Source organism: Nostoc edaphicum CCNP1411 (assembly GCF_014023275.1).
Taxonomy (GTDB): domain Bacteria; phylum Cyanobacteriota; class Cyanobacteriia; order Cyanobacteriales; family Nostocaceae; genus Nostoc; species Nostoc edaphicum_A.
The window spans coordinates 2305727-2363397 of the sequence record NZ_CP054698.1 but is presented as its reverse complement, the minus strand read 5'-3'; the positions used below and the strand labels follow the sequence as shown (position 1 = coordinate 2363397).

At 42.8% G+C, this 57671-nt stretch carries 32 protein-coding genes, 3 pseudogenes and 1 CRISPR repeat array (2 of these 36 running past the window's edge); of the genes and pseudogenes, 19 read left to right on the top strand and 16 right to left on the bottom strand.

What is annotated here, in order from left to right; all coding sequences use genetic code 11:
• Positions 1 to 197: the 3' end of a Uma2 family endonuclease gene (locus tag HUN01_RS12370; protein WP_181931516.1), read on the top strand. Its footprint begins 430 nt before the window's first position; the window shows 197 of its 627 coding nt (coding positions 431-627); its start codon lies beyond the left edge, outside the window; its stop codon occupies positions 195 to 197.
• Between the two features lie 10 nt (positions 198 to 207).
• Here the strand turns inward: HUN01_RS12370 and HUN01_RS12365 are convergent, their stop codons facing one another.
• From HUN01_RS12365 to HUN01_RS12350, 4 genes are all read right to left on the bottom strand, one after another.
• Positions 208 to 1131, bottom strand: a complete 924-nt coding sequence (locus HUN01_RS12365) for a tetratricopeptide repeat protein (RefSeq protein ID WP_181931515.1) — start codon at positions 1129 to 1131, stop codon at positions 208 to 210.
• Between the two features lie 169 nt (positions 1132 to 1300).
• Positions 1301 to 1636, bottom strand: a complete 336-nt coding sequence (gene petJ / locus HUN01_RS12360) for a cytochrome c6 PetJ (protein WP_181932669.1) — start codon at positions 1634 to 1636, stop codon at positions 1301 to 1303.
• Positions 1637 to 1995: 359 nt separating this feature from the next.
• A complete protein-coding gene (locus HUN01_RS12355; protein WP_181931514.1) occupies positions 1996 to 2502 on the bottom strand; it encodes a GNAT family N-acetyltransferase in 507 nt (168 codons plus the stop codon).
• Positions 2503 to 2665: 163 nt separating this feature from the next.
• The gene (locus HUN01_RS12350) at positions 2666 to 3841 is read right to left on the bottom strand and encodes an RpoD/SigA family RNA polymerase sigma factor (protein WP_181931513.1); all 1176 of its coding nucleotides are present in this window, start codon (positions 3839 to 3841) and stop codon (positions 2666 to 2668) included.
• A 1000-nt stretch (positions 3842 to 4841) separates the two neighbouring features.
• Between HUN01_RS12350 and priA the strand changes: the two are divergent.
• A pseudogene (gene priA / locus HUN01_RS12345) lies at positions 4842 to 7477 on the top strand (primosomal protein N').
• Here the strand turns inward: priA and HUN01_RS12340 are convergent.
• Entirely contained in the window at positions 7478 to 8953 is a 1476-nt protein-coding gene (locus HUN01_RS12340) for an ATP-binding protein (RefSeq protein ID WP_181931512.1), read from the bottom strand. It abuts the pseudogene before it with no gap.
• Positions 8950 to 9633, bottom strand: coding sequence for a response regulator transcription factor (locus HUN01_RS12335; protein ID WP_181932668.1), 684 nt, complete (start codon positions 9631 to 9633; stop codon positions 8950 to 8952). Before HUN01_RS12335 ends, HUN01_RS12340 begins: the two co-directional genes overlap by 4 nt.
• 150 nt (positions 9634 to 9783) lie before the next feature.
• Here HUN01_RS12335 and HUN01_RS12330 point away from each other — a divergent pair, with 150 nt between their 5' ends.
• The 3 genes from HUN01_RS12330 to HUN01_RS12320 all read left to right on the top strand — a co-directional run bounded on the left by HUN01_RS12330 (position 9784) and on the right by HUN01_RS12320 (position 14035).
• The gene (locus HUN01_RS12330; RefSeq protein ID WP_181931511.1) at positions 9784 to 10053 is read left to right on the top strand and encodes a hypothetical protein; all 270 of its coding nucleotides are present in this window, start codon (positions 9784 to 9786) and stop codon (positions 10051 to 10053) included.
• Between the two features lie 168 nt (positions 10054 to 10221).
• Positions 10222 to 10875: a hypothetical protein gene (locus HUN01_RS12325; protein ID WP_238846226.1), complete on the top strand. Its 654-nt coding sequence runs from the start codon at positions 10222 to 10224 to the stop codon at positions 10873 to 10875.
• A 580-nt stretch (positions 10876 to 11455) separates the two neighbouring features.
• Positions 11456 to 14035 carry a GAF domain-containing protein gene (locus HUN01_RS12320; protein ID WP_181931510.1) on the top strand — a complete coding sequence of 860 codons (2580 nt, stop codon included), beginning with the start codon at positions 11456 to 11458 and terminating at the stop codon, positions 14033 to 14035.
• Positions 14036 to 14123: 88 nt separating this feature from the next.
• Here the strand turns inward: HUN01_RS12320 and purN are convergent, their stop codons facing one another.
• Entirely contained in the window at positions 14124 to 14786 is a 663-nt protein-coding gene (purN, locus tag HUN01_RS12315) for a phosphoribosylglycinamide formyltransferase (RefSeq protein WP_181931509.1), read from the bottom strand.
• Between the two features lie 325 nt (positions 14787 to 15111).
• On the opposite strand from purN, the pseudogene HUN01_RS35330 reads away from it, so the two are divergent.
• The 4 genes and pseudogenes from HUN01_RS35330 to HUN01_RS12295 form a co-directional block, all read left to right on the top strand.
• Positions 15112 to 15783: pseudogene (locus tag HUN01_RS35330) on the top strand (caspase family protein); the annotation flags it as partial.
• 1518 nt (positions 15784 to 17301) lie between these two features.
• A pseudogene (locus HUN01_RS35325) lies at positions 17302 to 18105 on the top strand (formylglycine-generating enzyme family protein); the annotation flags it as partial.
• 129 nt (positions 18106 to 18234) lie between these two features.
• Positions 18235 to 18573: a PIN domain-containing protein gene (locus tag HUN01_RS12300; protein ID WP_238846224.1), complete on the top strand. Its 339-nt coding sequence runs from the start codon at positions 18235 to 18237 to the stop codon at positions 18571 to 18573.
• Between the two features lie 94 nt (positions 18574 to 18667).
• Positions 18668 to 18877, top strand: a complete 210-nt coding sequence (locus HUN01_RS12295; protein ID WP_181931508.1) for a hypothetical protein — start codon at positions 18668 to 18670, stop codon at positions 18875 to 18877.
• 256 nt (positions 18878 to 19133) lie between these two features.
• Here HUN01_RS12295 and HUN01_RS12290 read toward each other — a convergent pair whose 3' ends face one another.
• Together HUN01_RS12290 and HUN01_RS12285 are read right to left on the bottom strand one after the other, a co-directional pair.
• Positions 19134 to 19409: a BrnA antitoxin family protein gene (locus HUN01_RS12290; RefSeq protein WP_181931507.1), complete on the bottom strand. Its 276-nt coding sequence runs from the start codon at positions 19407 to 19409 to the stop codon at positions 19134 to 19136.
• Positions 19410 to 19450: 41 nt separating this feature from the next.
• Positions 19451 to 19648, bottom strand: a complete 198-nt coding sequence (locus tag HUN01_RS12285; RefSeq protein ID WP_238846222.1) for a BrnT family toxin — start codon at positions 19646 to 19648, stop codon at positions 19451 to 19453.
• 136 nt (positions 19649 to 19784) lie between these two features.
• On the opposite strand from HUN01_RS12285, the gene HUN01_RS12280 reads away from it, so the two are divergent.
• The 5 genes from HUN01_RS12280 to HUN01_RS12260 all read left to right on the top strand — a co-directional run bounded on the left by HUN01_RS12280 (position 19785) and on the right by HUN01_RS12260 (position 22138).
• The gene (locus HUN01_RS12280; protein WP_181931506.1) at positions 19785 to 20009 is read left to right on the top strand and encodes a ribbon-helix-helix domain-containing protein; all 225 of its coding nucleotides are present in this window, start codon (positions 19785 to 19787) and stop codon (positions 20007 to 20009) included.
• Entirely contained in the window at positions 19996 to 20334 is a 339-nt protein-coding gene (locus tag HUN01_RS12275; protein ID WP_181931505.1) for a type II toxin-antitoxin system PemK/MazF family toxin, read from the top strand. Before HUN01_RS12280 ends, HUN01_RS12275 begins: the two co-directional genes overlap by 14 nt.
• 51 nt (positions 20335 to 20385) lie before the next feature.
• The gene (locus tag HUN01_RS12270; RefSeq protein WP_181931504.1) at positions 20386 to 20622 is read left to right on the top strand and encodes a hypothetical protein; all 237 of its coding nucleotides are present in this window, start codon (positions 20386 to 20388) and stop codon (positions 20620 to 20622) included.
• A 4-nt stretch (positions 20623 to 20626) separates the two neighbouring features.
• A complete protein-coding gene (locus tag HUN01_RS12265; protein WP_181931503.1) occupies positions 20627 to 21112 on the top strand; it encodes a PIN domain-containing protein in 486 nt (161 codons plus the stop codon).
• Positions 21113 to 21256: 144 nt separating this feature from the next.
• Positions 21257 to 22138, top strand: a complete 882-nt coding sequence (locus HUN01_RS12260; RefSeq protein WP_069074093.1) for a carbohydrate ABC transporter permease — start codon at positions 21257 to 21259, stop codon at positions 22136 to 22138.
• Between the two features lie 56 nt (positions 22139 to 22194).
• Here HUN01_RS12260 and HUN01_RS12255 read toward each other — a convergent pair whose 3' ends face one another.
• Positions 22195 to 22761, bottom strand: a complete 567-nt coding sequence (locus HUN01_RS12255; RefSeq protein ID WP_181931502.1) for a thermonuclease family protein — start codon at positions 22759 to 22761, stop codon at positions 22195 to 22197.
• A 195-nt stretch (positions 22762 to 22956) separates the two neighbouring features.
• Between HUN01_RS12255 and HUN01_RS12250 the strand changes: the two genes are divergently transcribed.
• The gene (locus HUN01_RS12250) at positions 22957 to 23679 is read left to right on the top strand and encodes a DUF1345 domain-containing protein (RefSeq protein WP_238846220.1); all 723 of its coding nucleotides are present in this window, start codon (positions 22957 to 22959) and stop codon (positions 23677 to 23679) included.
• A gap of 162 nt (positions 23680 to 23841) precedes the next feature.
• Here the strand turns inward: HUN01_RS12250 and HUN01_RS12245 are convergent, their stop codons facing one another.
• From HUN01_RS12245 to HUN01_RS12230, 5 genes are all read right to left on the bottom strand, one after another.
• On the bottom strand, positions 23842 to 24009 hold the full coding sequence (locus HUN01_RS12245; RefSeq protein ID WP_181931501.1) for a hypothetical protein: 168 nt from the start codon (positions 24007 to 24009) through the stop codon (positions 23842 to 23844).
• 141 nt (positions 24010 to 24150) lie between these two features.
• Positions 24151 to 26190, bottom strand: coding sequence for a bifunctional metallophosphatase/5'-nucleotidase (locus tag HUN01_RS12240; RefSeq protein WP_181931500.1), 2040 nt, complete (start codon positions 26188 to 26190; stop codon positions 24151 to 24153).
• 165 nt (positions 26191 to 26355) lie between these two features.
• A complete protein-coding gene (locus HUN01_RS35320; RefSeq protein WP_238846218.1) occupies positions 26356 to 26829 on the bottom strand; it encodes an HNH endonuclease signature motif containing protein in 474 nt (157 codons plus the stop codon).
• A complete protein-coding gene (gene ltrA / locus HUN01_RS12235) occupies positions 26786 to 28042 on the bottom strand; it encodes a group II intron reverse transcriptase/maturase (protein WP_238846216.1) in 1257 nt (418 codons plus the stop codon). The genes HUN01_RS35320 and ltrA overlap by 44 nt, the downstream gene beginning before the upstream one ends.
• Positions 28043 to 28649: 607 nt before the next feature.
• A CRISPR array of direct repeats spans positions 28650 to 29039; the repeat unit is 35 nt; unit sequence GTTTCCATCCCCGTGAGGGGAAGTTGATGAAAAAG.
• A gap of 394 nt (positions 29040 to 29433) precedes the next feature.
• The gene (locus tag HUN01_RS12230; RefSeq protein WP_181931499.1) at positions 29434 to 30780 is read right to left on the bottom strand and encodes a DUF58 domain-containing protein; all 1347 of its coding nucleotides are present in this window, start codon (positions 30778 to 30780) and stop codon (positions 29434 to 29436) included.
• Between the two features lie 334 nt (positions 30781 to 31114).
• Here HUN01_RS12230 and HUN01_RS12225 point away from each other — a divergent pair, with 334 nt between their 5' ends.
• Positions 31115 to 31660, top strand: coding sequence for a hypothetical protein (locus tag HUN01_RS12225; RefSeq protein ID WP_181931498.1), 546 nt, complete (start codon positions 31115 to 31117; stop codon positions 31658 to 31660).
• A 138-nt stretch (positions 31661 to 31798) separates the two neighbouring features.
• Here HUN01_RS12225 and thrS read toward each other — a convergent pair whose 3' ends face one another.
• Positions 31799 to 33688 carry a threonine--tRNA ligase gene (gene thrS, locus HUN01_RS12220; protein WP_181932665.1) on the bottom strand — a complete coding sequence of 630 codons (1890 nt, stop codon included), beginning with the start codon at positions 33686 to 33688 and terminating at the stop codon, positions 31799 to 31801.
• 848 nt (positions 33689 to 34536) lie between these two features.
• On the opposite strand from thrS, the gene HUN01_RS12215 reads away from it, so the two are divergent.
• The 3 genes from HUN01_RS12215 to HUN01_RS12205 all read left to right on the top strand — a co-directional run.
• A complete protein-coding gene (locus tag HUN01_RS12215; protein WP_181931497.1) occupies positions 34537 to 34854 on the top strand; it encodes a DUF2605 domain-containing protein in 318 nt (105 codons plus the stop codon).
• 320 nt (positions 34855 to 35174) lie between these two features.
• Positions 35175 to 35504 carry a DUF2973 domain-containing protein gene (locus HUN01_RS12210; RefSeq protein WP_181931496.1) on the top strand — a complete coding sequence of 110 codons (330 nt, stop codon included), beginning with the start codon at positions 35175 to 35177 and terminating at the stop codon, positions 35502 to 35504.
• Between the two features lie 1855 nt (positions 35505 to 37359).
• Positions 37360 to 57671: the 5' portion of a non-ribosomal peptide synthase/polyketide synthase gene (locus HUN01_RS12205; RefSeq protein ID WP_181931495.1), read on the top strand. It continues 1480 nt past the right edge of the window; 20312 of the gene's 21792 nt are visible here — the first part of the coding sequence; it begins with the start codon at positions 37360 to 37362; the stop codon falls past the right edge of the window.

The following is a 57671-nucleotide window of genomic DNA, read 5'->3' as shown; positions in this document are numbered from 1 at the left end:
TTGTAGATTATGCTGCTTTAGGCGGTAGGCGATTTATTGGCAACCCTAAACAACCAACTGTCTCGCTCTACACTTTAATTGAGGGAGAATACCAAGTTAGCCAGTTTCAAGATACCGATCGCATTATCTCACCTCTTTTCCCAGAGTTAAACTTAACCGCCGAACAGATTTTTCAAGCTGGTGGATACCCTGTATAGGCTTGCAGTGCTAGAAAAGAGCGATTTCTGTTACAGACGAAATTTGTTGTCGCAGATTCTTCAGCAAATCTAGAGTTTTTTCGTAGGCAACTTTCTTTCCTTGATGTTCATAATACTCAGATGCTTTTTGCAGATCAGCGATCGCAGCTAAATGATATCCTAAGCGATAATGAGCTACTCCCCGATTAACGTAAGCCTCGGCATTACTGGGGTTCAGTCTGATAACTTGGGAAAAATCACGCACTGCACCAAAGTCATCTCCGTTTCGTCCGCAAGCACAACCCCGATTAAAGTACGCTCTATAATCGTTAGCATTGAGACGAATTGCTAGATTAAAGTCGAGCATGGCTGTTTGGATATCTTGCAAGACAAAATGCGCTAAACCTCGGTCATTATAGATATCTGCAAGCAGTAAGCTAGTAATTCGGGGAATTTGAGTTAAAGCTAAATTAAAGTCAAGAATTGCCTCCGAGTCTTTCCCCTCCCCAGCACGGGCTAGCCCGCGGTTGTAGTAAGCTCGAAAATCGTAGGGTTTAAGTGCGATCGCTCGATTATGATCGACAATGGCAGCGGGATAATCCCCTTGTCTGTAGAGTGCCAAACCCCGGTTCAGATAAGCCTCAGAGTTATCTGGTGCAAAATTTATGGCTTGAGTACAATCTGCGATCGCTTGATGGTAATCTTGTAGTTGGAGATAAGCAAGACAGCGATCGCTATAAACCACAGCAAAATCTTTCTCAAGTTCAATCGCCTGGTTGAAATTCTTTATTGCTTCCTGATAATCACCATGCCGCATCTTATCTACACCCAACTCCAAGAAATCACCCGCTGTGATTTGGGTAATAAAAATGGGTGAAGAATGTGCAGGTAAAGTCAAAAAAGTGAGAGGGAAAGCAACAATTACACTAATCAATAATCGCCAAAAATTACTCATAATACCAAATTAGGATAGGTAATATTACTTGATATTTTTGGAACAATCTTTTTGCAAAGACTCGTAATCCAAAATTGGTATAAGCATCCTATTTGATAATTTCGTCAGCAGCAAAATTAGCGGGGCTTTTTGCCCCGCTAATTATTAATTCTTGAAGTTAGATTTTAGTCTACTTCCAGCCATTATCTGCTTGTGAAAGCACATAAGCAGTTACATCTTCAATCTGGTTAGCTTTCAAACGACTGCCGAAAGCGGGCATGGCATTTTTACCTTTTGTAACTTGGGCGATAATCGCCTCTGCTGAGTACATACCATACTTTTCTAAAGCATCCTTCTTCAGGTTCTTCGGAGCTTGAACCAGATTCTTACCTCCTGCGTGACAAGAGGCACAATTGGCACTAAATACTTTAGCTCCACTAGCAGCATCTCCTGCCAAAGCTGGACTACTGAAGGCAAAGGTGAAGATTGCTATGCCTAACAGCATCACTGTAATCATTTTTTTCATTTCGTGTTCTCTCTGCAATAACGGCTTATTCGGTGCAATATCTTTCATAATTGTCAGTTGAGCCGTTGCCATAGTCAAACGACAAGCTGTCAAACTTCGCTTGAAAGTTTTTGGATTTCTAATCTTCGAGGTTTGTAGTAAGCACTTTAGTGCTTATACCAAAAAGTTATAAAGATACACTTAAATTAATCACAGGGCTTAGGCAAACAATAGCCGAAAAGAATGATTTTCAGTTAGGGGTAATTATTAAGTGCAAGCTTACTGAAAATTGGTATTAGAAAATAAGGACTAAAGTCCTTACTACAAACTTGCTTACCACTACTATTGCTAATTACGTTAGCGAAGTAGAAGCGTTATTATCAATTGTGAATTCTTTTAACAGATCCCAATTGAGTAAGCGCATCTTCTGTGACGCGACAAATTCTCCAATCATCTAATATAGATGCTCCCATACTACGGTAAAATGCTTGGGCTGACTCGTTCCAATCCAAGACACTCCACTCTAACCGCCCACAATCACGTTCTACAGCTATCTGGGCTACTTTAGTCAAGAGAGCTTTACCAATACCTTGCCTACGATATTCTGGTAAAACAAATAAATCTTCCAGATAAATTCCTGGCTTAGTCAAAAATGTTGAATAATTATGAAAAAATAGGGCAAAACCAATAGCTTGATCCGCAGATTCTGCTAATATTGCCTCTACATACCTCCGTGAACCAAATAAATGCTCCTTAAGTGCCAGAGCATTGCCAGTGATAGCGTGAGATAATTTTTCATACTCAGCAAGCCCTTCAATTAATTTAAACAGTACACTGCAATCGGCTGGTTCAGCACAACGCACAATCAAATTGCTACACGAAGTCATTAGTCTATAGTCCATAGTTCATAGTCCATAGTCTATAGGTAACTGTGCAATTTGTTTTGAGTAATGACTAAACGAAAGCCGAAAAAAGGTACAAAACGCCCAGTTTTTGCGAATTGCGAAGCTAATTAAGTCAGGTATTGTATCTCTATCTTCATCAATGTAATTAAATCAACCAACCTTTTAAGCGTTTGGCTATGTGAGGACGCCGCAATTTCCGCATGGCTTTGCTTTGAATTTGGCGCACCCGCTCACGAGAAAGATTGAACATATTGCCAACTTCTTCTAAGGTACAGGGTTCGCTGGTTGTCAAACCATAGCGTAGAGAAATCACATCTTTCTCCCGTGGAGTTAACACATCACCCAAGACTTCCCAAATCTCCTGACGCATCATGTTTTCATTCATTTTTGCTTCTGGAGACAGGTTGTCTTCATCTTCTAGTAAATCCATCAATTCCGTGTCTTCTTCCTTTCCGACGCGGTGGTTGAGAGAAAGTGCTTGACGCCGTAGTTGTTGTAGTTGGCGTAGTTGTTGCACACTAATTTCCAAAGCTTCTGCCATTTCACCTTCGGTAGGATTACGACAGAGTTTTTGTTTGAGTTCTCGTTGTGCTTTTTTTAGCTTGTTAAGCTTTTCAACAATATGAATAGGTAGCCGAATTGTCCGCGCATCGTTAGCTATAGCCCTAGTAATCGCTTGTCTAATCCACCAATAGGCGTAAGTAGAAAACTTGTATCCTTTATCGGGATCAAACTTTTCTGTAGCGCGATTTAAACCCATTGCTCCTTCCTGAATTAAATCCAGAAAAGGCACTCCCCGATTTAGATATCGCTTGGCAATAGATACTACCAATCTCAGGTTTGAGCGAATCATTTTGCGTTTCGCTACTCTACCTTGATACAAGCGACTTTCTAATTGCTTTTCCGTCATTTGTAGCTCGGAAGCTACTTCTAATTTGCTGGGTTCATGTTCCAGTTTTAACTGTAAAGCCGCTTGTATTTCTCTGAATTCTTCTAGAAATCTGACTCGTCGCGCTAACTCTACTTCTTCATCAGGTTTTAGGAGCGGATAACGCGCCATTTCCTTAAAAAACGCGCCGACAGCATCATCATGTTCGGTTTTATTGTATCCCGAAGGACGAGCTGCCGCCATCTCATCCCCCCCGTCACGCTCCTCTGATTCCAGATTTTCTACTACAATTGGAGATTCTTCTTCTGCTACTGCATTTAAACTATCAAGTGATGGTTCTTCGATATCAGCAGCATTCTCCAGTATTTCCATTTTTCCCAATTCAACAATATTCATAGTTTCCTTTAGGGATTGTTGCTTTGTTTGGTACATAATTTAGTTACAGCTACTCGTTTGAGGCTTGGTAGTTTTCCCTAATGGACAATGCACCCGTTTATATAGTGAAATACAGGCTGATGCTAATTTATCTACAGAGATTAGGAGGCAGGAAGCAGGAGGCAGAAGGCAGGAATAACCAACCTTTAAAAGTCCGGGACTTAAGCTGTGAACGCTTTGTATCTCGCAGCACTTTCCACTCGATACAATTGTTCTTTTTAAACTGGGTTTTATACCCAGAGCTAAAGCTTTCATTCATCATTCTTTCCTCCTGCCTTATTCTCTATCCCTCCTGCCTTCTCTGATAAAATTGGCATCTACCTAGCATCTATGGTTAAGGTTCTATACAACCTATAACGAAACTGGTCTTAGCACCCAACAAAACTTTGTTCTTAGGCTCCCAACAGATATATTCTTCATTTTTTTCCGAATTATCAAATATGTCAAACCCCCCTCAAACTTTCTCAACCTTAACAAACATAAAAATCTCAGCTAACCATCCAAATTTCTTAAACTTTCATATATTTTTCTAAATATTTTTAATGTCTTAGGCGTTGGAAGTCACTGGATAAAACAAAAACTTGGTATTAGTGTTATGCATTCCCGATTTCAACTTACCCAGATGATACAAATTACAATAATGGCAGCTTAATTTCGGGATGTTCTTATTTGTATAAAAGCATCTCATAAGCAGAAAGGGTTGAATATCTATCGATAGGCGGAAAAAGGCTACTCCCTATTTAGTAGATGAGTAACTGTTGCAGCAAGAGCCGACATGTTTTTATTTGTATAGTGGGTACCAAATATTTATTGCACGTCTAGTTGATACGAATTTGTCTAGTAGATTACATAAGAGGAAACTTATCAAGTATTATGAAGGATAACAGTATTGAGAAATACCATTTAAATTTAAGAAAGCAAAAAATTAGAGTTGACTTAGCTAGGTTAATTTAGACCAGGGATGTGAGGAAAATATCTAACTATAAAGTCAGAAACTATGTATATTAATGACGTAAATTTATCTCCTTTAGTGGTATCTGAACCTAGAGAATCATACCAGCCAGGTGCAACTCTTAATCGGTGGGTTGAAGTACTGGTAGACTGTCCAGGAAGTACAGGACTATTTACTTATCGATTGCCAGCCCAGTTAGAAATCAAACCAGGGGATATTTTAAGCGTGCCGTTTGGGGCACAACAATTAGGAGCGATCGCGATTCGGTTACTTACACAACCAAATGTCGATTTACCACCAGAAAAAATCCGGGAAGTAGAAGATATAGTCAGCGTTGGGTTTTTCCCAAGTGCTTATTGGGAATTACTCAATCGAGTAGCTGCATATTACTATACGCCGTTGATTCAAGTAATCCGGGTTGCCCTACCGCCAGGGTTGCTGGGGCGATCGCAGCGTCGTATCCGCCTTGTGAGAGGCGAGGGGGGGAGGGGGGCAGGGGGGCAGGGGGGCAGGGGGGAGTCGTTATTTACTGGGATCTCCTGAACCTTTGGCTTTTCTGACTCCAACTGCGCGGCAAGTTTGGGAACTTTTGCAAGGGCAGGCAGCGGGGGACTATAGTTTTGTCTATCTCCAACAAAAAGTAAAATCTGCTTATCGGGGAATTCGGGAGTTATTGCGATTTGGTTTAGTGGAAAGCTACTTAGAACCGCCACGACTGACTCGACCAAAGTTGCAAAAAGCAGTTACCCTCACAGGTACAGTTGATCGAGATTTAACCACTCGCCAACGAGAGATTTTGGAAGTGCTGCGGCGGCGTGGTGGAGAGTTGTGGCTAAATGAATTCCTACAGATTTGCAAAACAACTACTCCTACCCTGAAAGGGCTGGAGGAAAAAGGCTACATCGTCATCGAAGAACGGGAAGTATTGCGAACAGAACAGGGGCCAGCTTTAGTAGGCGATAGTGCTAAATCCTTAACTACTGCCCAAGCTAGCGCCTTAGAAACAATTCAGACATTAAATGAATTTGCTCAAGTTTTATTGCATGGGGTGACAGGTTCAGGAAAAACCGAAGTATATTTGCAAGCGATCGCACCTCTCCTCAACCAAGGTAAATCCGCCCTGGTTTTAGTCCCAGAAATCGGACTTACACCCCAGCTAACCGATCGTTTTCGCGCCCGTTTTGGCAATAAAGTCAGCGTCTATCACAGCGCCCTCTCCGACGGTGAACGTTACGACACTTGGCGACAAATGCTTGCTGGAGAACCCCAAGTTGTGATTGGTACCCGCAGCGCCGTTTTCGCCCCTTTGCCCAACTTGGGTTTAATTATTTTAGATGAAGAACACGACAGCAGCTTTAAACAAGACTCCCCCATACCCACCTACCACGCCCGCACCGTCGCCCAATGGCGAGCCGAATTAGAAAATTGCCCCTTGGTGTTAGGTTCCGCTACGCCTTCCTTGGAGAGTTGGGTAAGCGTGAGGAGGCAGGAGGCAGGGGGGCAGGGGGCAGGGGGCAGGGGGAGAATTCGTAACTCCTCACTCCTCACTCCTCACTCAGCACTCAGCACTCAGCACTCAGCACTCAGCACTCAGCACTCATTACTTAAGTTTGCCTGAGCGCGTCAACTCCCGCCCTTTACCGCCTGTGGAAATAGTTGATATGCGGCAAGAATTGCAGCAGGGAAATCGTTCTATATTTAGTAGATCGCTGCAAACAGCTTTGCAAGAGTTGCAAGAAAAAAAACAGCAGGGAATTTTATTCATCCATCGCCGGGGACACAGTACTTTTGTCTCTTGCCGCAGTTGTGGATATGTGTTGGAATGTCCGCACTGTGATGTGTCGCTGGCGTATCACCACACCGAAGAAAAAGCGCCGGAATTATTGCGGTGTCATTATTGTAACTATGCGCGATCGCATCCTAAATTTTGCCCTGATTGTAGTTCCCCTTACCTGAAATTTTTCGGTAGCGGTACTCAACGAGTCACCCAGGAATTAGCGCGACAGTTCCCAGAGTTGCGCTTGATTCGTTTTGATAGCGATACCACCCGCAACAAAGGCTCACACCGGACTCTACTTACCAAGTTTGCCAACGGCGAAGCGGATTTATTAGTCGGTACGCAAATGCTTACCAAAGGTTTGGATTTACCACAGGTGACACTTGTGGGCGTTGTCGCCGCCGATGGATTGCTAAATTTATCAGATTATCGCGCTAGTGAACGAGCATTTCAAACCTTGACTCAAGTCGCTGGACGTGCTGGTAGAGGCGAAGATCCCGGTAGGGTAATTGTGCAGACTTATACTACAGAACATCAGGTAATTGCAGCAGTGCGATCGCACGATTATCAATCTTTCTCTGAAGCTGAGTTAGAACAACGCCAAGCACTCAATTATCCCCCTTATGGGCGGTTAATTTTGTTGCGGTTAAGTAGTCTCGACCCGATTCAAGTGCAAAATACGGCGCAAATTATTGCCACAGCCTTGAGTACAGAAGAAGAATTCGAGATATTAGGGCCAGCACCAGCGAGTATTTTACGGGTAGCTAATCGTTATCGCTGGCAGATATTGATTAAATTTGACCCCGATGCCTTACCAAAGTTACCAGATTGGGAAGAAGTGCGATCGCTTTGTCCTTCGTCTGTGAGCTTAACTATTGATGTAGACCCGATTAATATTATGTAACTACATCGGTAAGGTGAGAGTGAACGCCGTTTGACCAGAAGGTGTTAAATCAAGGGTGAGATCGCCACCATGTGCGCGGGCAATTTCACGGGCTAGGCTCAGTCCCAGTCCAATTCCTTCTATCTTGCGGTTACGTGAGGGATCACCGCGATAAAAGCGGTCAAAAATGCGTTCACGTTCACGTGCGCCGTAGGCATTGCTCACTGGAATATCTTGGGATGCATTGGCAATAGTAACGTGGAGAGTTGTGGGAGTTTGATGAGCGCGAATCTTGATCCAGCCGTTGGCGAGATTGTATTTGATAGCATTACTGAACAGGTTTTGCAAAACTTGAATTAAAAGATCGCGATCGCCTTTTACCCGCAAACCATCAGTAAAGTCAGTTTGCACAGTCAAGTGGGGAGCTAGCATTTCCACATCTTCTAGCATCTCCATCAGCAACTCAGACATATCCACCTCAACCAGATACAAGCTCATTTTTCCCGCATCTGCCAGAGATAGCAGCAAGAGTTTCCGCATAATTCCACTCAGGCGGCGCACCTCATCCAACAGATTACTTAAGCGCTGTTGCACTTCACTACCGGGATCAACCTGTTGCAGTGTTCGTTCTAGTTCGCCTTGCAAAATAGTTAGTGGGGTTTTCAGTTCATGAGCGGCGTCACCACTAAAGCGAGAAGCTTGGGTAAAACTGCGTTCCAAACGTTCTAGCATTTGGTTAAACACCTGAATCAGTTCAACAAATTCAACATCAGTTGTCCCAATGGGAATTCTTTGATCTAACCCTTTGACAGTCACCTGTTGAATAACGCCCGTTAATTGATGGATGGGACGTAAAGCACTACCAGAAACCAACCATGCTCCCACCGCAACCAGCAGAAGCGCTCCCGGAATTGAAACCAAAAAGATATTGCGAATGGTAGCCATTTCTTGATCGACGGCTTGCAGACTCACAGCAATGGCAATCTGAACATTGGGAAATTTAGTTGCTCCAATCCGCCAAGCTGTTGTTTCCGTCTGCTCAGTGACGAATTGAGGAGGACGTGGACGAATCAGGCGTGGCGGCTCGAAGGATGGATTTGTAATGGGCGGAAAAGGTGGTGGTTCTCTAGGAGGAGGTGGTGGTAAAGGTGTTGACTGAAGACGTTGAACCAGCAGACGATTCACCTTGAAGTCGGGTAGGGAGTTAGATTCATAAAGGATGTTGCCGTTTGCATCAAGCACCAGCAAAGCGATGGGGATTTTTATATTTGTTCCGCCACCGAAGGCATAAGGTAATGAGTCTGCGTAAAGCTGCCATCGTTCGCGATTGGGTGAACGATTTGCCCGCATCAAGTGATTTAATAATTCTGCATCTAGGCGGCTAATCTTGGCATTGTAAATCTGAAACCAGGAAACTGCGCCAAATCCGACTAAGGTGCTACCAGCCAAAGCCGCAGACAACAGAGCAATACGGAGTCGAAAGGAAGGGAGTTTCATGAGCTAGAATCCGCCTTGCGAAATCTGTATCCAACCCCTCGAATGCTTTCAATCCAGACTGCTTCATCAATGGGGTCAATCTTTTTACGAATTCGCTGGATGCAAACATCCACGACGTTGGTATTGGGGTTAAAGTCGTAACCCCAAACATGTTCCAAGATTTGGGTACGGGTGAAAACACGTCCGGGAGAGCGCATGAGATATTCTAGAAGATTAAACTCGCGACTGGTGAGTTCTATCGCCTGGCGATCGCAAGTAACTTCTCTGGTGATGCGATCGAGTTTGATAGGGCCAACGCAAAGCAGATTTTGGCGTTCGCTAACACTCCGGCGCACAACGGCATGAATTCGAGCCGCTAATTCTTCCACAAAAAACGGTTTAGCGATATAGTCATCAGCTCCCAAATTCAGCCCTTCCAAGCGATCATCTAGTTCATTCCGAGCCGTCAACAAAATCACCGGAGCATTCCGACCTTGCCGCCGCAATAGTTTTAAAATTGATAGTCCATCCTTTCCCGGCATCATAATGTCGAGTACGATCGCATCATATTCGTTATCTAATGCCCGCAGATATCCTTCATCACCATTATCGCAGTAGTCTACGACAAATCCCTGCTCCTTTAGTCCAGCCCGGACAAAGTTAGCAATTTTCGCTTCATCTTCCACAAATAGAATATTCACAAGCATTTATTAATTCATATATTGTTCCATTCTAAATTCATTATTTTTTTGTTCAAATTACAAAACTGTAATTTAGAAAATAGGGGAGCTGTAATTTTGAGGTGGCTCAATTAGAAATATGAACACCCTACCTTTTAAAGGTTGATTTTTATGAATATTCGTCGAATCTTAGCCGTAGCAGCAATTCCTTTTTTGATTGGTACATTCGGTTTCATTACACCCAATCAGGCAAATGCCGCTAATCCATCTCATCGGAACGTACAGATTTCACAACAGCCCAACAGACCGCAAATATCTGATAAAAAACCAAAAGTTAGACATTCCAAGCCCCGTCCAAATCAGAAAAAGCGTTCTCTCCAACGTCCCCAAGCCCATAATCAGGGCGCGGTTCAAAACCGGTTAGGACAGAATAATCGTTAATTAACTCATCCCACAGCTACGAAAACATCGCAAGTCTTTCCGACACACTCTTGCGATCGCTTGTTTTCTTGAATTGCCGTGATGAAATTGAAGTCATTAGTCCCAATCACCAAGGACTAATGACTATTTTGAAAAGACTTAATTAGAAATATAACTTTTGGAGATTTAATGATGAATATTCGTCGATTACTAGTGGTGACAGCGATTCCTGTTTTGGTTGGCACATTTGGTTTTATTTCACTCAATCAAGCAAATGCTGCTAATCAATTCGATCAAATTGCACAGGCGCAACTACCGCCTAACCAACCATCAGACAAAAAACCACACCCACCTCGACCTGATTTTGCAGCTGCTGCGACTAAGTTAGGAGTTACAGAAGCACAGTTAAAAGCTGCGTTGGGAGTTCCTGCCAATCCTCCAAATCCAGGCGATCGCAATCAACGCCCACCTCGACCTGATTTTGCAGCCGCAGCGGCCAAGTTAGGAGTTACAGAAGCACAGTTAAAAGCTGCGTTAGGATTTCCTGCCAATCCTCCCAATCCAGGCGATCGCAATCAGCGCCCACCTCGACCTGATTTTGCAGCCGCAGCAACCAAGTTAGGAGTTACAGAAGCACAGTTAAAAGCTGCGTTAGGAGTTCCTGCCAATCCTCCAAATCCAGGCGATCGCAATCAACGCCCACCCAAACCCGATTTTGCAGCCGCAGCCGCAAAACTTGGTGTCACTGAACAACAGTTAATCGATGCATTAGGCGTTCCACCTCATCCTCCTGGCGATCGCGGAGCCTCTCATCACGAAAATCGTCCTAATCAACCAGAATAGCTGAACATTATGTAGATTAAGGAGAAATTCAATTATCCATTAATCGCATAACAATTTGATAACAGAATGCGACGACCATTTGTAGAGACGCGATTCATCGCGTCTTGCACTTACAGCAGAATCCAGGAATCATTCAATTTTGGATTTTAGTCAATGAATATATAACACCTAATCTCTTCCTTACGAGGGAAGAAAAAAAATAAGCTTTTGTGCAGGCAAAAATTAAAAGTATGTTTTTGCGTTGCTTCTCTCTATTTCTTACAGGAGAAGCTAGTTACGAGAAATCTGTAGAACTGTTGTTAAAAAAGAAAAATTGTTTGACTGTCTTGCCAAAAAACCGTAACACCTGATGAGAGAATAAGACACTATAACAAAGCGATCGCTATTTGATTGTTACCAAGCCCATTAATCAGACCTGATTTTTTGAGGTCAAAGAGAAAAAAGCCTTATTGGGCACAAAGTAAAAGGTTAGTGCTTTAAAATACTCTTGACAGCCAGCCTTTATTAAATAAGTTTTGTGTAGAATTTGTTGGTGAGGTTATTTACCTGATTTTCAATTGCAGCAACCCAGGTTTCATTTATGAGTCAGTCTTTTTCTCAAAACCAAGCAAGACGAAATCGTAAACAAAGACTGTGGCAGCAAAAATGGAGTTTAAAGACTAAAGCGATTGTTTGGGCACTAAGTATCAGTGTCCTTCCTGTGGTTGCAATTGGAACAGCTACTTACTACTATGGTATTAATTTAATTACCAAACAAATTCCGCAAGTAAGACTTGAGAGTGCAAAAAGTTCAACAGAAACAGAACTTGCTCTACAGAGACAATTATTACTCCTGTTAACTGGTACAGGAGTAACAGCAATTTTGGCAGGTGCGATCGCTGTTTTTGTGACTAATCGAGTTATGAGTCGAGTCAGCAAGGCAGCTGCAATTTCTAATACCATCAAAACAAAGCTACGTCCAAATAGTGAGTTTACTGAAGTTTTCATCGCTAACCAAGATGAATTAGTGATGTTAGAAAGAAACATCACCTTATTCACAGACCTGCTTTCGGTTTTGGTACAAGAGAAAGAAGCCGAAGCTGATTACTCCCAGCTATTGATAAAAATTACCCGCTGGATTCGAGAATCATTTAATGAAGAAGATGTTCTCAAAACTACCTCAGAAGAAATTCGCAGAGCTTTAAGCATTGATCGCGTAACCATCTTTTGTTTCAACTCCAACTGTAATGGAACCTTTATCAGCGAATCAGTAGCACCTGGTTTACCGAAAATCTTAGGGGTTACAGTCTCAGATCCTGGGTTCGAGGCAGGGTATGTAGGAAAATACCAGAGTGGTAGCATCCATGCTATTGATGACATCCATAAAGCCGATCTCAGTGATAGTGATATTGACTTGCTGGAACAATTTGCGGTTAAATCTCATTTAGTAGCACCCATTCTCAAAGGCAAACAGCTATTTGGTTTATTGATTGCACATCAGTGTTCTAGACTTCGCTTTTGGCAGCAGTCTGAAATTGATTTGTTCGCTCAGATAGCCATGCAAGTAGGATTTGCCCTTGACTACACCAAGCTTCTAGAACAGGTAGATACCAAAGCAGATAAAGCTCAGTTATTCATAGAAATTACCCGCAGCATTCGCCAATCCCTCAACGAAGAGGATGTCCTCAAAACCACTGTGGAAGAGGTTCGTAAAGTACTGAGTACTGATCGAGTGCTGGTTTATAGCCTTAACACTGATTGGTCTGGAATCATCATTGCCGAATCAGTGGTTCCAGGTTATCCCAAAGTTTTGCGGTCTGAAATCCAAGACATCTGTTTCGGTCAAGGTTATGTAGAAAAATATCAGTCTGGTCGCGTTGTAGCCACAAACAATATTTATGAGTCCGGTTTGGCTGATTGTCACATTAACCTGCTCGAATCCTTTGCTGTCAAAGCAAATTTGGTTGCCCCCATTCTCAAAGATGAACAGCTATTTGGCTTGTTAATTGCACATCAGTGTTCTAGACCCCGTGATTGGCAACAGCCTGAGATTGATTTATTTGCCCAGCTAGCAATGCAAGTAGGATTTGCTCTTGACCACGCCAGGTTGTTGCAACGAATCGAGGCTGAAGGTGTGCAAAGCCGGTTGTTGGTGGATACTATCGGCAGCATTCGCCAATCGCTCAATGAAGAGGATGTCCTCAAAATTACCGTAGACGAGGTTCGTAAGGTACTGAGTACTGACCGAGTGATGGTTTATAGCTTTAATGCTAATTGGTCTGGAACTGTGATTGCCGAATCAGTTGTTCTCACCTACCCAAAAGTTTTACGAGCTGAAATCCAAGACCCATGTTTTGGTCAAGGTTATGTAGAAGAGTATCAGTCTGGTCGGGTTCTCGCAATCAACAACATTTATGAAGCCGGTTTAGCTGATTGTCACATTAGCTTACTCGAATCCTTTGCTGTCAAAGCAAATTTAGTAGCCCCCATTCTTAAAGATGAGCAGCTATTTGGCTTGTTAATTGCACATCAATGCTCCAGACCTCGTGATTGGCAACAATCTGAGATTGATTTATTTGGCCAAATAGCCATGCAAGTGGGATTTGCTCTGGATCATGCCAGACTCCTGCAAAGAAGCGAAGCCGAAAGGATGCGAAGTCAGTTGCTAGTGGATATTATCCGCAAGATTCGCCAATCGCTTAACGAAGAGGATATCATCAAAACCACTGTGGAAGAGGTTCGCAAAGCACTGAGTACTGACAGAGTGCTGGTTTATAGTTTTTACGCTAATTGGTTCGGAATTATAATTGCCGAATCAGTGGTTTCAGGCTATCCCAAAGTTTTGCGATCTAAAATCCACGATCCCTGTTTTACTCAAGGGTATGTAGAAAAGTACCAGTCTGGTCGCGTGGTCGCAATCAACAACATTTATGAGTCTGATTTGGCTGATTGTCACATTAGCTTACTCGAATCCTTTGCTGTCAAAGCAAATTTAGTCGCACCCATTATCAAAGATGAGCAGCTATTTGGCTTGTTAATTGCACATCAGTGTTCTGAACCCCGTGATTGGCAACAGCCTGAGATTGATTTATTTGCCCAGATAGCGATGCAAGTAGGATTTACTCTCGATCATGCTAGGCTCCTACAAGCGTATCAAGCTGCTGAAGCTAATGGTGAATAGCTATTGCAACCCGCAGATCCCCGACAACTTTTACGGAGTTGGGGATCTTTCTATCACGAATGAGCAAGGAACAATAGACTATATATTTTCACGTTAAACTTAGTGTCATTTTTGACGAAGAAGCTGCCAGAGCGATCGCTAATGGTAAAATTCGATGTTCCTGAACTTGAATCCTAGCGTGGAGTGTTTCTGCTGTATCATCCGGCAAAACTGGTACTGCGGCTTGCATCAAGATTGGGCCACTATCCATTTCTAGACAAGCTATGTGCGCTGTACAACCAGTGATTTTTACCCCAGATGCCAAGGCTTGTTCTACAGCATGGATTCCCTTGAAACTAGGTAACAAACTAGGATGGATATTAATAATTTTGTCAGGAAAGGCATCCATGAAAACTGACGTTAATAATCGCATCCAACCTGCCAAAATCACCCATTCCACATTGTAGTGAAGTAATGTCTGCACAATTTGATCATCAAATTCTTCTCGGCTTTGATAGTTGCGGTGATTTAATAAAACAGCTTCTACACCTCTATTAGCTGCTCTTACGGCTGCTTTCGCCGAGGGGTTATTGTAAATTAAAACTTGAATTTGGGCATTTAGCTGTCCATCTTGGATAGCTTGAGCAACTACATCAAAATTGCTGCCATTCCCAGAAGCCATAATTCCCAGTTTTAAAGGGGCGACTTGTTGGCATACATCGCTAATGCTGGGAGAAACCAAGCTAAGGGCAGAATCAGGGCGGAGGGTCATAACAGCTAAGAAGGAAAATTATAGATGCCAAAAAAATATACTAAATCGTGGTTGGATAATGATACAGTAGCAGCCTGGATTTTTATGACATAAATAGGTAGAATTTGATCCTTTGAATTAGCGATGTCTAGGACTGGCTACGCCTACGCTTGATGAAGTTAGAGAGACGCGATAAATCGCCGTCTCTACAGGGAATTTACCCGTAAATTAGTTCTTGACAGACTACTATTCCGGTTGATAGAGATGATATTCTAAAGCTTGGTATAAAGGAAACAACACAGAGATTAAAGCCGCAGAGGATTTGATCGCAGCACAGGTGAGTTAAATGGCGAAGGTAGCATTGCTGATTGGGGTCAGTGAGTATGAACCAGGGCTGAACCCTTTGCCCAGTGCAGTTAGAGATGTGGATGCAGTGTACGAAGTACTGCTGCATCCAGAGATGGGCGGATTTGCTGTGTCAGATATTACCCGGCTAAAAAATCCTGAGCGACAAGTTGTAGAAATTGCGATCGAAACGCTATTCTCTGGACGACACAAAGATGATTTGCTGTTGCTGTATTTTTCGGGACACGGCATCAAAGACGATCGCGGCAGGCTGTATCTGGCGACTAGCAACACTAGTAAAAAATTGATTCGCTCAACGTCGGTGTCTGCCAATTTTATTCACGTTCACATGAGCGAAAGCCGCTCCCAGCGGCAGGTGGTGATCCTAGATAGCTGCTTTAGTGGCGCGTTTGCCGAAGGGATGTCCGCCAAAGATGACGGTATGATTGACATCCGGGAGCAGTTGGGCGGTGAAGGACGAGCAGTATTGACTTCTTCTACTTCGACTCAATATTCCTTTGAGCAAGAGGGGCAAGATTTATCGATTTACACTCGTTTTTTGATTGAAGGTATCAAGTCAGGAGAAGCCGATCGCGATCGCGATGAGTTTATTTCCATCGATGAACTCCATGAATACGCCAGTCAGAAGGTGCGAGAACTTCAACCTGCGATGAAGCCGGAAATCTATGCAATTCGAGAAGGCTTTAAGATTCAACTGTCAAAGGTGGCTCCGGGTGATCCTAGACAGCGATATCGTAAAGAGGTAGCGCGATTTATTCATCGAGGCGAAATTTCTCTTGTTGGTCGTCGGACATTAGATTATCAGAGGACTCGCTTGGGATTGGAGACAACTGAGGCGAAGGCGATCGAAGATGAGGTGTTGGAACCGTACCGCAACGAGTTCCGCGAAAAACTCCAGCAGTATCAGCAGGTGTTCACTGAACTACTGGAGCGAGATGAGAGAATTACCGATAGCGATCGCCACGATCTGCAAAATCTCCAACAAATTTTGGGGCTGCGGAATGAGGACACGATGCCGATTGAGGCACTAGTGACTGCACGATTTAAGACGCATCAGCAAAACCTGCAAACATATCAGCAGACGTTTACAACGGCACTGCGACAGGAGTTTCCCCTGAGTACGGCAAGCCGCGATCGCTTACGGCAAACCCAGCAGCAATTAGAACTTGCGGATAGAGATATTGCGGCAATTGAATCTCAGATTACGGCTGAGGTAGAGGCATATCACCAAAAACTCCAAGACTACCAACGGCTGTTTTTTACTGCCACGCAGCGGGAATATCCTCTCAGCGAGGCAACCCGGACTAATTTACGTCAACAGCAGCAGCACTTGGGATTGACAGATGTAGATGTTGCACCAATTGAAGCGCAAATCACAACACAGATTGAAAGCTATCATCAAAAACTTCAGCAGTACGAACAGGCATTTGTGAAGGCGACGCAGCGCCAGCATTATCCTGATGATGTGATGCAAAAGCAGTTGCAGGAAACCTGGCAGACGTTGGGGTTGAGTGATAGAGATGTGGGTGTGATCGAGAGGCGGATTAATGCGGAGATTGAAACGTATCAAGCAAATTTGCGGCAATATGAGCAGGAGTTTACAGAAGGTGTTCAGCAAGAATATCCGCTCAGTGCTTTCAAACGCTCTCAACTAACGCAACGTCATCAAGCGTTGAATCTGACTGCTGAGGATGTGACTGCAATTGAAAATCCAATTATTGCGGCTATAGAGGAACATCAGCAAAAGCTTCAGCAGTATGAAGAGGTGTTTAGAGAGTCAATTCAGTTTGAATATCCTCTTAGTGATGCTACTCGTGAAGAACTTAAGCGCTTCCAACAAATTTTAGAACTAAATGATGTGGAAATAGCTGAACTTGAAGCAATTATTATTCAATCATCTTCAGAAGCAGAAGACCAAAAAGAGCAAGAGAGAATCAGACAGCAACAAGAATCTGTACGATTGAAGCACCAAGAGGTAGAGAAACAACGGCAACAAGACGACGCAGAAAAACAACAAAAATTACAGCAGTATATTCAGCAGCCAAGCCGTACTCAATTAACTCCAGCGACTCAAGAGCGAATAACTCGACAAAAGTTTTTGAAGTGGGCTGGCTTGGGAGGTGTAGGTTTGGTGACAGCAGTAGTAGTCCGTGAAATTTTTAAGGGTGATGAAACGGTAACGGTAGATAAAAAGGGACAGATAATTAAACGAGATCCTACCAAGCAAGCTAAGTTCTTTAAGGAGGACTTAGGCAATGGCATAACTTTAGATATGGTTCAGATTGTTGCTGGTTCATTTAAGATGGGTTCGCCACCCAGTGAAAATGGTCGAACCAAAGCTGAAGACCCACAGCACACTGTGAATGTGCCTGCTTTTTTTATAGGCAATTTTCAAGTGACTCAGGAACAGTACCAGCAAATAATGGGCAGCAATCCCTCCTCCTTCAAGGGGGCAAAACGTCCTGTAGAGAAAGTATCCTGGAATGATGCAGTGGAATTTTGCGAAAAGCTGAGTCAAAAGACTGGGCGTAAATATCGTCTACCTAGTGAAGCAGAGTGGGAATACGCTTGTCGTGCAGGAACAACGACACCATTTCACTTTGGCGAGACGATTACAACTGAGTTAGCTAACTACAATGGGGATTACACTTATGCTTCTGCACCAAAGGGCAAATTTCGCCAAGAAACAACAGAAGTAGGAAGTTTTCCACCCAATGCCTTTGGATTATACGACATGCACGGGAATGTCTGGGAGTGGTGTCAAGATAGTTGGCATGACAACTATAAAGAAGCGCCTATTGATGGAAGTGCATGGATAGATAATGATAATAAATCTCCATTGCTGCGGGGCGGTTCCTGGCTCTACGATCCTGACTACTGCCGTTCCGCGTGTCGCTACTACGACACGTCGCGCGACTTCCACAACTACGATATTGGTTTTCGTATTGTGTGCGCTGCCGGGAGGATTCTTTAGTAGCCCTTTATACTCTAGCTCTTTAGCCCTCCGTCCTTATTTCCTTTACCCTTTTTGAGTGTAGCGGAACGGAACGATCTAATTTTTTTGAAAAAACAGAGTTGTTGAATTCAGAAGTCAAAAAGTGACATGACCAGAGTTTATTTAGACACAAGTATTTATAACCGCCCTTTTGATGACCAAACACAGCCAAAAATATTTTTAGAAACACAAGCTGTCATCTTAATTTTACAAATTGTCGAAGCAAAATTAATAGAATTAGTTAGTTCTTCAGTTCTAGAATATGAAAATAGTCGCAACCCTTTTCCTGTAAACCAACAGTCAATGGAGCAATACCTACAAATAGCTACATTGAGAGTATTACTAGATGAAAACATTAGAGTGAGAGCAAAACAACTGGAACAACAAGGGATTAAAGCCATTGATGCTCTCCATGTTGCTTGTGCCGAAGCTTCTCAAAGTGATTAATCTCTTATCACTTGTGATAAGAGATTAATCAATCGCTGTCAAAGTTTAACACTCAAAGCAATCAACCCCACTGATTTTATTTTGGAGATGGAAGATGACAATTAAAGTTATTAACGAACAGCAAAATTTACAAGAAGTAATGCAGGTACTCTTTACACATTTAGAGCCATCCAAGGTAATGAAATTTTGGGCAGCTTGTAAATTAGGCGAAGGTGATTATTTACAACTAAAAGAAAAACTATTTTCTCAAGATAACGTTGATAGTTTGTATGAAAAAATCCAAGCCTATCAAAACATAGAATGAAACTATAGTAATCCGATTTGATTCCTGAAATTATCTGCGTAGGTAGGGAACAGGGAACAGAAAAGAAAGGTATAGATGTGTACTGAATCTTGTTCAAAAATCAAATAGGAGTCCTATAGAAGAAGAATTCAGAAGCAAAGCCGGAGATGCTGTACTTACGGTCATAATTAAGCCAAGTGGAGATAATTATGAACCAAGAGCAAACCCCAAGCGATCGCCTCAGAAGTTCAGCTATTCCACAGTATCGATTTACTGACTATCGATGAGCTTCCATATATGCTCGCAGTAAGGTATTGATGTGCGTTTGATAACCCTGTCCTTGCGATTTAAACCACTCTAATACATCACTGTCAATGCGTAACGTCACCTGTGCTTTCTTTTTTGCCGCAGGTAAACCCCGTCTAACTGTAGCCTTGGCAAACAGTTCTGGTGTAATTTCCGGGCAATCTGATAAATCAATGTCTTCATCGCTCATAGCATCAAGCCGTTGCCAATCAGTCTGAGAATTGCTCGAAATAGATTCGTTGCTCATATTTGGTTGCCTTTCTTGCAGAAATAATCCGCGTTAAATCATCACGATCTTGTATGGACAACAGCAACGACTCGCCCTTGCAACAAGCCAAACGTGACGAAACGCTGCTCTGCGTAGCTGTAGCGATCGTCTTCAACCGTCACCGTATCTCCATAAAATACTTCTGGGATATCGATAAAATCGATTCCGTGCTTGCGAAGATTGCTAAGACGTTTTGTTTCATCCCATTCAAACTGCATCACCAAAACACAGCTACGCTTACCTAATTGTAACTACAATTTGTAATTACAGCAACTTAGCCAATCGCACCTGCTGGGCTACGAGATTAAGCTAGAATATTAGTAGGAATTATTTTTGTTACTAATTGGTAGGAAGATGAATGTAGAAAAACTCTCTATTTCCTTGCCACCGTCTTTAGTGGAGTTTGTCGAAAACTACAAGCGCAATAAAGGTTGTAAATCTCGTTCTCAAGTAATTGAAGAAGCATTAGAATTGCTGCGAAACCGAGAATTAGAGGCAGCTTACCGAGAAGCGTCTGCTGAAGTTGATAACGATTGGGATGTGACAATTGCAGATGGTTTAACAGATGAAACGTGGTGATATTTATTACGCAAATCTTAGTCCGGTGATGGGTTCAGAAATGGGTAAACGTCGTCCAATACTAATTGTCAGTAATGATATAAGTAATAGTGCTGCTACCACTGTGACAATTTTACCGCTTACTTCTAATGTGAACCGTGTTTATCCCTTTGAAGTTCTGCTTAATCCAGAGATTAGTGGTCTAACGAAGCCTTCTAAAGTACAGGCGCAGCAAGTGCGAACAATTTCTAAGCAACGAATTACTGGTGAAGTATTAGGTAGTTTAAATGAAGAAATGATGGTACTAATTGATGCGGCGTTAAAATTGCATTTGGGATTGGTTTAAGTTTGCAAAAAAATAGCGATGTTTAAGTAAAGACTCCAACTAGAGGTAATTATGAACCAAAAGCTTACCCAAGCGATCGCCTTAGAAGTTCAGTTATTCCACAGCATCGAACAGAAAGAAAATTTTCTCTTTTTACTTGGTGCTTTACTTGCTAAAGTAATCAGCCTTCAAAAAGCCGCAGAAGTTATGCAACTAGAGCCAGCAGAATTCCTCAAAATTCTAGACCTGATGGGTATTGAATTTTCTTACCTTTCTGAAGAAGATGTTGCTTTAGAAAAAAACTGGTAAATGAATGCAAATTATTCTTAATTCATCACCAGTGATTTTTCTAGCTAAACTGAGCTACCTGAATCAATTTATCGAATATCCTGATGATTTCTATATTCCTCAATCTGTTGCTGAGGAAATTAGTGCTAAATCAGATCCAGCTAGCCAAACCATTCAAACGCTAATCAAAGCTGGTAAACTTCAAGTTCGCACATCCAGCCTTATAACCCTCCTCAACAGCTTAAATCAACGATTGGGTAAAGGAGAATCGGAAGCGATCGCTTTAGGGATTGAGTTGAATGCAGATTATGTTTTGTTAGACGACTCGACAGCTAGAAGAGAAGCTAAAAGACTTGGTTTGAGTATCAAAGGAACGTTAGCCGTTATCAAAAAGATAAACAAAGATGGCAAAATTAGCATTGACAGCCTAGATACTCTTTACCAAAAGATTATTGAAATTGAGTTTAGGGTTAAACGGTCTTTATTTGATCAAATCTTTTCTGAAGATTGAGTCTGACAACTAGCTCATCTATGAACCAAGAGCAAACCCCAAGCGTAGGCGTAGCCCGTCGTAGACATCGCTAATCCTGTAAGAAATCAAGCTCAGGGTAAGATCAGGGCGGAGGGTCATAACAGCTAAGAGGGAAAATTATAGATGCCAAAAAAATATACTAAATCGTGGTTGGATAATGATACAGCTGCCGCCTGGATTTTTCTTACACCAGCACTAATTTTACTGGGTGTTTTTATCATTTGGCCGATCGCCTATTTGTTCTACCTCAGTTTTACCGCTGGTAGTTTCACCTTAAAAGGTACTTATTGGATAGGCTTAAAAAACTATTGGCGCTTGCTACTCAACCCCGACTTCTGGCAAGTTCTGGGTAACACCTTTTATTTTACTGTTGCCACCATCATTCCCACTTTAGTTATCTCCTTGGGATTGGCTGTGCTATTAAACCGCTCCATTCCCTTGCGGGGAATTTTACGGAGTGCCTATTTTCTGCCTTCAATTATTTCACTTGTGGCAGCTGGTTTGGGATTTCGCTGGCTGTTTCAAACATCAGGGCCAGTTAACGGACTTTTAGAGTTTTTTGGCATTCCAGCCATACCCTGGCTAGGAGACACATTTTGGGCAATGCCGGTACTTATTTTAATGAGCATTTGGAAACAACTCGGTTTCAATATGGTGGTTTTTTTAGCCGGATTGCAAGCAATTCCTCCCAGTCGTTATGAAGCAGCAGATTTGGATGGAGCAAATGCTTGGCAACAATTTTGGTATATTACTCTGCCTGGATTGCGCCCTACTTTGATATTTGCAATCATTACTACCGCGATTTTTACATTGCGGAGTTTTGAGCAAGTTTATGTGATGACTGGCGGTGGCCCACTGAATTCAACTAATTTGCTGGTTTACTACATTTACCAAGAGGCTTTTGGTCAATTTGATTTTGGTTATGCCGCCGCCGCCGCGACGGTGTTACTAGCAGGGACGCTGGTACTAGTTTATTTGCAACTGCAAACTTGGGGAGAGGAGTAGGGGACTTTATGGGTAGAGTATTCACTAATTCTGAATTCTGAATTCTGACTCCTGTTTTACTTTTTATATAGGCTGCGATATTCCCAAGGATTCACAAATTTAGCATCACTCCAAACGCCAAGCCGTTGTTCCTTTGCTTTAGCTTCAGCTTGTTGAACTAAGTCTTTGCTAGGACATTTGTTTAAATAGGGGCGATACACTTTTGCCAATCCTTCTTGCAACAATACCTGTTGCACAAAAGTGCCATTTTGTAAACGAACTTCTGCAACTTTGCGTCCATAGCGATCGCTATCGGTGATATTCAGAGTCACGCGATCGCCTCCTTGTTGCACTAGTTGTTGAACCCGTTCTTGGGCTTTCACACCCCAAGTAAATTGATTGCGATCGCTAATACGTTTACTCTGCTTTTCTTTGTTGGTATGAGCTATCTCTGGCGCATCTACACAAGCAAAGCGCACGGTAAAATTTTTACCATTAGTATCTTTCACCACTAAAGTATCACCATCACTGACTCGATCAACTGGTTCTCCAGAAGTACCGATAAAGCGATCGCAGCCTACCAAACCCAAAATTATGATAGTTGCACAAAGCCAAAATCGCACTGATTTAGTTAATTTCTCCATCCAAATTTACCAAATTATCTCTGTGGAATCGGACACTATACACTAACTTAATTACTCGAAATTACTATGGTGATAAATAGTACCACCGGGTAATGTTGCCTTTAATTGTATTGTGTCGTTTAAAATGCAGCTATAAATATAAAAAACAGAGCCTACGCACAGCAGTAGCCTGATTGTCTTGGAAACCTACACTGTATGCTTTACATCAGTGTAGGAGTATCTCACTTAAACTCTGCGATCGCAATATTTGTGAAACTGAATTTATTCAAAAACTTTGACTCTCGACCCCGGCTGATAATTGCTGTTGGACTCGCTGTATTAGTTTCAGTAATCCTTCCGGCTTGGCTGCACTTACCCATTCGCATTCTCTGTGCTTGGAACTCCGGCATTGACTTTTTCTTAGCCGTGACTTGGTGGAAAATGATCAAAGCTAACCCAGAAAAAATTCGCCGTTATGCTGAGAGTGAATATGAAGGACATTTGGCTATATTCATGCTGGTGATTGCTGCGGCTTGTGCTAGTGTTTTAGCCATTGGGTTTTTACTAACTGATAAAAAAGAGTTATCAACTATTCTACTTACCCTACATGTCATACTTTCAATTATGACCATTGTCGGTTCTTGGCTATTAGTGCATACGATGTTTGCAGTACAATATGCACATAGCTATTACAAATATATTAATCGTAATAATAGTAAAGAAATCACCGGAGGTTTAGATTTTCCTCATAACGACTATCCAGACTATTGGGAATTTTTATATTATTCTTTTGTAATTGGCATGACTAGCCAAGTTTCCGATGTGCAGACGACATCACGCGATATGAGGCGCTTGACTCTGTTACATGGCGTATTATCCTTCTTTTTCAATACCACTATTTTAGCTATGAGTATTAATATCATTGCATCGCTGATTTAAATAATAGACAAGAGACGCGATGAATTGCAGACAAGAGACGCGATGAATCGTAGACAAGAGACGCGATGAATCGCCGTCTCTACAAAAGACTGATTATTGTAGAGACGGCGATTTATCGCGTCTTTGTACATTACAGTACAGTGTGTTAGGGGTGTCACTAAATTAACTCGCATCTTCCCAATCACTGAGTAACTCATGCTGTTGTGCTGTTTTCTTACATTTGCGAAATGGTATTTTAGGAGTACCAATATTCATGCTAGGAAAAGACTGTTTTTTCGTCTTGGTGGGTCTATTTTCTTTTGTTGTTGAACTGAACTGTGGGGTTTCCATTGGTAAATAAATTTCTGATTAAAACCTGAGAACCAATGTATAACATCAATTTCCAAACGGCAAATTTCTTGAGAGGGATAAAAAATACATATTCCGCTCGTAAAAGTATATTTTGTCAACTTCAATCATCCACGGCGGCTTTCAAAACACCACATCTTTACGCAATTTGAGATTTTGAATGCGAGTATCTTCGGCGGGTGGCACATCCCTCTGAGTAAATGGAATCTGCTTAAAGTTAGCAGCCAGATATTCTGCTAATGCATCTTGCTCAGAACCATCAGCAGCAAAGGTAGCTAAACCTGTGCGTTTGCTATTATCAGCATCTTTTGATGTCAAATCAACCCGTTCTCTTTTGGGAAAAGGATAGCCATCACCACCACCTGCTAGGAAGTTGAGGGTAACAGTGCGGAAGATCCGATTAGAGTCACCCACTAACTCGGCATTTTTAACTACTACATCAATAATTTTGCCTTTTCTATCTTTGATTGCCAGGGATTTGACACGCTTCCCGGCTGGCAAGTTTGGGTCAAAGCTAAAGGCTAATCCCGCTACTTGGGGAAAACTGCCAGGAGTAGCACCGGGTGCTATGGCCGCTACACTGTGTTCAATCACCGCTAGTAGTTCTGTTGCATTCAGAGTAACTAAAGTCAAACCATTGTTGAACCGTAAAGCATTGATGATATCAAGTTGGGAAATTTCTTTTTCTTTCTTACCTGCTACAGGATTTGCTTGGGGTGGCAGTTTGATAACATCCTGTGAGCGAGTCGAACCTGGGGGAAAGGTATATATACCGATATTGTCACGGATACCACCGCCATTTTTGATGGAAATGACAGTTTTAGGATCATATCGTTTGGCGATCGCTAAATTAGCTTCGGCTGTCAAATTCCCGAAATTGGTTTCTTGGGTGCGAACATCACCCCGCCAGCCGTTCAGGAAAACGTTGGTTTTCCCAAAAATCAGACTATCTTGGGCAATAATCACTTTTTTGAGTGCTTCTGTAATGGCGACAATTTTGGCATCGGGTTTCCCACCTACAGCTGCTACACCTGGGGAATCAGTCGCATAAACACCACTGATTTTGGAGTCAATATTTTTAGGAATAATCACTCCATTGGCATCAAAGTTAACTACTAAACGACCAACATAGCGATAGTTTCCATCGGTATTAACTACGGCTATGGGATTACCATCTGCTGCTTTTTTGAGGATTGGATAAGTTCCAGCAGATTTATCACCCACTCGAAGACGGTCTGTTTTGTCGGCTAGTAAGGTATTGGAACCACCAGCAACAATAATATCTACTCCTTTGAGTAATTCTGCTAACTTTTGCTCAACAGCAATTTGTTGCATGTGTGCCAACAGAATGACTTTATTAATCTCTGGGTTTTTTGTCAGCAGTGTATCAACAGAAGTTTGAATTTCAGCAGCTAAGGCGGCGATGTCTGCGGCATCACGGTCATTAAATTCTTTAGGTAAGACAGTCACACCACCGGGAGAAGAAATAGACCGCAGTGTGGGAGTTGTCGCCCCAACTACACCAATTTTTTCACCATTGACGGTAATGATCGTGCTACGGGCAATTTTATTAGGGATTTTACTTGCCTCTTGACCATCAGCAGTAACTAATTTTGCCAGGTCTTTATCAGTGCTGAAGTCTATATTCGTGCTGAGATAGGGAAATTTTGTACCTGGGTAATCTTCTTGAGGGCGAATTAAATCGGCAACAACACCCGTACCTAAGTCAAATTCGTGATTACCAAAGGCGATCGCACCAAACCCAAGAGCATTTAAAATTAAAATATCTCCTCGTCCTTGTCCACCAAACACTGTGTCACTGGCAAATAAGAAGGGACTGGGAATATAAGCATCTCCAGATGAAAGGATTAAAGTATTGGGATAATCAGGTTTGCCGTCACGATTAGCATCTTGATTTTTGAGTGCATTCAACACCGCCGAAAAGTTTGGCACATCCTTCAGCGCTGGGACACCTGCTTCTTGGTCAGAAGTATGTAAAAGTTGCAGTGTGAACCCTGACTTATGTGCTGTTTTAACTTGCGCCACACCAACAGTAGTTCCTACAAATAAAAAAATGCTAGATGTAATTAGCCAACTCAACTGGCTAGCACTTAAATCTCGGCACATAAACCGATTATTTGGTTTTTTTACTTGTTTTGACATGAGGTTATTTTTGTAACTTAGCAAAATACTTGGTCACCATTGCTAAATGCGATCGCAGCATACTTATAAATTTTAATGGGTAGGGCAGGGATATTTCTATCCCTTTCCCCCCGACAAACCGGACAAGCAAGTTAACCAAGCATCCGGCTTTAGCAAATCCTAGAGCTACCAAAGACTCAGTTCATCATCGAGTTCAGAATTGAGTTTCTGTACAATATAATGTATTTGTTGATGACAGTAATAATGCACTAGTTCCAAATTAGCGTAAGTATCGTTACCACCTTGATGACAAGGAATTATATGGTGCTTTTGTATGGGTTCATCATTGAGTAATGACTCCCCGCATACAGGACATTTAAATCCTTGTTTTTGGGCAAGCTTCTGGTAACTAGGAATTAAACTTTTAGATTTAATATTCTGACGGTTTTCCCAATAAGATTTTAGCTCTGGGTCATCGGTAGAATAAGCACCCTTAACCATTGGATGCCTCCTAATATTGAACCAGCTAAACTTGAGCAGATGTTTTCCCGTGCGCTTATCACCAAACACCCAGTAATCGCTTCTATCAAGATTTAGCCTTCCCCAATAACGACGGTTACACCAAGATTGATTTTTTCTTGGCGTGCATTCTTTTGGCATACCTTCTCTCCCTAACAAACATCCATCTATCTAAAGAACTGAATATTTGTGAGGAAACTACAGTCCGATAATAGTTAGCTATTCCCCGAATAATTGGGTTTAGCTTGCCTATGACAAAATCAACACTACAACTTTTATTATCAAGCCATACTTGTTTGATTTTATCCCGGATATTTTGCAAAGATTCAATGCTTGGTTTGATTAATACTTTCCTACCTGTTTTGGTAGTGGAATCAGGGTATTGTCTGATATGAAAGCCTAAGAAGTTGAATCCATCCAACAGCCGTACTATGTGGGTTTTTGACTCCGATAGAGTTAGACCGCGAGTATTCATAAACTCTTGGAGGGTGTCATGTGCTTTGACAGCATCTTCCCGACTTTTGCAGAACACCACCAAATCATCGGCATAGCGCACAATACCACGGTCGCCAATCGTATGACCGTTTTTATCGTACTTGATACCGAGGGCAGATTCCATACCATGCAAAGCTATATTCGCAAGTAGAGGTGAAATAATTCCACCTTGAGGTACTCCAGCATTGGTATTATGGAAAACACCTTTATCCACATATCCCGCATTCAGCCATTGTTGAATTAATTTTCTGGCTGGAAAATTACCAATGGCATTAATTAGCGGTACATGAGAGATGTTATCAAAGCAACCTTCGATGTCCGCGTCTACCACCCACTTTTTAGTGGAGTTGGCTTTTGACATTGAATGTATCCTTTCAATCGCATCATGGCATGACCTTCCCGGTCTAAAGCCGTAGGAAGTGCGCTCAAAGTGCACTTCCCAATAGGGTTCCAAAGCATTTTTGACGATGGCTTGGAGACATCTATCGACAATACAAGGTATTCCGAGTGGTCTTTGTTTTCCATTAGATTTACGGATATACACCCGCTTAACTGGTAACGGCTTCCAAGGAATAAATTTGGTGAGGATATCCACCAACCACCCTCTAGCTGCCGGGGTTTTTACCAGTAATCTATCTACCCCTGCTGTTTTACTGCCTTGGTTTAGTTGCGTAACTCTTCTAACGGAAAGTACTATATTAGAGTAGCTACGCATAAGTAGCTTTTGAAGGCTGCCAACCTTTTTCAAGTTACCGCCAATGGTTGCCTTGAAAATTCTCTGTCTTAGTCGCCTAACTACTCGGAACGCGTTTCTCCAGTTGACGCTATTCCAGTCAGTAGTTCTTCCGGTTACGTTCACAATTTTTAATTGCACCTAACTTTTCCCGAAGAAGTTCGGTTTCCATTGCATTAGACTTCAAGGGATTCACTCGCCACACGTCAGCACTCTTTCAAGTTGGTCATTTGACCTATCTGCCCAGTTATGATTTCCTGTTGCCTTTCGACATAGCAGCATTCGCTTCTTGTGGCATCTTACACCCACTGGGGGATTAAAGCTGGATTACTCCAATCTCTACTTTTGACATCGACCTAGTTCAAAGACCCCATTGGGGTTACTTCGTATCACACGCGAGAGATGCAACTAGCTTGGGTTCCCTCTATACACCGGGGGTTCAAGGTGTCTACTGATTCTGAGGATTGGGCAGAATCACTTTACCCCTTTTACCGTCTCAGCCGTTTTCGGTAACTCCTCTTCACGATGCCTCAACGAGGATTCACATCTGTTAACCCTGTCTAGTTTTACCCTAGCGCTTCACCTAACTGTGCGGCTTGCTGATGTCGCGCATTTTACCCTCTAGCTCTGAAACATCGCAGTTACCCGCAATGCCCCTTCGGGCGGGTACTGGCTTTTGACACTTGCCACGAGTTTTTCATCAGAACTCACTCTCTACGTGCAACCGATAGTCGCACCCATCCCCGTGAGGGGAAGTTGATGAAAAAGTCAAAAGCAGGCTTTGAAGTTATCTTAGTCCAATGGTTTCCATCCCCGTGAGGGGAAGTTGATGAAAAAGGCTTGGAATGGTTAAAACAGAAAGGTTTTTCAACATTTGTTTCCATCCCCGTGAGGGGAAGTTGATGAAAAAGTGTTGTTTCTTTTCAAAAGACCCAAGAATAAGAAGAAGGTTTCCATCCCCGTGAGGGGAAGTTGATGAAAAAGTTGTGAAGGCACCAACCGGGACAGAAAAGAAGACTGTTTCCATCCCCGTGAGGGGAAGTTGATGAAAAAGTGGTAGTGAATTCTTGAAGGAATGTGACTACGGAGTTTCCATCCCCGTGAGGGGAAGTTGATGAAAAAGGCTACTCTTCTAGAAGTCTTATCACAATTAAGCTCGTGAGGGGTCAATCTGAGGGGGTCGTTTTTCCAGGGGAATAGTTGATAAATTCTTTCAATAAAACTGATTCTGACACACCTCAAAGGCTTACTCAGCAAGCTATCTGAGGGGGTCAACGAAAGAATAAGGGTTTCAGCCGTTGCCTGACCCCCTCAGATGCTTATCAATCAATGACTAATTTATAAGTTTGTCAAATGATTGGGAGTAGTTAGAAACACTAGCTTTAAAGTTAGGTTTATTAATTTTTCATGGTTCAGTAAATTTAGTAATCAGCGTATAGAAATCTACTAAAAAAGTCAAGGTGAAGTATAAAGTATAAAATCACTCACTCCACCTAGTAGCTCATTTTAGTCATAGTCTAAAGTTGATTTCGCGCTTTGAGTTGCAGATATCGCTCAACCAACTGATCGGCAATTTGATTTGCTGGTGCATCTAGTACCAATACACCTTTTTGTTTCAGTTGGGCAAAGGCTACTTGTCGTTGCATTAATAAATCTAATGCCACTGCACGTCCATAAGCACCTGCAACATCATCTGTGAAAGTGTGTGCTAAACGATCAACTTGCGGATCTCGCAGAGTTACGCAAAATGGCAGATAGCGGGGTGCTAGTTTCGAGAGTGCGGCTAGGAGTTCTGTAGAGGCAGTGACATCAACTAAATCGGTAATAACTACTACAAGCGCCCTCCGAGTTTGTCGCTGCAAAACATTTGTCACCGCCCCCAAATAATCAGATTCAAACAACACTGGTTGAATTGGAGTTAGCCGATCAATTAGCTGGTTCAAATGATTTTGACCGCGTTCTGGGGGAATCCACGTATGCATCTGGCGGTCAAATACACCAACACCCACGCGATCGCCTCGATGTAAACCTGCCAAAGCTAAGGATAAAGTTGCATTCAAACCCCAGTCAAAGCGCTGCAAACTCTGCACTTTCGCCGTCATCAACCGTCCGCGATCGAGTAAAATCAGTAACGTTTGTTCCTGTTCTGGTTCTAGAACCCTCACCAGTGGCGTTGCATTACCATAAGCGCCAACCCGACGGGCGGTAGCTTTCCAATCAATAAACCGTAAATCGTCACCAGTACGATAGTTTCGCAGTTCGGCAAACTCTGTACCAATACCAGTTTTGCGAGATTGGCGGATTGATCCCGATGATTGCACTGTCAGACGAATTGTGAGCGATCGCAATCCCACTAAATCAGGATAAACTTTCACTGGTAAACTTTGGGAAATTTGCCAATCATCCCAAGCTAATCCCCAAAGTCCCAACTGTCGGACTTGAATATTTCCCCAAGGAAACTCTCCCCGTTGCGTCGGGTGGATAGTATACGTTAATTCCTTAGTGCTGTTACTAGGAACAATTGCACTCAGTGCAGGTGCAGACACGCCAAAACCTGTTGGATAATAGTCGCGGATTTCAATTTGGGCGTTAGTGTTTTGTGAAGTCACTTTTAGCACCACAGGATTATCCCGCCCAATGGATAATCGTGACGGTAATTCGCGGGCAATTTGCACACGAGAACGCCGCACCCGTAAACCATCTACAATCATCAATCCTAGAACGATGGCATCAAATAGCACAGTGATGACGATGGTTGCTCTGATAGTGGGAAATAAGGATAAGATCGGGGCGTAGGCGTAGCCCGTCGTAGATATCACTATACCCAAAACCAACAATAAATAAACTCGTCTGGAAGGAACCATTTTTTATAGCGAGAAGTTAGGAGTTAGATTTTAGGAGGCAGGAGGCAGAATTAACACACGTTTAAAAATGTGAAACTTAGGTTGTGGAGACTTTGTATCTCGCTGTACTCTACTCTGTTCCCTTCTTCAGTAAATTTCAATGTAACCGAAATAGGAAGACTTGCTAAGAGGTTGTTTGAAAAGTCTAAATTATTACTTGCCTCTGCGACTATAAGTCGCTGCTACACATACAAAACCCGCCTACGCGGGTTATAAGTATGACTTTCTTAATTAAGAATTACGAAATGCATAATAGAACGAAATTATCGATTTAACTGAGGAAAATCTACAATTTATGAATAGCAAAACTAAATTATTGACTTTTATCACAGTAATACTGGCAGTTTCTTCTTTGACTGTCAGCACAGTTGTAGCAAAGGCAAAACTAACCAACCAGTCAAAACTTTTTATCAATGGCATCGGCACAGTAAAAGTTGGCATGACTGTTACCCAAGCAGCAAAGGCTGCTGGTACTAAGCTAGTGGGCGATCCACCAAATAACAATTGCTACTATGTTAAGCCACAAAATGAACCCAAAAATCTTTCGTTCATGGTGACACAAGGTCGCATTTCTAGAGTAGATATCCGGCAAAATACTCAGATTACTACCCTCAAAGGTGCAAAAATTGGCGACACTGAAGCACAAATCAAGTCTCTTTACCCAGGACAAATTGAAGTCACACCTCATAAATACGTCCAAGAGGGACATTACCTAACTTTCATCCCGAAAGATCGCACCGATCGCAACTATCGTGTAGTTTTTGAGACTGATGGTAAGCTTGTCACTCAGTTAAGAGCGGGTAAATTGCCGGAAGTTGAATATGTTGAGGGCTGTTCTTAATTTTTGAGGCTGGGCATTACCCAGCCTACTAGACATCTCCAAAAATGATGTGATATCTTCCAAGCTAGTAGTCTGTCAAATTCATTTTGACGGTTAGAGAGACGCTATAAATCGCCGTCTCTACAAGGAATTTATCCATCAATTATTTATTGACAGACTACTAGCTTCAGACTCTCCGCTTGTGACATCGATCTGAAGGTTATCGAAATTAGCGATCGCTTGTTGTAGTTTATCCACAACTTGATTGACAGAAATACTACCTAAGTCTCCAGAGGCGCGGGTACGGATACTCAAGGTGTTGGTTTCCACTTCCTTAGCTCCCACCACTGCCATTACGGGTATTTTTTCTTTCTCTGCATTGCGAATCTGTTTACCCAAGCGATCGCCACTGGTATCAACTTCTGCACGGATGCCTAACGCTCTCATCTTCGTCACCACATCTTTAGCAAAGTCTAGCTGTGTATCACCCACAGGTAGTAATCTCGCTTGCACTGGCGCTAACCACAAAGGAAAATCGCCCGCATATTCTTCAATTAAGATCCCAATCAACCTTTCCAGTGAGCCAAAAGGCGCACGGTGAATCATCACTGGGCGTTTGCGAACACCATCTTCGGCAACGTACTCTAACTCAAAGCGTTCTGGCAAATTGTAATCTACCTGCACAGTTCCTAATTGCCACTCCCGATCTAGGGCATCACTAAAGATAAAGTCAAGTTTGGGCCCATAAAAAGCCGCTTCTCCAATCCCTTCAAAGTGTTCCATCCCCAAAGTTTCAACTGCACGGCGAATTGCACCTTCGGCTTTGTCCCAAATTTCATCAGAACCGATGTACTTATCACTAGCTGGATCGCGGAAACTGAGTCTAGCTTTAAAGTTCTTCAGTTGCAGACTATTGAACACCGACAAAATCAAATCCACCACATTGAGGAATTCACTATCTAGCTGTTCTGGGGTAACGAACAAGTGAGAATCATCCACTGTAAAACCTCGCACCCGCGTTAAACCGCCCAATTCCCCTGATTGTTCGTAACGGTAAACAGTACCAAATTCTGCCAAGCGCATCGGCAGTTCTCGATAAGAGCGTAACTCACTCTTATATATTTGGATGTGAAAAGGGCAGTTCATCGGCTTCATAACGAAGCCCTGTTCCTGTGCGGCAGCTTCCTCATTATCTGCCATTAAGGGGAACATATCTTCTTTATATTTTTGCCAATGTCCAGAGGTTTTAAATAAATCTACTCTGGCAATATGAGGCGTTACTACAGATAAATAACCCCGTTTTAACTGTTCTTGCTTGAGGAAGTCTTCTAAAGTACTCCGCAACAGAGTGCCTTTGGGTGTCCACAAAGGTAAACCCGGCCCTACCAGATCGGAAAATATAAATAATCCCAGTTCCTTACCAAGTTTCCGGTGATCTCGTCGCAGCGCTTCTTCTTTGCGTCGCTTATACTCAGCGAGTTGTTCAGGGCTTTCCCAAGCTGTGGCGTAGATGCGTTGTAGTTGGGCTTTGGTTTCATCCCCACGCCAATAAGCGCCAGCAACGCTTTCTAGTTCAATTGCTTTCGGGTTTAATTCACTGGTATTTTCCACATGAGGCCCTGCACACAAATCCCACCATTCATTCCCCAGGTGGTAAATCGTGATTGGTTCCTCTTTGATATCTGCCAGAATTTCTAGCTTGTAAGGTTCGTTAATTCCCTGAATCCGGCGTTCGGCTTCTTCTCGGCTGACTTCTTCCCGAATAACCGCCAGTTTGCGATTGATAATCTTTACCATCTCTTTCTTGATGGCTTTGAGATCGTTTTCGCTAAATGGTTCTGGACTGTCGAAGTCATAGTAAAAACCATTTTCAATCCAAGGGCCGATTGTAACTTGTGCCTTGGGAAACAGCTTTTGTACTGCCATTGCCATAACATGGGAAGCAGTGTGGCGAATCTTTTTTAAGTTCTCCGATTCGCTGGTACGCGGTAAATAAATTTTTTCAACTTGTTCTGAGTGTTCTGACTGATTAGATGATTTTAGCGACATTGGCTGCTGAACTGTTGGCGAAGTGATTACAAAAGATTTATCTGAATCTGTAGGCTTATTCAACTATAACGACTTTGATTTTCGCCAGTTCAGCTTATCAAAAAAGAATTCTAAATTCAGAATTAATTGGAGTCCGACTGGCGGATAGGGCAGTGTAAACCCGGATTTCTCATAAAGGGAGACGCTACCGCCATTGGTATCAACTTAAGGTAAAAGCCAGTCTAGAAGAAGCTTTTAAAGATCATATCTGACCTCGTTCCCAGTCTCAGACTGGGAATGCCATCCTAAAGGCTCCGCCTTCCTTACTGGCGGCAGAGCCGCCATGAGTAGCATTTCCAGGCAGAGGCTGGAAACGAGGTTTGAAAGGAGTTTTAAGCTTAAGTTGACACCAATGGGCTACCGCAAACACCGACGGCATAGCAACTCTTAGAGAGAGTCCCGCGAACGTCTGAATTAAGGGGTTTAATACTCCTCGCTAAATAGGCTTTCTCTTAGTGGTGATTTTAAGAGGCGGGTTTGAATTCCCCATTATATTGATTATGACTTCTGGCTCCTGACTTCTTCTTCAATCACAGATAAAGATAAATTTTTGATTTGTTACATGAGTATCAAATTCAGGATTCCCCGCGATCGCTAAATTCTCTGATGAATTGTAGCTCGGTGTCATATATACCTATAGATGCCTACCTAAAGGCACTGTACAATCCCGACATCAAGACTATATAATAAATTCTGTGTTCTTTGTTACATATTTTTTTATCCTCAAGTTATGAGAGAAATCGGAAAAGTGTTAAGAAACGTAAATAACGTTAATATTAGTAAGCAAGTTTAAAATATGCCTCTAATTTATGCCAGACTCAAACTTACCAGGGACTGAGTTGCTAAAAACAGTTTTAGAACCCCTGCTGGAAGATTTTCAGCATTGGTTTACGCGATCGCGCCATTTACTCGAAACTGAGCAACTATCATTTATGAGTCACCAAGAGCAATCTGACTTGCTCTTGCGAGTTAAGCAAGCGCAGGATGAACTAAATACGGCGAAGATGCTGTTTAATGCAACTGATAAACAAGTCGGGATTGATATGGCAACGTTAATGCCTTGGCATGAATTAGTCACAGAATGCTGGAATGTCGCAATGCGCTTTCGTCAAGGGCGTGAAGTCTAAGCAAGTGGGAGCATCTGCTAAATTTTGACAGACAACTTAGTAATGTCTAACCAAAAGCAGAGGAAGCGTCTATGCAAGATAGTAAATCAGTCATCAAAGAGATAGTAAAAAAATCTTAACAATTTCTTAACATTATTTGGATTAACAAAATAATGTATCCTATGCTACCGTAAGTGGAATAACGGTTGACAAATAGCTCCATATAAATGTAAGCGCACGAAGAGTGTGTCAAATACTCGTCTTAACTGTGAGTCACAGTATCGGCGAACAAAGCGTTACAAAATAAACTTTTAAAAATTGCTGCTCTGGAGGAAAATCCAATGTTACATCTGCTTTACATTCTTGCTTTTACAATCCTTGCATTTATAGCTGTTGGCAACTTAATTCGTAACCTGATCATGTTCAGTTTTGATCGGGAGCGAACTTACCCGACGAATTCCTCGCCAATGAATAATCAAGGCAGCTATGGTTATTATTCATCAAAAAAACAGTTTGCACCCCATCCAGAGTTATTAGATAGCGCAGGCAACTTAATTAAAGAGCCACTTTTGGTAATGCGTTCGATTAACGTTGAAGATGCGCGTCAACATCTTGATGCTCTTTACGAAGCATCCCCAGGACATAAAAGTGAAAATTCAGAGGAAGCATAAAACTTAGGAGTTAGGGTGTAAATTATTGTTTTTTTGCATCCTTAACTCTTCCTTTAACAGAAATTTATTATAAAAAAATATACCGAAAACCTCGAAGTTAACCATATTAATATCATGTCCGTATAATTTAGTTGTGATTCCCACAGTCATTGCACCCCATTAATCCCCTCCCCGCAAACCTACGGTGTACACACAAGTCTGAAATAGCTGATGAATCCGAATTTTACCCCACCCTAACCCTCCCCTTGCAAAGAGGCTACGGTGTACACACAAATCCTAAAAACCTAGCTTGATAAGACTTTCCTCGTTCCCAGTCTCCGACTGGGAATGCATTCATTGAGTCTTTGACTCAATGCTCTCGTGGAGGCAGAGCCTCCACGAGAGCATTCCCATGTAGAACATGGGAACGAGATAAAAACGAGATAAACAAGAGAAGAATGGAAAATCAAGCTTTTTTCGACTTGTGTGTACACCGTAGTTGCAAAGAGGAGGGAACAAGATTTTCCGGGGGGATTAGGGGGGTAATTCGACTTGTGTATACACTGTAGCCTGCAAACGGAGAGGCGAGACAAAGCGTAGCTTTGACCGGGTGGGGTTCTTCGGGTTTAATAAGTAATCAAGCGGACACGATATAATTTGTCCAGCAACGAAGAAAATATAAGTCTACTTCTCGCCAGTAAAACAACCTCACTGGGAGATATTTTTTTATCTGGGAAAAAAGCCACATTCGTTGGCTTTAGCCTGGTGAGAGTTAATATACAGTAGTTTGAAAGTAACTGAGGTACAAAATGCAGAACTCACGCATCAGATATAAAGAGTCTCTGCCTCAAAACCTGTAGCTTTGTACTTCATGCAAAAGAAAACTGAGTTTCACAGGCTCAGGCTTCATTTTACTTTGAGAATGAGAATACCACCCAATACTGCTCGGTTAAGGATTTTTAACTCGGAATTGGGTTTGGGGAAAAGGTTAAAGGTTTTTTCTTTCCCCTTTCCCCCGCCCCTTATCCCCAGAGGGGGCCCCACCTTCCCCTTTTCCCCAAAACCCGACAAGTATTGGAATACCACCAACTAGCGATCGCTCACTTAACTAGTCATGTAGTTTATCTGTACTACTTTGATTACACCTCTACTTACCACTTTGTCAAAATTTAGATACCCTTGCCGTCGCTCTGCATCTGAGTTCCTACAAAGAAGTTACAGCTGGTAATTATTCTTTATTAACTATTTTAAATATTTTAACTGTCCCCTTAACTGTCTTAAATGTCTTAACTGTCCCCTTAACTGTCTTAACTGTCTTCTTAAATGTCTTAACTGTCCAATTGGCAGTCTTAATCGTCTAGTTAACAGTCTTAAGTGCTATTGCATTTTATTGATAAAACTGAGATTATCTGTTGTTAGGTGAAATTCTAAGTAAGTTGATTTCAAAAAAGCAAGTTTATTTAATCAAAAATTAATTTTATAATCTACCAATCAAGAAATCGATGAGTGTTGTAGTTTTTTATCAGACTAAATATGATTTTTTAGGAAGAAAATTGCTAATAACCTGAAAAAATAAAAGCCTGTATTTTTATACTTTAAACAATAAAGACTAAATTATAAAATAAGGGTAAATTATTGTACCCTGAGAAATGTTTGAGCCAAAACGAAAATATTTTAGGTAATTAGAATGAACAAAATAGTTAAAAAGCAATCCTGATTTTCAACAAAAAGCGGTGTTTAGGAAGGATATATAAGCTAATGCTCTGGTTAGCTAATTAATATAGTTTTTCAATATATTTATTGCTTCTATCAAGACTCTATCCGCAGAATATTCAGCTTGTTGTCGTCAAAATTGTAAGATTTTTCAGGAACTCTAATGAACAGAAAAGTAAAAGAAAGCTATCCGCTCTCCTCTGGTCAACAAGCAATGTGGTTTATCTACCAAATGGCTCCAGAGAGCGTTGCTTATAATATATTTATCACGGTAAAAATTAATTCATATTTAAATATTTATACTTTTATCAGTGTATGGAACAAGATTGTTGAACGCCATCCTATTCTCCGAACTACATATACCACCCACGAAGGTAAACCGATCCAGCAAATTAATGAACAACAAAAATTTAGTGTTGACTTAACAGATGCCAACCATTGGAGTGAAGATTACCTAAAAGAGAAGATATTTGCCGAAACTGACCGCCCTTTTAACCTAGAAAAAGATTCTGTTTTGAGGGTTACTTTATTTAGTCAGTCAGTAAAAGAACACATTCTTTTGCTAACAATGCACCACATTGCAGGTGATTTGCGGTCTGTTGATTTACTGATCAGTGAATTTCAAACTTTGTATACTGCTGAAATCGAGCAAGCTAGTCAAGAGCAGACAGAGGCAACTAAAGATTCTTCCACCAAGAATAAATCTTATGTAGAGTTTGTCCGCTGGCAGTCAGAAATGCTATCCAGTTCGAGGGGAGAAAAACTTTGGCAATACTGGCAAGAACAATTAGCTGGTGAATTGCCAATTTTGAATTTGCTCACAGACAAACCCCGCCCAACTGTACAGACTTATCAAGGGGAAACATATATTCTCAAGCTAGATGAACAGTTAGTTCAAAAAGTTAATCATCTAGCTATAGTCTCTGGAACAAGTCTTTATAAGCTTCTACTAGCAGCATTTTACATATTAATTTATCGCTATACAGATCAAAAAGATATCCTCATAGGAAGCCCAATGAGAGGTCGGTGGGGTGGAGAGTTTCAAGAAATTATTGGCTACTTCGTTAACCTCATCGTTTTACGAACTTCTATATGGGAAAATGCCACATTCCAAGAATTCCTCACTCAAGTTGGTAAAACGGTAAAAGAGGCCCAAAAGCATCAACATTACCCTTTTTCACTCTTAGCAGAAAAACTTCAGCAACAACGAGATCCAAGTCGTTCTCCTTTGTGTCAAGTTGGTTTCGCTTGGCAAGCACAACGTTGGTATGAACTAACAGAGAATTCACTACACAGTCAAGAACAAGTGCTTCAGATGGAGCCTTACTTGATTGGACATCAGCGTGGTGCACACTTGGATCTGAACTTAATGGTGATGGAAGCTGAGGGAGTTTTGCAATTATGCTGGCAATATAATACTGACTTGTTTGACGCTACTACAATCACGCAAATCGCAAATCATTTCCAGACTTTACTTGCGGGAATTGTGGCGAATCCACAGCAACCCATTTCCCAATTGCCCCTAACTACAGAAGTTGAGCAACATCAACTATTAGTTGAGTGGAATAATACACAGGTAGATTATCCCCAAAATTTGTGTATCCATCAGTTGTTCGAGCAGCAAGTAGAGCGCAACCCTGATACAGTGGCGGTTGTATTTGAAAATCAACAACTGACTTATGGTGAACTGAATTGTCGGGCTAACCAGTTAGCGCACTATTTGCAGTCTTTGGGTGTAGGTGCAGATGTGCTGGTTGGTATTTGTGTAGAGCGTTCTCTGGAGATGCTGGTTGGTCTACTTGGTATTCTGAAAGCGGGTGGTGCTTATGTACCCCTCGACCCGGAGTATCCCCAAGAACGCCTGAGTTTCATGCTCGCAGACACTCAGGCGAAAGTGTTGTTAACCCAACAATCACTAGCTGAGAAACTAGGAAAGCATGAGATACCCGTAATTTATTTAGACTCTGACTGGGAGAAAATTGCCCAATTAGATGAAAAGAATCTCGAAAATACAACGACTCCCAAGAATTTAATCTACGTGATCTTCACTTCTGGATCAACTGGTAGAACTAAGGGTGTGGCAATTGAACACAGACAATTACTTAATTATGTAGATGGAATTCAGGAAAGATTATTCCAGGAACCAGGTGGTAGATTTGCCTTGGCCTCGACATTTGCCGCTGATTTAGGGAATACAGTCATATTTCCTTGTTTATCTAGTGGTGGATGTCTGCACATCTTATCCCAAGAAAGAATATCTGACTCAAATGCCTTCTTAGAATATTGCCAACAAAATCCTTTTGATTATCTCAAAATAGTTCCTTCGCACCTAGCGGCTTTGTTATCGTCTATACAATTTGAAACTAGATTACCCTGGCAGCAATTAATCTTGGGTGGTGAAGCTACCAGTTGGAATTTAGTCGAGAAACTCTTAATTCATGCTCCGCAGTGCCAAATTTTCAACCATTACGGCCCAACTGAAACGACTGTTGGTGTACTGACTTTTAAGGTAGAACCTGAAACAATATCTAATACAACCTCTTCTACACAAACTGTTCCTTTAGGTCGTCCCCTATCGAACACACAAATTTATCTACTCGATCGCAATTTGCAACCTGTTCCCATTGGTGTACCAGGAGAATTGTACATTAGTGGTGCTGGTTTAGCGCGAGGCTATCTTAACCGTTCAGAGTTAACACAAGAGAAATTCATCCCCAATCCGTTTGAGAAGGCAGGAGGCAGGAGGCAGGGGGCAGGAGAAAGTAGATTATATAAAACTGGGGATTTAGCACGCTACTTGAGTGACGGTAATATCGAATACTTGGGACGCATTGATAACCAAGTAAAAATTCGTGGTTTCCGCATTGAGTTGGGAGAAATTGAAGCCGTACTGAGCCAACATGAAGATATACAGGTATCTTGCGTCATTGCCCGCGAAGATGTCCCAGGTGAGAAGCGGTTAGTCGCCTACATCGTGCCACAAAAAGAGGCGACACCCACAGTAACCATTCTGCGGCAATTCCTGAAAGCCAAGCTACCAGAATATATGGTGCCCAATGCTTTCGTGACGTTGGAATCCCTACCACTAACTCCCAATGGAAAAGTAGACCACCGCGCTTTACCCACACCAGATTTACAGAGCGAACTATTAGACAAATATGTTGCCCCACGCACTCCCGTTGAGGAAATGCTGGCACAAATTTGGGCACAAGTCCTAAAAGTAGAGCAAGTGGGCATTCATGACAATTTCTTTGAACTTGGGGGACACTCACTACTAGCAACGCAACTGGTTTCACGCATCCGCAACATTTTCAAAGTGGAATTACCATTGCGTAGTCTATTTACTGCACCCGCAGTAGCCGAATTGGCGCAATCAATTCAGCAGTTACAGCAACAAAACTTAGAACTGACCTCCCCACCTATTTTACCAAGGGTTCGTAATGCAGAATTACCACTATCTTATGCCCAAACACGGCTGTGGTTTTTAGACCAGTTCGAGCCGAACAGTGCCTTATATAACATACCCATAGCTTTGCATCTAGTTGGAACTCTCAATCAAGTTGCCTTAGAACAAAGCTTAGAAGAAATTATTCATCGCCACGAAGCGTTACGCACCAACTTCATCACAGTTGATGGAAAACCTTCTCAAATCGTTCAAACAGAAACGAATTGGACAGTATCAGTTGTTGACTTAAAGCATTTATCTACAACTGAACAAGAAATAGCTTCACAGCAATTAGCGCGACAACACGCTATTCAACCCTTTGATTTGGCAAGACTTGCATTAATTAGAGCGACATTAATAGTGCTGTCTGAGACAGAAAACGTGTTGTTAGTGTGTATGCATCATATTGTCTCTGATGGCTGGTCAAGGAGTGTGTTTGTCCAAGAACTAGCGGCGCTGTACAATGCTTATTCTCAAGTTCGTAGCTTGCTTACACCCTTAACCCCACTGCCGATTCAGTACGCAGATTTCGCAATCTGGCAGAGACAGTGGTTGCAAGGAGATGTACTGCAAAGCCAACTGAGTTATTGGCAAAAACAACTAAAAGACGCACCAGCTTTATTAGTACTACCCACTGACCGACCCAGACCGGCTGTGCAAACTTTCGCTGGGGCACATCAAGAGTTTGCACTCTCTGTTGAGTTAACTCAAAGACTGACTCAGCTGTGTCAGCAACAAGGGGTAACTTTGTTTATGACGCTGTTAGCAGCGTTTGATACCTTACTTTATCGCTACACAGAACAATCAGATATTTTGGTGGGGACACCAATTGCTAACCGGAATCGCAGTGAAATAGAAGGGTTGATTGGCTTTTTTATCAACACTTTAGTGATGCGGACTGATTTATCAGGCGATCCTAGCTTTAACGAATTACTTGTTCGTATTCGGGAAATGGCTTTGTCCGCATACTCTCATCAGGATTTGCCTTTTGAAATGCTAGTAGAGGCATTGCAGCCCCAAAGAGATATCAGCCATACACCGCTGTTTCAGGTAGTGTTTGTGCTCCAGAATGCCCCCATATCTCAAGTGGAACTGACTGGGTTAACTGTTAGTTCATTGCCAATAGAAAATGCAACGGCAAAATTTGATCTCACCTTAGCAATGGAGAACACTGCTACTGGACTGGTGGGTGTGTGGGAGTACAATACCGACTTGTTTGATGGCAGCACGATCGCACGGATGACGGGTCATTTTGTGACAATGCTGGAAGCAATTGTGGCTAATCCCCAAGAGCGAATTTCCCAATTGCCCCTGCTGACAGAAGTTGAGCAACGACAGTTATTATTTGAATGGAACAATACACAAGTAGATTATCCTCAAGATTTGTGTATTCATCAGTTATTTGAGGCGCAGGTTGAGCGTACACCCGATGCGATCGCAGTGGTGTTTGTAGACACGCCTGGAAGAGTAAATCAACAACTTACCTATAGTCAGCTAAATGATCGTGCTAACCAATTGGCGCACCATCTCAAGTCTTTGGGTGTGGGAGCCGATGTGCTGGTGGGTATTTGTGTAGAGCGATCGCTCGAAATGCTGGTAGGATTACTTGGTATTCTCAAGGCAGGTGGTGCTTATGTGCCCCTTGACCCTGAGTATCCCCAAGAGCGTTTGAGCTTTATATTAGAAGATGCTCAAGTTTCGGTGCTGTTAACCCAACAGCAATTAGTAGAATCTGTTCCTAAACATCAGGCACGTGTTGTTTACTTAGACAGCGATTGGGAAAAAATTGCTCAAAACAGTGAGTCAAACCCGGAAAACGAAGCTACACCCAATAACCTAGCTTATGTAATCTACACATCTGGTTCCACAGGTAAACCCAAAGGCGTTTTAGTCAATCACTATAATGTTGCGCGTCTATTTGAAGCAACAGAGCCTTGGTATCACTTTGATGAACAAGATGTATGGACACTATTCCACTCTTATGCATTCGATTTCTCTGTTTGGGAAATGTGGGGTGCTTTGCTTTATGGTGGACGACTGGTAGTAGTACCATATTTAGTGACGCGATCGCCCGAATCTTTCTACAAGTTGCTGTGTCAAGAGAAAGTCACAGTTCTCAATCAGACACCTTCAGCCTTCCGCCAGTTAATTCAAGCCGAACAGTCAATAGCATCTGTTGGCGATTTGAACTTACGCCTAGTTATCTTCGGTGGAGAAGCCTTAGAACTATCGAGTTTACAACCTTGGTTTGACCGTCACGGCGACCAGCAACCCCAGTTAGTGAATATGTACGGGATTACGGAAACCACTGTACATGTAACTTATCGTCCATTGAGCAAAGGCGATTTGAATGGTACAGCAAGTGTAATTGGTCGTCCGATTCCAGACTTACAGGTGTATCTGCTAGATCAGCATTTACAGCCAATGCCAATTGGAGTTCCAGGTGAGATGCACATCGGTGGAGCCGGGGTAACTCGTGGCTATCTCAATCGTCCTGAACTGACAGCACAACGGTTTATCTCTAATCCCTTCCAAAGAATCAAAGCAGCAATCCCCAATCCCAGCCTCTACAAAACAGGAGACTTAGCTCGTTATCTGCCCAATGGCGAGTTGGAGTATTTAGGGCGAATTGACCAGCAAGTAAAGATTCGTGGCTTCCGCATTGAGTTGGGAGAAATTGAGGCATTACTGGCGCAACACCCAGACGTTCGAGAGAGTGTGGTGGTGGTTCGGGAGGATGAACCGAGCGACAAACGTTTAGTGGCTTACGTGATACCGAAGGTGGAACAATCTCTTCAAGCGATCGAACTACGTCGCTTTCTGAAGGAAAAGCTACCAGAGTACATGTTGCCAAATGCAATAGTTATTCTAGAAGCCATACCACTTACTTCCAACGGCAAAGTAGACCGCCGCGCTCTACCTGCTCCAGAGTTACACAGTGAACTAACAGACAAATTTATCGCACCCCGCACTCCAATCGAGGAAATGCTGGCACTAATTTGGGCACAAGTCTTGAAATTAGAGCAAGTAGGGATTTACGATAACTTCTTTGAACTTGGGGGACATTCCCTACTAGCAACGCAACTGTTATCGCGCATTCGCAACATTTTCAAGGTAGAACTACCGTTGCGTAGCCTGTTTGTCGCAGCGACAGTAGCCGAATTGGCACAAGAGATTGGGCTGTTACAGCAGCAAAACTTAGAACTTACTTCCCCACCCATATTACCAAGGGTTCATAATACAGAATTACCACTGTCTTATGCTCAAACACGGCTGTGGTTTTTAGATCAGTTCGAGCCGAACAGTTCTTTCTACAACATATCCATCGCTTTGCATCTAGTCGGAACTCTGAGAGTGACAGCCTTAGAACAAAGCTTAGAAGAAATAATTCACCGCCACGAAGCGTTACGCACCAACTTCATCACAGTTGATGGACAAGCCACTCAAATTATTCAAACGAGAAGGGAACAGGGGACTGGATCAATTGTTGACTTTAAGCATTTATCTACAACCGAGCAAGAAATAGCAATAAAGCAATTAGCGCAACAACAAGCTATTCAACCCTTTGACCTAGCAACACAAAGATTAGTGAGGGCAACATTAGTAGTGTTGTCTGAGACAGAACACGTATTTTTAGTGTACATGCATCATGTTGTCTCTGATGGCTGGTCAATGGGTGTATTTGTCCAAGAACTAGCAGCCCTGTACAATGCTTATTCTCAAGGTCTGCTTTCACCCTTAGCGCCACTACCAATTCAGTATGCAGATTTTGCAATTTGGCAAAGACAGTGGTTACAAGGGGATGTACTGCAAAGCCAATTGAGTTACTGGCAACAACAACTAAAAGACGCACCAGCTTTATTAGTGCTACCCACTGACCGATCTAGACCTGCTGTGCAGACTTTCGCTGGGGCACATTACAAGTTTGCACTCTCTGTTGAGTTAACTCACAAGCTGACTCAGTTGTGTCAGCAACAAGGGGTGACTTTGTTCATGACGCTGTTGGCAGCGTTTGATACATTACTGTACCGATACACAGGACAATCAGATATTTTGGTGGGGACACCAATTGCTAATCGTAATCGTAGTGAGATAGAAGGGTTAATTGGCTTTTTTGTCAACACCTTAGTTCTGCGTACAGACTTATCAGGCAATCCTAGCTTTAGCGAATTACTCACTCGTGTTCGTGAAATTGCAATGGATGCATACGCTCATCAAGACTTACCGTTTGAAATGTTGGTGGAAGTATTGCAGCCACAACGGAACTTAAGCCATACACCACTGTTTCAGGTAATGTTTGTTCTGCAAAATAATCCCATGTCTCCAATGGAGTTAACTGGGTTAACTGTCAGTCCACTAGAGCTAGAAAGTACAACTGCCAAGTTTGATCTTACCTTGTCAATGCAGAACACTGCTAATGGACTAGTGGGGGTATGGGAGTACAATACTGATTTGTTTGATAGCAGCACTATTGAGCGGATGGCGGGTCATTTTGTGACTTTACTTGCGGGAATTTTGGCGAATCCACAGCAGCCCATTTCCCAATTGCCCCTGCTGACAGAAGTTGAGCAACATCAACTGTTAGTTGAGTGGAATGATACACAAGTAGATTATCCTCAAGATTTGTGTATCCATCAATTGTTCGAGCAGCAAGTGGAGAGTAGACCGGATGCGATCGCAGTAATATTTGAAAATCAACAATTAACTTATCAACAGTTAAACGAGCGTGCAAATCAGTTGGCTCACTATTTGCAAGAAAAAGGTGTAGACCCAGAAGTATTGGTAGGAATTTTTGTTGAGCGTTCTATTGAGATGATAGTAGGACTGTTAGGAATTTTAAAGGCAGGGGGAGCTTATGTGCCTTTAGATCCTAACTATCCAGCAGAGCGATTGGCTTATATGCTCTCGGATACAGGGGTGTCAATATTGCTCACCCAGCAATCCTTGGTAGAATTTTTACCAGAAAATCAAGCCGAGGTACTGTCTTTAGATAGTGATTGGCAAGTAATTGCTAACTACAGCCAGCAGAATCCCGTTAGCCAAGTAAAATCGGAAAATTTGGCTTATGTTATTTATACCTCTGGCTCTACGGGCAAGCCAAAAGGCGTGATGAATATTCATCAGAGCATTTGCAACAATTTATTGCGGACAATTAATGATTACCCACTCACAGCAAGCGATCGCATCCTGCAAATAGCTCCTTTTAGTTTTGATGCTTCAGTCTTGGAAATCTTCTGGCCTTTAACCTCTGGAACAACTTTAGTAGTAGCTAAACCCGAAGGTCATAAAGACACTGCTTACTTAAGCAATTTGATTGCCCAGCAACAAATTACTCAAATATTTTTTGTTCCCTCATTGCTGCAAGCTTTTCTGCAAGAACCAAACTTAGAAAAATGCCGTTGTTTAAAGCGAGAGTTTTGTGGTGGAGAAGCACTATCTTATGAACTGACTCAACGATTTTTTGAGCAGTTCGACTGTGAATTACATAATCTTTACGGCCCAACGGAAACAGCAATTGATGCCACTTCCTGGCAGTGTATACCACAGTCTAGTTATCAAGTAATTCCCATTGGTCGTCCCATTGCCAATACCCAGATTTACATCCTCGATCCTGATCTGCAACCAGTTCCCATTGGCGTTGCTGGAGAATTGCATATTGGGGGTGTCCCTTTAGCGAGAGGCTACCTCAACCAACCAGAATTAACACAAGAAAAATTCATCCCCAATCCGTTTGAGGAGGCAGGAGGCAGGAGGCAGGAGGCAGGAGGAAGGGGGCAGGATAGCGCAGCAGTAGCGAGTCCGCGTTCGCGTAGCGTCTCGCAGAGAGCGTCGGCAGGGGGCAGGGAGCAGGGGGCAGGAGGGAGTAGATTATATAAAACTGGGGATTTAGCACGCTACTTGAGTGACGGTAATATCGAATACTTGGGACGTATCGGCAATCAGGTAAAAATTCGGGGTTTCCGCATTGAGTTGGGCGAGATAGAAACAGTACTGAGGCAACACAGCGAAGTCAATACAGTTGTAGTCATCGCCCGCGAAGATACAATCGGCGATAAACGCCTAGTTGCTTACATCGTGCCAGAAAAAGAGGTGACACCCACAGTAAGCGTTCTGCGGCAATTCCTGAAAGCCAAGCTACCAGAATATATGGTTCCCAATGCTTTCGTGATGTTGGAGTCAATGCCACTAACTCTTAATGGCAAAGTAGATCACCGCGCTTTACCCACACCAGATTTACACAGCGAATTCAAAGACAAATATGTAGCCCCACGCACCCCCAGCGAAGAAATGCTGGCACAAATTTGGGCACAAGTCCTAAAAGTAGAGCGAGTGGGCATTTACGATAACTTCTTTGAACTTGGAGGACACTCACTCCTAGCAACGCAACTGGTTTCACGCATCCGCAACATTTTTAAACTGGAATTACCATTGCGTGAGTTGTTTGCTGCACCAACAGTAATCGAATTGGCGCGATCGCTTGGGCAGTTACAGCAACAAGAGTTACAACTTACTTCACTACCCATCTTACCAAGGGTTCATAATGCAGAATTACCACTATCTTATGCCCAAACACGGCTGTGGTTTTTAGATCAGTTCGAGCCGAACAGTTCCTTCTACAACATACCTTTAGCTTTGCATTTAGTAGGAACTCTCAATCAAGTTGCCTTAGAAAAAAGCTTAGAAGAAATCATTCATCGCCACGAAGCTTTACGCACCAATTTCATCACAGTTGATGGAAAACCTTCTCAAATCATTAACTTAGAAACGAATTGGACTGTATCAGTTGTTGACTTGAAGCATTTATCCACACTTGTTCTGAGCGAAGACGAAGTAACCGAACAAGAAATTGCTTCACAACAAGTGGTGCAACAACAAGCTATTCAACCCTTTGATCTAGTAAAACAAGCATTAGTTAGAGCGACATTAGTCGTGCTGTCTGAGACAGAATACATTTTACTAGTGTGTATGCATCACGTTGTCTCCGATGGCTGGTCAATGGGTGTATTTGTCCAAGAACTAGCGGCGCTGTACAATGCTTATTCTCAAGATCAGCACTCACCCTTAACTCCACTGCCAATTCAGTACGCAGATTTCGCAATCTGGCAGCGACAATGGTTGCAAGGGGATGTACTGCAAAGCCAATTGAATTACTGGCAACAACAATTGGCAGATGCACCAGCTTTATTAGTCCTACCCACAGACCGACCAAGACCTGCTGTGCAGACTTTCGCTGGGGCACGTCAAAAATTTGCCCTCTCTGTTGAATTAACTCAAAGACTGACACAACTGAGCCAGGAACAAGGGGTGACGTTGTTCATGACACTGTTGGCAGCATTTGATACTTTACTTTACCGCTATACAGAACAAGAAGACATTTTGGTGGGTACACCAATTGCTAACCGGAATCGCAGTGAAATAGAAGGGTTAATTGGCTTTTTTATCAATACTTTAGTTTTGCGTACTGATATCTCAGGCAATCCCAGCTTTAACGAATTACTCACTCGCATTCGGGAAATGGCTTTGTCTGCATACTCTCATCAGGATTTGCCCTTTGAAATGCTAGTAGAGGCATTGCAGCCAGAACGGGATCTCAGTCATACGCCACTGTTCCAGGTGATGTTTGTACTTGAGAGTGCGCCCACATCTCAATTGGAGTTAACTGGGTTAGAAATTAGTCCATTGCCAATAGAAAATGCGACGGCAAAATTTGACCTTACCTTATCAATGGAGAACACTGGTAGTGGACTGTTGGGTTCGTGGGAGTACAACACAGACTTATTTGATAGCAGCACGATCGCACGCATGACAGGTCATTTTGTGACACTGCTAGAAGCAATTGTAGCCAATCCCCAAGAGCGAATTTCCCAGTTGCCAATGCTAACAGAAGTTGAGCAACAACAATTATTTGGAGAATGGAACGATACTCAGGCGGATTACCCTGGGGATAAATGTATTCATCAGTTGTTTGAGTCACAGGTAGAACTGACCCCAGATGCGATCGCAGTAATATTTGAAAATCAACAGTTAACTTATGATGAGTTAAACACCCAAGCTAATCAATTAGCACACCACCTACAATCTGTTGGTGTGGGGCCAGAAGTTTTAGTAGGGATTTATTTAGAGCGATCGCTATCGATCATCGTCGGATTGTTAGCCGTCCTCAAAGCCGGTGGTGCTTACGTCCCCCTAGACCCTGATTATCCCCAGCAGCGATTAGCTGACATATCCCAGGATTCACAAATTTCCGTGCTGATCACCCAGCAGAAATTACTCAATTCCTTACCAATTCAAGGGGTAAAAGTCATCATCTTAGACACAGAATCTACGGTGCTGACAAATCAAAGTCAAGAAAATCCGGTGAGTGAGGTAAAACCAGAAAACTTGACTTGTATACTGTACACCTCTGGGTCTACCGGCAAACCCAAAGGCGTAATGCTGACTCACGCAGCTTTAGTTAACCATAGCAGTGCAATTAGTGAAGTATTTGGTTTAACGAGTAGCGATCGCGTTTTGCAGTTTGCTTCCTTCGGCTTTGATGTTGCTGCCGAAGAAATCTTCCCCACTTGGTCGAAAGGTGCAACTGTAGTATTAAGACCCGCGCAAATGTTCCCAGACTTTGCCAGCTTTGCCCAATTTATTGAACAACAAAAGCTGAGTGTCTTAAATATCACCCCAGCCTATTGGCATGAATGGGCGATCGCAGTATCTCAAAAGGATGCAACAGTACCGCAAAGTCTCCGCTTAGTCGCCGTCGGTGGGGATGCAGTTCTACCGGAAACAGTAACAATATGGCAGCAATTGGTAGGCGATCGCGTCAATTGTCTTAACGTCTACGGCCCCACCGAAGCATCGGTGACAGCGATCGTCCACGATTTGCTTCATCCCAAATCAGAAAAAACCAATTCTGTGCTAATTGGTCGTCCCATTGCCAATACACAAGTTTACATCCTTGACCGTCACCTCCAACCAGTACCAATTGGAGTCAGAGGCGAACTGCATATATGTGGAGTTCGTTTAGCACGAGGCTATCTCAATCGCCCAGAATTGACAGAGGAAAAATTCATTCCCAATCCGTTTCAAAGAAGTAAGGGAGCAGAAATTCTTCCTAATTCCCAGTCCCCATTGCCCCTAATCCCCAGTCCCCGACTTTATAAAACAGGGGATTTAGCTCGTTATCTACCTGACGGTAACATTGAGTGCTTTGGACGCATCGACAATCAAGTAAAAATCCGGGGATTCCGCATTGAGTTGGGAGAAATTGAGGCGGTACTGAACCAACAGATTCATGTGCAGACATCCTGTGTGATCATCCGCGAAGATGCGATCGGGGAGAAGCGCTTAGTTGCCTACGTAGTACCGCACGAGCAAAAAATACCTACGATTAGCGAATTGCGTCAGTTCCTCTCTAATAATCTGCCTCTTTACATGGTGCCCCAGGCTTTCGTGATTCTGGAGTCGCTACCGCTGACAACAAACCGGAAAGTAGACCGTCGTGCTTTACCAGCACCAGATTTATATAGCGAACTAGCAGACAAATATGTTGCTCCACGTACCTCCAGCGAAGAAATGCTGGCACAAATTTGGGCACAAGTCTTGAAAGTAGAGCAAGTGGGCATTCATGATAACTTCTTTGAAATTGGGGGACACTCACTACTAGCAACGCAACTGGTTTCACGCATTCGCAACAGTTTCAAAGTAGAACTACCATTGCGGAGCCTGTTTGCCGCAGCGACAGTTGCTCAATTAGCACATCTTATTGGGCAGTTGCAACAACAAAATTTAGAACTCACAGCACCACCTATCTTACCAAGAGTTCATAATGCAGAATTATCACTGTCTTATGCTCAACAGCGTTTGTGGTTTTTAGACCAGTTACAGCCGAATAGTGCTTTATATAACATCCCCCTGGCTTTGCGTCTAGTCGGAACTCTCAATGTTGCAGCCTTAGAACAAAGCTTGCAAGGAATCATTCAGCGGCATGAAGCGTTACGCACCAACTTCATCACAGTTGATGGACAACCTTCTCAAATCGTTCAAACGAGAAGGGAACAGGGAACTATATCAATTGTTGACTTCAAGGATTTATCCACAAACGAGCAAGAAATAGCTTCAAAGCAATTAGCAATTACACAAGCTATTCAACCCTTTGATTTAGCAAGACAAGCATTAGTGAGAGCAACATTAGTAGTGCTGTCTGAGACAGAACACATTTTACTAGTGTGTATGCATCACATTGTTAGTGATGGCTGGTCAATGGGTGTGTTTGTCCAAGAATTCACAGCGTTGTATAGTGCTTATTCCCAAGGTCAGCCTTCCACTTTAGCGCCACCACCGATCCAGTACGCAGATTTCGCAATCTGGCAAAGACAGTGGTTACAAGGGGAGATACTGCAAAGCCAACTGTCTTACTGGCAAAAACAATTGGCAAACGCACCAGCTTTATTGTCGCTTCCCACAGATCGACCTAGACCTGCTGTGCAAACCTTTGCTGGCGCACATCAAGAGTTTGCACTCTCTGTTGAGTTAACTCAAAGACTGACACAACTGAGTCAGCAACAAGGGGTAACTTTATTCATGACGCTATTGGCGGCATTTGATACATTACTTTACCGCTACACAGGACAATCAGATATTTTGGTGGGGACACCAATTGCTAACCGTAATCGCAGTGAAATAGAAGGGCTGATTGGCTTTTTTGTCAACACTTTGGTGATGCGGACTGATTTATCTGAAAATCCTAGTTTCCAAGAGTTACTCACTCGTGTTCGGGAAGTGGCTTTGGGAGCATACGCTCATCAAGATTTGCCCTTTGAAATGCTGGTGGAAGTATTGCAACCTGAACGAAACCTTAGCCATACGCCACTATTCCAAGTAGCGTTTGTGATTCAGAATGCGCCCATATCTCAAGTAGAACTGACTGGGTTAACTATCAGTGATTTGCCAATAGAAAATGTAACTGCCAAGTTTGATCTTACCTTGGCAATGGAAAACACTGCTACTGGACTGTTGGGATTGTGGGAGTACAATACTGATTTGTTTGATGCAAACACTATTGAGCGGCTATCGGGTCATTTTATAACTTTGCTCTCTGCAATTGTGGCGAATCCACAGCAGCAAATTTCCCAGTTGCCAATGTTGACAGCAGTTGAGCAGCAGCAGTTATTAATTGATTGGAATGATACTCAGATAGACTATCCCCAAGATAAATGTATTCATCAGTTATTTGAAGAACAGGTTGAGCAGACTCCAGATGCAGTGGCGGTGGTGTTTGTAGACAATCAACAATTAACTTACCAGCAGTTGAATTGTCGCGCTAATCAGTTGGCGCATTACTTACGCTCATTGGGTGTGGGAGCCGATGTGCTGGTGGGTATTTGTGTCGAGCGTTCTTTAGAAATGATCGTAGGACTACTTGCCATTCTCAAGGCGGGTGGTGCTTATGTGCCCCTTGACCCTGAGTATCCCCAAGAACGCTTACAATATATTCTCGAAGATGCTCAAGTTTCGGTACTACTAACCCAACAGCGAGTTCTGGATAGACTACCTGAACATGAGACACAGCTTGTCTGTTTGGATGAGATTTGGCCACAAATTGTCCAAAATAATCAAGATAATCTCACCAGTGGAGTTACATCTGCTCACCTAGCTAATCTAATTTATACTTCCGGCTCCACAGGCAAGCCCAAAGGTGTGATGGTTGAGCATACCGGACTTGTTAACTTAGCTCAAGCTCAGATTCAAACTTTTGGCTTGTATTCTGATAGTCGCGTCCTCCAGTTTGCTTCCCTTAGTTTTGATGCTTCTATCTGGGAAATCATCATGGCTTTGGGATCAGGAGCAAGACTCTACTTAGGAACAAAAGACTCTTTACTACCTGGTACACCCTTAATTCAGCTATTAAGGGATTATTGTGTTACCCATGTTACCTTACCACCCTCGGCACTAGCAGTCCTGCCTGCTGAGGAACTCCCGGCGTTGCAAACAATAATTGTGGCTGGAGAAGCTTGTTCTGCTGAACTGATCAGACAATGGTCTGTTGGTAGAAACTTCTTCAACGCTTATGGGCCAACAGAAGCTAGCGTTTGTGCCACGATCGCTAAATGCACCGATCGCGATCGCAAAATCTCCATCGGGCGCCCAATAGCCAACGCGCAAATCTACATCTTAGACTCGCACTTACAACCAGTTCCCGTTGGTGTACCAGGAGAATTACACATTGGTGGTGCAGGATTAGCACGAGGTTATCTCAACCGACCTGAGTTAACACAAGAAAAATTCATCCCCAATCCGTTTGAGGATAGCGCAGCGGGAGCGAGTAGATTATATAAAACCGGGGATTTAGCCCGTTATTTACCAGATGGAAACATAGAATACCTGGGGCGCATCGACAATCAGGTAAAAATTCGTGGCTTCCGCATTGAGTTGGGAGAAATTGAAGCTGCACTGTCCCAGTTACCTGAAGTACGAGAAGCAATAGTTGTCTCACGGGAAGACCAACCGAATAACAAACGCCTAATAGCTTATGTTGTACCGCAACAGAAAAATCTCGAATCATCAAAGAAACCAGACAATTTATCAACAGAAAAAGTAGAGCTATGGCCATCTGTAGCTGAATATTATGTCTATGACGACTTACTGTATTACGCGATGACCAATGACCATCGACGCAACAATAGTTATAAAGTCGCGATTAATCAATTGGTCAAAGATAAAATAGTCGTTGAAATCGGCACGGGTAAAGATGCAATTTTATCCAGATTTTGTGTCCAAGGCGGTGCCAAGAAAATTTATGCAATTGAAAGAAATGAGGAAACCTGCCGCAAAGCAAGAGCTTGTATTGAAAAGTTAGGTTTAGCAGACAAAATCACAGTCATTCATGGAGATGCAACAAAAGTTGATCTCCCAGAACTCGCTGATATCTGCGTCTCAGAAATTGTAGGAGCAATTGGCGGCTCTGAAGGAGCAGCAGTAATTATTAATAACGCTAGAAGATTTCTCAAGCCTGATGGTTTGATGATTCCTGAAAGAAGCGTCACTAAGATGGCAGCTGTCATTCTCCCAGACGAAATATTACACAATCCCAAATTTGCTGAAATTCCCACACATTACACCAAAGAAATCTTTAAGCAAGTCGGATATCCATTTGACTTAAGGGTATGTATGAGGAAATTTCCCCAAGCGAATGTACTATCTACTGTGGATGTTTTAGAAGACTTGAACTTCAATGAATCGATTAGCCCCGAATTCTCCCATGAAGTTAAATTTGAAATTCAAAAGAATGGGCGAATGGATGGCTTTTTAGTCTGGCTGAATTTGCATACTATTGCCGGAGAAGAAATAGATATTCTCAAACATGAGTATTGCTGGCTGCCTGTTTATTTCCCCGTATTTGAACCAGGAATTGAGGTTGAGTCTGGTGATGTAATTCAAGCAGTTTGTTCCCGGACACTTTGCGAAAATAATCTCAACCCAGATTATGCAATTAAAGGTAGTCTGCGGAAAAAGAATGGAGAAAATATTAACTTTGAATACGTCTCCTATCACTATAAAAATAATTTCCAGAAAACACCTTTCTATCAACGATTATTTGCTGATTATGGCAATGTAAAAAATAATCACTCCGATAATTTAACTCAATCTTTAAGAGCAAATCTCAAGAAACTCTTGCCCGACTACATGATCCCCTCTAGGTTTGTGGTGCTAGAGAACCTGCCCTTAACACCAAACGGCAAGATAGACCGCCGCGCCCTACCAACACATGAACTAACTCTTCTAAATGAAGCCGATTATGTCATGCCAAATACAGAAGCAGAAAAAATCATTGCTGGTATTTGGCAAAAAACACTACAAGTAGAAAAGGTGGGTCTTTACGATAACTTCTTTGAACTAGGAGGACATTCCCTATTAGCTACTCAGGTAATTTCTCGCTTACAGTCAGCCTTTGGGACTTCCTTGCCCTTACGCTATATCTTTGAATCACCTACAGTTGCCCAGTTAAGTGAAGCTATTTTAGCTCAACTTGAAACTGGTTCAGGTCTGGCATTGCCTGCGATCGCACCCGCTTTAAGAAACACAGATATACCCCTCTCTTGGGCGCAAGAACGCCTATGGTTTGTAAATCAGTTGTCAGGCGAAAGTGGTGCCTACACAATAGATTTCACCTTACGTTTGGTGGGAAATCTCAACATCAAAGCTTTAGAACAAGCCTTTGGGGAGATAGTGCAGCGCCATGAGGTTCTGCGGACTCGTTTTGAAATCAAGAATAACAAGCCAGTACAAGTAATTGCTCCCCATCTAAGCGTCACCTTACCAGTGGTGGATTTACAGAATGTGCCAGACCCTTGGAAACAAGTTGAGCAACTGGCAACAGCAGAAACCTGCAAACCATTCGATCTAGCGAATGGCCCTGTGCTGCGAGTCAAGTTGTGGCAAATTACTCAAGACGAGTACGTATTGCTATTCGCAATTCACCATATTGCTGCTGATGGTTGGTCGATGGGCGTTTTCATCGGTGAACTGTCAGCCTATTATCGAAGCTCTGTAACAGGTAGTTCTGTTGAGTTACCAGAGTTACCCATACAGTATGCCGACTTCGCCGTGTGGCAACGTCAGTGGCTAACAAATCAGGTACTAGAGCGTCAGTTAAGCTACTGGAAGCAACAGTTAACAGGAGCGCCACCTCTATTAGAACTACCCACAGATCGCACCCGCCCAGCCGTACAAACTTTTCGAGGCGGTACAGAGCCACTGCAACTAGATGTCTTGCTAACGCAGCAATTGAAAAAGCTCAGTCAAGAGTCTGGAAGCACACTGTTTATGACACTGCTGGCGGGTTTTGTAGTATTAATGTCTCGCTACAGTGGACAAACAGATTTGGTGATTGGTTCACCGATCGCAAATCGCAACCGCACAGAAATCGAAGGGTTAATTGGCTTTTTTGTCAATACTCTGGCACTGAGATTCGATTTATCCCCAGAACCGACCTTTGAAGCTTTACTAGCGCAGGTGCGAAAAGTTACCCAAACCGCCTACGACCATCAGGATTTACCCTTCGAGATGTTAGTCGAAGAATTGCAACTTGAGCGGAACCTGGATCGCAACCCATTGGTGCAGGTAGTGTTTGCCCTCCAGAATGCTCCCTCCTCCGATTGGGATCTACCTGGTTTAAAGGTTGAAGGGATGCCTTCAGGACTTGACTCAGTTCGGCTTGATCTAGAAGTTTACCTGTGGGATATGCCCCAAGGTCTTGGGGGCTTTTGCTCTTACAACGCCGATTTATTTGATGCCGCAACCATCGCCCGCATGATGCAACATTTTGTGACAATTCTGGGAGCAATTGTTGCAAATCCCCAGCAGCCAGTGGCATTACTTCCATTGCTCACCGAGCAAGAACACCATCAACTATTAATAGAGTGGAATGATACTCAAGCAGACTATCCGCAGCACAAGTGTATTCATCAGTTATTTGAAGCACAGGTAGAGCAGACACCTAATGCAGTGGCGGTGGTATTTGAAAACGAACAACTCACCTATCACCAGTTAAATTGTCGCGCTAACCAGTTGGCGCAATACTTGCGGTCTTTGGGTGTGGGAACCGATGTACTGGTGGGATTGTGTGTAGAGCGATCGCTTTTAACAGTCGTTGCATTGTTGGGGATTCTGAAAGCGGGTGGTGCTTACGTGCCCCTTGACCCCGATTATCCCCAAGACCGTCTGAGCTTTATGCTTGAAGATGCTCAAGTTTGGTTACTTCTGACTCAACAGCACTTAGTTGATAAACTACCACCAAATCAAGCAAACCAAGTATTTTTAGATGAAATCTGGTCAGAAATTGCCCAAAATAGCCAGAATAACCTGACTGGGGTTGTAACGGCTTTTGATCTAGCGAATGTGATTTACACTTCCGGCTCTACTGGTAAACCTAAAGGGGTAATGGTTGAGCATAAAGGATTGTGTAACCTAGCTCAAGCACAGATTCAGGCTTTTAGCTTAGATTCTGGTAGTCGAGTTCTCCAGTTTGCTTCCTTCAGTTTTGATGCTTGTATCTCGGAAATCTTAATGACTTGGGCATCAGGAGCAACACTTTACCTGGGAACAAAAGACTCTTTAATGCCGGGTATGCCGTTAATTGAGCGATTACGCGATTATGGCATTACCCATGTCATCCTACCACCCTCGGCACTGGCAGTTCTGCCTGTTGAAAAACTCCCGACACTGCAAACAATAATTGTCGCCGGAGAAGCTTGTTCTGCTGAACTCATCAGAAAATGGTCTGCTGGTAGAAACTTCTTAAATGCCTATGGGCCAACCGAAGGTAGTGTCTGTGCCACAGTGACAAAATGCACTCCTGACGATCAGAAAATTTCAATTGGTCGCCCCATTGCCAACACTCAAGTCCACATTCTAGACTCGCACTTACAGCCAGTGCCGATTGGTGTTCCAGGAGAACTGCATATTGGTGGTATCGGATTAGCCAGAGGCTATCTCAATCGACCAGAGTTAACCCAAGAGAAATTCATCTCTAATCCGTTTGAGAAGGCAGGAGGCAGGAGGCAGGGGGCAGGAGAAAGTAGATTATATAAAACTGGGGATTTAGCCCGCTATTTACCTGACGGTAATATCGAATACTTAGGACGCATCGACAATCAAGTTAAGATTCGCGGCTTCCGTATCGAGTTAGGCGAAATTGAAGCAGTTTTGAGCCAACACTCCTTGGTACAGGAGAGTGTCGTCGTCACCAGAGTTGATTCCTCTGGGGATAAAAGTCTGGTGGCTTACTTAGTGCCCGGTTTCAAAAGTCAAGTATTACCCCAGCAGCTTGCTCAATGGCAGAGTGAGTACGTGAGTGACTGGCAAAGACTTTATGAACAAGCTTATGGGCAAGTTGAAGTATCCACAGATGACCCCACATTCAATATCAGTGGTTGGAACAGTAGTTACACCAGACAAGCCATCCCAGATCAGGAGATGCGGGAGTGGGTTGAAAATACGGTGAGCCGAATTCTGGCGGTTGAACCGAAACGGGTATT

Bases quoted from the DNA above. Each gene is read 5' to 3' on its own strand.
- HUN01_RS12275 (WP_181931505.1), top strand. From the start codon at position 19,996: ATGAAACGTGGTGATATTTATTACGCAAATCTTAGTCCGGTGATGGGT.
- purN (WP_181931509.1), bottom strand. From the start codon at position 14,786: ATGACCCTCCGCCCTGATTCTGCCCTTAGCTTGGTTTCTCCCAGCATT.
- HUN01_RS12240 (WP_181931500.1), bottom strand. From the start codon at position 26,190: ATGTCAAAACAAGTAAAAAAACCAAATAATCGGTTTATGTGCCGAGAT.
- HUN01_RS12230 (WP_181931499.1), bottom strand. From the start codon at position 30,780: ATGGTTCCTTCCAGACGAGTTTATTTATTGTTGGTTTTGGGTATAGTG.
- HUN01_RS12250 (WP_238846220.1), top strand. From the start codon at position 22,957: ATGCTTTACATCAGTGTAGGAGTATCTCACTTAAACTCTGCGATCGCA.
- HUN01_RS12285 (WP_238846222.1), bottom strand. From the start codon at position 19,648: ATGCAGTTTGAATGGGATGAAACAAAACGTCTTAGCAATCTTCGCAAG.
- HUN01_RS35320 (WP_238846218.1), bottom strand. From the start codon at position 26,829: ATGCCAAAAGAATGCACGCCAAGAAAAAATCAATCTTGGTGTAACCGT.
- HUN01_RS12210 (WP_181931496.1), top strand. From the start codon at position 35,175: ATGTTACATCTGCTTTACATTCTTGCTTTTACAATCCTTGCATTTATA.
- HUN01_RS12290 (WP_181931507.1), bottom strand. From the start codon at position 19,409: ATGAGCAACGAATCTATTTCGAGCAATTCTCAGACTGATTGGCAACGG.
- petJ (WP_181932669.1), bottom strand. From the start codon at position 1,636: ATGAAAAAAATGATTACAGTGATGCTGTTAGGCATAGCAATCTTCACC.
- HUN01_RS12340 (WP_181931512.1), bottom strand. From the start codon at position 8,953: ATGAAACTCCCTTCCTTTCGACTCCGTATTGCTCTGTTGTCTGCGGCT.
- HUN01_RS12350 (WP_181931513.1), bottom strand. From the start codon at position 3,841: ATGTACCAAACAAAGCAACAATCCCTAAAGGAAACTATGAATATTGTT.
- HUN01_RS12300 (WP_238846224.1), top strand. From the start codon at position 18,235: ATGACCAGAGTTTATTTAGACACAAGTATTTATAACCGCCCTTTTGAT.
- HUN01_RS12225 (WP_181931498.1), top strand. From the start codon at position 31,115: ATGAATAGCAAAACTAAATTATTGACTTTTATCACAGTAATACTGGCA.
- HUN01_RS12365 (WP_181931515.1), bottom strand. From the start codon at position 1,131: ATGAGTAATTTTTGGCGATTATTGATTAGTGTAATTGTTGCTTTCCCT.
- HUN01_RS12215 (WP_181931497.1), top strand. From the start codon at position 34,537: ATGCCAGACTCAAACTTACCAGGGACTGAGTTGCTAAAAACAGTTTTA.
- thrS (WP_181932665.1), bottom strand. From the start codon at position 33,688: ATGTCGCTAAAATCATCTAATCAGTCAGAACACTCAGAACAAGTTGAA.
- HUN01_RS12255 (WP_181931502.1), bottom strand. From the start codon at position 22,761: ATGGAGAAATTAACTAAATCAGTGCGATTTTGGCTTTGTGCAACTATC.
- HUN01_RS12295 (WP_181931508.1), top strand. From the start codon at position 18,668: ATGACAATTAAAGTTATTAACGAACAGCAAAATTTACAAGAAGTAATG.
- HUN01_RS12260 (WP_069074093.1), top strand. From the start codon at position 21,257: ATGCCAAAAAAATATACTAAATCGTGGTTGGATAATGATACAGCTGCC.
- HUN01_RS12355 (WP_181931514.1), bottom strand. From the start codon at position 2,502: ATGACTTCGTGTAGCAATTTGATTGTGCGTTGTGCTGAACCAGCCGAT.
- HUN01_RS12330 (WP_181931511.1), top strand. From the start codon at position 9,784: ATGAATATTCGTCGAATCTTAGCCGTAGCAGCAATTCCTTTTTTGATT.
- HUN01_RS12270 (WP_181931504.1), top strand. From the start codon at position 20,386: ATGAACCAAAAGCTTACCCAAGCGATCGCCTTAGAAGTTCAGTTATTC.
- HUN01_RS12265 (WP_181931503.1), top strand. From the start codon at position 20,627: ATGCAAATTATTCTTAATTCATCACCAGTGATTTTTCTAGCTAAACTG.
- HUN01_RS12245 (WP_181931501.1), bottom strand. From the start codon at position 24,009: ATGGAAACCCCACAGTTCAGTTCAACAACAAAAGAAAATAGACCCACC.
- HUN01_RS12325 (WP_238846226.1), top strand. From the start codon at position 10,222: ATGATGAATATTCGTCGATTACTAGTGGTGACAGCGATTCCTGTTTTG.
- HUN01_RS12320 (WP_181931510.1), top strand. From the start codon at position 11,456: ATGAGTCAGTCTTTTTCTCAAAACCAAGCAAGACGAAATCGTAAACAA.
- HUN01_RS12280 (WP_181931506.1), top strand. From the start codon at position 19,785: ATGAATGTAGAAAAACTCTCTATTTCCTTGCCACCGTCTTTAGTGGAG.